This is a genomic window from Ruminococcus sp. AF31-8BH (assembly GCF_003460605.1).
GTDB lineage: Bacteria > Bacillota > Clostridia > Lachnospirales > Lachnospiraceae > Blautia_A > Blautia_A acetigignens.
The window spans coordinates 1-57,671 of sequence record NZ_QTVN01000016.1; the positions used below are offsets into that span (position 1 = coordinate 1).

A 57,671-nucleotide genomic window follows, 5' to 3' on the forward strand; every position below is an offset into this window, starting at 1 on the left:
AAAAGCACTTTTGATACTTTGTAATCAGGAAGGAAAGATCTCATTCGAAAAAAAGCCTGAAGGAATCCATGCGAATCATGTGTTGAAGCACAGGAATAATGGGGGAATACCGGGAGATCACTCTGTGAATCGACCAGCATATATAAATCATATCCATGATAGAAGCAGTCGCGAGAGGAATCCCAGCCGATGTCACAGTCAGGCTGAGAAAAGTAACAGTCTTGATTTTACTGGGCTGAAGATTCCGAGAGATTATATCTATGATATGGAGGTGACCTCAGAGCATGACATCCCACTGATTGTAAAATGAATCGTAGAGGCTGGTGGTGATGTGTATCATGTATCAAAAGAACAGCTTTCGTTGGAGAAAATCTATTTTTCTCTGATTGACCGGGAACATGCAGAAACGGAGTGTGAAAGATATGAATAACGGACAGTTCGCTTTAATAAAGAAAGATATTCGGAGCATTACATCAAATAAGCAGATATTCGCGGTTCTTCTTATCGTGCCGCTTGTGCTTACCATTGTTCTGCCGTCGATTTTTGTACTTGTACTGACGCAGGCTCCAGATGCTGCTTCAGATTTTCAAAAGCTGCTGGATATGATGCCCGTTACAGATGGGGAGTATAGTCAGCAGCAGAGGATATTGGGACTTATATTGAATAACATTATGCCGCCCTTTTTTCTGATTGTTCCCATCATGGCATCCTCTGTTATGGCAGCAAGCTCCTTTGTGGGAGAAAAAGAAAAGCATACCTTAGAAACATTGCTTTATTCGCCGCTGTCCCTGCGACAGCTGTTCCAATCCAAAATACCGGCTGGATTTTCTGTTGGGATGATGGTTTCCTATATTTCGTTTGCTGCCATGCTGTTGGTTGTAGAAGTGGAAGTATTCTTTCTGACCGGCAATCTGATTATCCCAGGTATAAGCTGGCTGATCAGTATGCTTCTGATTGCTCCGACATTCTCGCTCGTTGCGATTGCTGTGACAGTGCGTAGTTCTGCAAAGGCTAAGACCATCGAGGAAGCACAGCAGCGGGCTGTATTTCTGATTTTCCCGATTCTCGCACTGGTTATTGGACAATTTACAGGCATCCTTTTGATCAATTCGTGGCTTCTTTTGGGATTGGGTGCCGTCTTGGTAGTGCTTGATGTACTGCTTATGAGGAACGCTGCTGGCCTGACTGCCTGGATCGTCAATCATCAGGACGTGATCCCAGGTTTTGTGAATCGTCTGGCGCATCTGTTCTTTTTTGTTTTTATGGATCTGACCATTATCATTACGGCAGAATACATGTATGAACAATTGATCGGAATTGATAAAAACAAAACAAAAGCTCTCTTTTTGCGGAGAATCCCAGGTGTGCTTTCTCTCCTTCTGATTACGGCAGGAATCGGGAAACTGGGGTACATCCGGGGCAGGACTACCTGGTATTCTATGGGCTTCTCAGTGTATGTCTGTTACGGGACAATCATATTTTATTATGGAATGATTCTGTTTCTGGTGATAACAAGGCATCGTTTTCTCCCAAAAGAAAAAGTAATGGGAACATTATCCTTTATCCTGATTGCAGGACTGATACTGGCTGTACAGATCCGTTTTCCGGAAGTACTTCTTACTTCCATATTCCCAACTGTACTGCTGCTTGGAATTTATATTGATTTTGAGAATCCATTTATACGGAAGCAGACTGTACATAATGAAGAAATGCTGGATGGGTTTGCTACTATGGTAGAAAACCGGGACTATAACACAGGTGGACACATTAAACGTACAAGGGCATATGTAAATCTGCTTCTTGAAAAAATGAGGGATGACAGATATTACCGGAACATTCTGAACAAGGATTATATGCTAAACGTCATTCATGCTGCGCCTCTGCATGATATTGGTAAAATTGCAACCCCGGACAGTATCCTGCAAAAGTCGGGTAAGCTTACAGCGGCGGAATATGAGATCATGAAACAGCATGCAGCAACTGGAGGAGATATCATTCTGCAGACCTTTTACAATCTGGATGATGCAGACTTCCGGCAGATTGCCTACGAAGTAGCCCGATTTCACCATGAAAAATTTAATGGAAAAGGCTACCCAGACGGACTGGCAGGGGAGCAGATCCCGCTTCACGCAAGAATCATGGCAATCGCAGATGTATTTGATGCAGTTTCCCAGAAACGCTGCTACCGGGATGCCATGCCGCTGGAAGAGAGCTTTTCTATTATTGAAAAAGGAAGCGGCTCAGATTTTGATCCCAGACTGGTCAAAATATTTCTGGCTGCAAAGGAAGAAGTAAAAGAACTAATGGAAGCCATTGAAAGGAAAGGGGAAGAATAATGTTAAAAATCAGCCATGTCACAAAGTCCTATGGAGAAAAGAAAGCAGTAGATGATTTGAGCCTGCACATTCAGCCGGGGGAAATTTATGGGTTCATTGGTCACAACGGAGCCGGAAAAACTACTACTTTGAAGTCGGTAGTAGGGATTTTACAGTTTGACCAGGGAGAAATCTATATTGATGGAAAATCCATAAAAGAGGATCCTCTGGGATGTAAGCGTGAAACAGCCTATATCCCAGATAACCCGGATCTTTACGAATATATGACCGGAATTCAATATCTGAATTTTATTGCGGATATATTTGGAGTGGATGCAGATGAACGCCTGAAGGATATCCGTAAATATGCAGACCGTTTTGAACTGACACAGGATCTTGCACAGCCTATTGGAGCATATTCCCATGGAATGAAACAGAAGCTTGCCATTATTGCAGCGTGGCTTCATCATCCCAGGCTGATTATTATGGATGAGCCATTTGTGGGACTTGATCCGAAGGCAGCCCATTTGTTAAAAGAGATGATGCACGAGGTCTGCGCTGGAGGCAGTGCCATATTTTTTTCCACCCATGTGCTGGAAGTGGCAGAAAAGCTGTGCGATAAAGTGGCAATTATCAAGGGAGGACAACTGATCCGCTCCGGAACCATGGATGAAGTAAAAGGTGATGATTCCCTGGAAGATGTCTTCCTGGAACTGGAGGAAGAAAAATGCTGAAGGTTTTAGTAAAAAAGCAGTTGATAGAGATTTTCAGAAGCTATTTTTATAACGCAAAAAAGAATAAGGCATACTCAAAGGGTGCGACGGCTGCGTATGTTGTATTGTTTGTTATGCTGATGGTGGGCGTGCTTGGTGGAATATTTACCGGCATGGCACTTATGATCTGTAAGCCAATGGCGGAGGCAGAGGTAGAATGGTTTTATTTTGCCCTCATGGGATTGACAGCCATACTGCTTGGAGCATTCGGAAGTGTATTTAATACATTTTCCAGCCTTTATCTTTCAAAAGATAATGATCTGCTTCTTTCCCTTCCCATACAGGTTTCTGTGATCATGATCTCAAGGCTGATGAGTGTATACCTGATGGGGCTGATGTATTCAGGTGCTGTAACACTTCCGGCAGTGATTGTTTACTGGGTTACTGTGGAATTCTCTGTAAAAGCAGTGGCAGGTGGTATTTTATATCTGGTACTAATTTCCATATTTGTAATGACACTTTCCTGTGCCCTTGGCTGGATTGTGGCAAAGATCAGCCTGAGGCTGAAACATAAAAGCTTTATCACTGTGATTATTTCCCTGGCTTTCTTTGGTGGATATTATTTTATCTCTTTCCAGGCACAAAGGCTGATCAGCGAACTGCTGGCAAATGCAGCGGTATATGGAATGCAGGTAAAATCTTTTGCATATCCGGTATATTTACTGGGAATGTCTGGTACAGGTGATTTGGGAGCATTGTTTGTGGTGATGGCGGCAGTTCTGGTTTTTTTCGCTGTTATGTGGCTTATGATGTCAAAAAGCTTTTTGAAAATTGCAACCTCCACAGGAAAAACGGAGCATAAGGTTTACCGGGAAAAAACAGTAAAATGCAAAAGCATTCCGACAGCACTGCTTGGAAGGGAAGTCCTTCATTTTACCTCCAGTCCCAATTATATGCTGAACTGTGGGCTTGGAATTATTCTTCTGCCTGTTGCAGGTATTGCATTTCTGGTAAAGGGAAAAGGTTTATGTATGATCTTGAACCAGGTATTTTGGGATCGGCCGGGCTCGGTTATGCTGATCCTTTGTGCAGCCCTTTGTGCCCTGGCATCCATGAATGATATGTCAGCGCCATCTGTTTCATTAGAGGGGAAAAACCTCTGGCTGATTCAGTCACTTCCCATTACACCCTGGCAGGTACTAAGAGCTAAACTGCTCCTGCATGCAGGGCTGACAGGGATCCCTATGCTGTTCTGTGTTATTTGCATGGCAGTGACAGGAATCTGTCCATGGGAACAACTACTTTTAAGCTTTGTACTGGGTTTGGGATTTTTATTATTGATGGCACTGTCAGGACTTTTCCTGGGTCTCAAAATGCCAAATCTAAATTGGACCAGTGAACTGGCACCAATAAAACAGAGTGCCTGTGTTGCGGTTAATCTTTTTGGAGGATTTTTATATACGCTTTTGTTTGCAGCCGGTTATTTAATGACCGACCTGTGGAAAATGGGCTTTGCAGGATATACAGGAATATTCACAGGAATTACTTTCCTTTTATGTCTGGTTTTATATAGATGGTTGAAAAAGAAAGGAAGCCAGATACTGGCGGAGCTGTAATATGTGAGTCGGTGCATTTTTTTGCAAGGATGATTTTCTAAAAAACAGGCAATTCTGGAAGCAAAAGAAGAGACCAAAAAGTAATATTCCAAGACATAGTTAGGGAGCCCTAATCGTAGAATTGATGGTCTGTGTGCTCCAAGGGCTGCACCACACCTGGCTGATCAGCGGAATGGGGATCACGCTGATGACCCTGACTTTTTACCTGACCCTGGAGAACCCGGACATTATCCGCGCAGAGCTTACAGAACAGAAGATGTCCATGCTGTACCTGAAAAGCCAGGTCAATCCCCATTTCCTCTATAATACCCTGGATACCATCCGGATCCAGGCAGAACTGTACTGATTTATAGGAAGCAGTTACTGGGTCTTTTGTTTTACTCTAAAATGAACAAATTAGTAGATTGGAGCAAAGAGTATGTATCAGTCAGATTTACAAAATAAAACATCAAAAGTGATAATAAAGGAGTTGAAAGAAATGTTTGACAGGATTGATTTCCACGTCAGAGAACCGGAAACAGGAAATTTCCACATCCCTGCATGGGCAAAAGAAGAACATATGGAACAAAGTGTTTCAGAAAAAGAATTTTGGAGTTATGAAATAACAAAAAATGAGGAGACAAGATTATGAAAAAGTCAGTATTGTTATTAATTTTAACAGCCATGGCCATTACAGCAAGTGCCTGCAACGGATCTGATGTAACAGGCACCATGACAATGAACAGCAGTGCAAAGCAGGAGGCGAAAAGCACAGAGGCTTCTATAGCTGGGAATGAAACCTCTCAAAATACCACAACTACCTCTTCTGCCGTTACAGAACTGGACAATATGCTGAATGAAATCAACACGGATGTCCAGCCTGGAACAGCAGGCAGTTCCTTAAAAACTGTAAAAGTGGCAGCCAATCTTCTGGACTGGGGAACCGAAACCAGCCTTAGTCAGGAAGAAATCAAAAGTGAGACTGTCCGGTGGCTGTCGGATAAAGGAAACGACGAACAGGCGGAATTTTCCCAGAAGATGGCAGATGTATATGATGCATACCAGGAACTCCTTGGAGAGAATGCTGAAGAACTGCTTTCGTCAGCTGGTTATACTGGCAAAGGGTATCCATGGGGCAGCTCAAAAATTGAGGCAATTGAAACTATCAAAGATGTGGTACAGCTTCCTGAGAATCGTGAGGATGCTGTAGCGATGGAACCTACAGAAACAGATGTGACGAGCGGTCAGGACAACCAGGATGGACAGCCGGATGCCGGGCAGTCATCTGATTGTAATTATCAGTCCCAGACAGAACAAACCGACTTCCCAGGACCAGATACTGCCATGCTTGTAAATCTGAGGGGTGATACCACAACAGTTTATAAACTGGCTGATGGCAGATATATGGACCGGACCAATACGGTATATACCTTTGATGGCGTAGACACCTGGATCGATGAATCCGGCGTAGAGTGGAATGAAACAGTCCAGACCTCTGAGGCAGAGGAAAATGTACAAGATCCTTATGATCTGTACTCCTGGGATCCGGAAACCGGAACCTATATCCCATATCAGCAGTCAGACGGAAATGGAGAGCCAATCGGAAGAGGAAATGGCTGGTACTATTATGATGACGAAGCCGGAACTTATATACTCTGGTAAAAAAGCGTGAAGGATATCCATGAGGCTGAGGATCTGATTTGGATGTAAGGACTGATTAGAATAAGCACAACGAGTCGGAGGTCACGGGTAGCAAAGTGGCTTCCGGCTTTTTTTGGCATTAAGGCGGTGATGTTTTCCTTGTGTAAAGTGGAGTAAGGGGGGTATAATAAAATCAGTTTTTTGCATAATTTTAAAAGCTATAATAAGGAAATCAGCAAACCAGATGAAAGTCTGGGACGCAAAGCTACAGGGCCTGTAAAATGGCAGCCAGTTGCATGAAATGAGGTGGGGCTGTCTGTTTGGCAGTGCTTTTAATTTGTATATCTAAAGATATTATTCGAGAGGGACATGTTTATGAAAAAGTTGAACGATGAGGATATACAGGCATATTTTCAGGCAGGAAACTCTGGATTCTGGAAAGTAGAGTCTGAAGAAGGAAAAAAGACAAGACTGTATACAGATGAAATCACAGATGAACTGTTTGGAATTACAGAAGATTTGTCTCCGGAAAAATGTATGGAGTATGTGGCAGAACATATTTATCCGCAGGAGAGGGAGTGCTTCTGGGATTACATGGAAGAACTGAAAAGCCATGAATCAGAAGCTGTTTACCGTTATATGCATCCTGTAAAGGGAGTCATTTATATACGCTGTACAGGAAGGAGAGTCCCATCTCCAGACAACATGATCAGGATTGTGGGCTATCATCAGGAAGCAGGAGATATTGTCCATTTTGAAAAAGAAAAACTTCTGGAGAACCGATTGCTGCAACAGAACCAGCATTTAAAGGATGAAAACAAAAACCAGATTTCTTATTATAAAGAACTTCTGGATACGATAAGTGTTGGAGTGCTGTCCTATACCTTGCCAGAGCATGAGCTTGTCCATATGAATGCAGAAGCTATGCGCATCTATGGAGTGGAGACAGTTGGGGAAGCACAGGAAAATCTGGGCAGGCTCATAGGGGCTGTGTCCTATTTAAATCAGAATGTAATTGAGAAACTGATGGATATGCGGTACCATGACGGAGCTGTTTCTTATGAATGTGTAATCCCTGACGGAAAGGGACATCTGACACCGGCGATTGCGAAGACGGAAATTTTTTATACATCAGACGGGAAAAAAACAATACTAACCACATTCCTTGATATTTCTGAAAATGTTACTCTGAAAAAATCACTGAAAGAAGCACAGGAAAGCAATGCAGTCATATCCGCAATTTCAAAGATTTACTGGACGATTTATTCTATGAACCTACGAACAGACAGTTTTGAAGAAGTTGTCGGGGGCGAGGTGATGCATCGGTTGACAGGCAGTCACGGATGTGCTTCAGAAGCATTTCGTACCGCACGGAAAAGTGTTGTTTCCAGAGAGGATCAAAAAACCATGCGGGAGTTCTTTGAGGTTACAACGCTGGCAGCCAGGCTGCAGCAGGAAGAGACGATTGCGAGAGAATATCTTGCTGCAGACGGGCACTGGCATATGGGACGATTCATTGTGAAGCAGCGTGATGCAAACGGAACTGTTACGGAGGTGCTTTATGTAGCACGTGACATTACGGAAGAAAAAAAGCAAGAGTTCGAATATCAGGAACAGTTGAAAAGAATTGCCCAGGAAGCGGAAAAAGCGAATATTTCAAAAACTGATTTTCTCAGACGAATGAGTCATGATATCCGGACTCCAATCAATGGAATCCGTGGAATTACGCAGATTGCAAACCATTTTCCGGAAGATCTGCAAAAACAGCAGGAGTGCAGAGATAAAGTCCTGACAGCATCTGGATTTCTTCTGAATCTTGTGAATGATATCCTGGATATGAATAAAATGGAATCTGGAACATTGCAGCTGGAAGAAAAAACTTTCGATTTACGCAAGGTGCTGGGAGAATCGACCGGTATTGTTGAGATGCAGGGACATGAAAAGGGAATTTCACTGAACCTGGGAGCTGTCAATATCATACATAATCAATTGGTTGGAAGTCCTCTTCATCTTCAGCAGATCCTGCAGAATATAGGAAGTAATGCAGTAAATTATAATCATGTGGGTGGCAAGATTATTGTTGGCTGCCAGGAAATCAGTTCTGATGACCGGACCGCAGTATTCGAATTTACCTGTACAGATAATGGAATTGGGATGAGTGAAGAGTTTCAGGAGCATTTGTTTGAACCTTTTACACAGGAAAACAGACTGGAACAGAAAGCAAATATGGGAACTGGTCTGGGAATGACTATTGTCAGCCAGTTAGTAAAACTGATGGGAGGGCAGATTTGTTTTACCAGTAAAGTGGATGAAGGAACTTCATTTGTGATTACATTGCCGTTCCAGATTTCCTCAGACAGAGAATCAAAAATGCCAGAATCATCCGTTGAGAATGTTTCACTGAAAGGAAAAAGAGCACTTCTTGTTGAAGATAATGAATTGAATATGGAAATTGCACAATTTATATTGGAAAATGAGAACATGCTGGTTCGCTGTGCATGGAATGGAAAAGAGGCAGTGGATATTTTTGCCCGGGCAAAGCCAGGAGAATATAATTTGATATTAATGGATATCATGATGCCGGTTATGGATGGCCTGGAAGCAGCAAGACAGATTCGGGCGATGGATCGTCCTGATGCAAAACTGATCCCTATTGTAGCCATGTCTGCAAATGCTTTTCAGGATGATGTGGAGCGCAGCAAAAAGGCAGGAATAAATAAGCATATTGCAAAACCATTGACGGGGGAAAGTGTAATCAGGGAGATTAAAAGTATGCTATAGATCAACGAATCCAGTATAAACATTTTGTGGGGATATTTTTCCAACCAATGATGCACCAGTATTGTACATGGCTGGATTCTGTGATTGGTAAGACAAATTCCTATTGTAAAAGAGTCATGACCAAAGCGAGATAACTAAATCATGTAGATAGCTTATGGCAACAACAGGTTGCTTTTCAGACTGCGGATTTATCGATATGATAAAGACAACGGAGGTGACGACTATGGAAACAAAAAAGATAATTCTTAAACTTAGAACAGAAAGAGGAATGTCACAGGACGAGCTGGCAGATAAAATTATGGTTACAAGGCAGGCAGTATCACGCTGGGAAAATGGTGATACCGTTCCCAATACTGATACACTTAAGCTCTTATCTAAAGAATTTGATGTTTGCAAGTTATGGGATGCAGGAGAAAAGGGACTTACATTATCTGCTTTTGAATGGGAGAAGGATAGAAAAACGCTGATATATGGGCAGGTAGACTATATGTATGGAGAAGCACTTTATAAGCCTGAAATGAAAGAAGGAAATCCTATAAGGTTATATAGTTTGGATGAAATCACGGAGATATTCGGTAAATTAGGACTTCGTATTTGTAACAGCTTTGCTGATTTCAGTGGAAAGTCGAGTTCTGATAATGATATTCAATTGATGGTTTATTCCATACGAGAATAAAAATAGAGTAGACGAATTATTTAGCAATCTTCATCAAATCTTTATTTTTTTCTGTTAGGTTATATTTCAGTAAGAAATGAAATATGGAAGGAAGGATAGTAAAGATGGAAATGATGTTGCAGACACAAAATTTGTGTAAATATTTTAGAAAGCAGAAAGCGGTAAATAATGTTTCACTTAATATAGAAAAGGAACAGATTTATGGACTGCTTGGACCGAATGGTGCGGGAAAATCTACCACATTGAAAATGTTGACTGGTATGATGAAACCAACTGCAGGAAAGATTTACTTTGATGGAAAACTTTTGGATAGGAAAGATTTATCAAAAATAGGAGCGTTAATTGAAAATCCGCCTATTTATGAAAATCTTTCCGCCAGAGAGAATTTGAAGGTAAGACAATTATTGCTTGGTACAGATGAAAACAGAATTGATGAGGTCTTGCAGATTGTATCACTTACAAACACCGGAAAGAAGAAAGCAGGACAGTTTTCTTTGGGAATGAAGCAAAGACTAGGCATTGCAATGGCATTGCTTGGAGAACCGGAACTTTTGATATTGGATGAACCTACGAATGGATTAGATCCAATAGGCATCGAGGAATTACGAGAGCTGATCCGGTCTTTTCCGGAACAGGGAATCACTGTAATTCTCTCCAGTCATATTCTCTCAGAGGTACAGTTACTTGCAGATAAAGTCGGGATTATTTCAGGTGGAATCTTAGGATACGAAGGAGCATTAAAGCAGGGAGATAATCTTGAAGATTTGTTTATGAATGTGGTAAGAAAAAACCAGAAAGCAGGTGAAATCCATGGTTAATATTATAAAAGCAGAACATCAAAAAGCCAAAAGAACCATGCGAAAAAAGTTTATCTGGGGATTTCCTCTTCTTACATTTGTCATGGCATTTATATTTACTCTTGGGATGACAAATGCTTATGCAGAAAGTGTTTGGAACTGGTGGTATACACTTTTGCTGCCGGGGATGATTGCTCTATTTTGTTATCTTTCTGTGGCGCAGGAGAAAAAGATAAAATACTATCATTTAACGACTATTCCCACAGACAGAAGAAAATTGTTGCTGGGGAAAATTATTTATATTGGGTACATGATTTTGTTTTCTAATGTGATTGTGTTTGCAGGAGCAACGCTTGGAGGCTTTCTTCTAACGACACATGTTCCAGTTGGAGGAGCGTTGATTGCAGTATTGTTTCTGACGGTTTCTGAGTTATGGGAGATTCCGGTAGCTTTATTTTTAAGTGAACGATTTGGAATGATTGTAAACCTGTTCGTCTGCCTGTTTATTACCGTCAGCGGTGTGGTAATATCACAAACCAGAATCTGGTATGTACTTGTCTCTGCAATTCCTATGAGGATGATGTGCCCGTTGCTTCATGTTTTACCAAATGGACTTGCCGCAGAAGCAGGGAATCCTCTTTTGGATACGGGAGTCATTGTTCCGGGAATGTGTCTCTCAATCATCTGGTTTGTTTTTGTAACGGTTCTGTTTTTGAAATGGTTTGAGAGAAGAGAGGTGAAATAAGATGATTGGAAGATCTCTGAATGCAGACTTGCGAAAGATGAAAGGAACATCTGTGATTCTGGCACACTTACTGATTCCGATTCTAACCAGCGTTATATTTTTAATATATTACTTTTTTTCACCATGGAATGAAAATGTGAAAGTGATTGCATTTTATCAGGCAATAGGAGCAGGACTTCCGGTACTTATTGGAATTTTTACAGCAAGTGTGATGGAACAGGAACAAAACGCAGGTGATTTTCAAAATCTGTTGTCTTTACCGGATAAACCTGCAGCATTTTTATCGAAACTGTTGATGCTACTGGTTTTGTGTCTGTGCTCTATCCTATTGACAGCAATCATATTCGGAATTGGATTTGGAAGAATCGCATCAAGCGATATCGAAATCATGAAAGGATGTATATTTGCAGCATTGCTGCTGTGGGGAAGCAGTGTTCCACTTTATCTGTGGCAGCTGATTCTGGCTTTTCAGTTTGGAAAAGGGGTATCCATTGGAGCAGGGATTATATCAGGACTAATTAGTGCATTGATGCTTACCGGACTTGGAGATTATGTGTGGAAATATGTATTTGTCTGCTGGACGGGAAGAGTACCATATACTTATCTGCAATCTGTATTGGGAGAAACTAGTGTAGGTGAATGGTTGTCATTCATACCAGGTTGCTTAATATTTACAGGGATTAGTATGGTATACTATTTTTGGTGGGTAAACCACTGGGAAGGAAACAGAATATCGGAATAGAATCGAGGGAAACTATGGCAAAAATACTGGCAGTTGATGATGAACCGGCAATTCTGGAAATGATAGAAAGCATTTTGAATAAGGATGGACATCTGGTTACTAAAGTAAGTAATCCACTGAAACTTAATATGGAAGAATTACATCGTTATGACCTGATTTTACTGGACATTATGATGCCTGGAATTGATGGCTTCGAATTATGCAAAAGAATCAGGATACTTGTGGATTGTCCGATTTTGTTTCTTACGGCAAAAACGGAGGAAAACAGTCTGGTAAACGGACTTTCTTTAGGAGCAGATGATTATATTTCAAAGCCATTTGGAGTGATGGAACTTCGGGCAAGGATCAATGCACATCTTAGAAGAGAGCACAGGGAACATTCTGTCCGGATGGTTTTAGGGAGAGTCTGCATTCAGATGTCTCAAAAGAAACTGTTGATGGATGATAAAGAACTTCCGTTTACGAAAGCAGAGTACGAAATCTGTGAATTTCTGGCTAAAAACAGAGGACAGGTTTTTTCGAAGGAACAGATATTGGAAGCGGTCTTTGGTTTTGACAATGAGAGTAATGACAGTACTATTATCACGCATATCAAAAATATAAGAGCAAAATTTGCGGATTATGATTATATACCGATAAAAACAGTCTGGGGGATTGGATATAAATGGGAAGAATAAAGAGAAGCAATGCACTCAGCAGGATTTTTATGAGATATGTACTGGTCATGCTTGGATCATTAGTTGGTTTGGTGATTGTTGCTTATCTGCTGCTGTACCTTTTGATTAGTGTGGGCTGTATTTATCCGGCAAATTATGCAGAGCAAAAGATTAATGAAGCATATGATACGATTCTACGTGCAGATAAAGTGACTGCTGAGATGATTCCCGCACTTTGTGATTATGTAATCTTTTCAGAGAATGGAGAGAAAATAGGTGGAGATCTGTCAGAACAATACGAACAGATAGCATGGAATGTTGCAAAGTACGGAAACGCATCCGGGAAATATTTTTATAAAGTAATTGTAAGGGAAAATGAATATGTTGTATTGCAATATCGCCTGACACCTCAATATCATTCAGCTTTTTTGAGGGAGCATTTTATAGGACCACAGAATGTGATGAGTTTTATGTCTGTGATTGGAGCGGTAGCGATTATCATCATTCCGTCCATACGTTTTGGAAAAAGAATCAAAAAGCAGATGCAGCCTGTATTAGACGCAATCGGACAAATAAAGGATCAAAATCTGGAATATGAGACATCCTGTTCCGGTATCAAAGAGTTTGATGACTGTTTATCGGCAATCGATGATATGCGAGATGCATTGCGAGAATCTTTAGAAAAGCAGTGGAAAACAGAGCAAGAAAAGAAACAGCAGATGTCTGCTTTGGCGCATGATATTAAAACACCTCTTACGATTGTACGGGGAAATGCAGAACTACTTTCAGAGACTGAACTGACCACAGAACAGAAGAATAATATCACTTATGTTTTGAACGGCACAACGCAGATACAAAGTTATGTAAAACAGTTGATAGATGTCACAAAATCATGGAATTGCAGTGATGTTACCTATACAACGGTGAGGTTAGAAGATTTTTTCGCAGATATAAAGGAACAGGCACTCGGACTGGCAGAAATCTATCACCAGATAATAGATTGGAAGGCGGGACAAAGTGATAAAAAGGTAACGATTGCTTATGATCCAATGTTTCGAGCCGTAATGAATATGATTCAGAATGCAGTGGAGCATACAAAAGAAAATGGAATCATTTATATTGACGCAAAGGAGCAGGATGAACGGCTGACATTCATTGTGGAGGATAGCGGATCAGGATTTACAAAAGAAGCATTATTGCATGGCACAGAGCAGTTTTTTATGGATGACACAAGCAGAAATGGCGAAGCTCATTATGGGATGGGGCTATTTTTTGCAAAAACTGTGGCTGAAAAATATGGTGGAGGTATTAAACTTTCAAATTCTGAAAATACAGGTGGGGCGAGGGTAGAAATATTTTTCCTGAGTAGTCAAAAAACAGGCTAAATAGACCACAATTAAGCTATGTAAAAGAAATTTTATATGCTTTTATCTAATATGTAAAAGCCTTTTGATAGACGTTACTACTACGTTTGCTGTAATTTCATGGAAAAAAGAGGTATACAGAAATATGATAGCTGATAAAATTAAAAATGCTCGTACTATAAAGAAACTTACACAGGAACAGGTTGCTGAAGACCTCAATGTTTCCAGGCAGACTATTTCTAACTGGGAAAATGGTGTTTGAGTTATAATAGGACCAAGTTAGATGAAAGCCAGTAAAATCAAGGGGTTATGCCTAATTTAGTCCTTATTTTTATACCAATTTAGCGGTAGATTAAGGCAGCGCTGTTATATCAAAACCGAAAATCCAAGTCAGTATCACAGATGTCCGCAATCAGTCTGAGAGTGAATCTGTGTGCTTAGATTAGGTACAATTTTATATCAAAACATTTAGTGAGGACTAAATTAGCACTTGAGATGGAATATTCCATCAGCTGGTTTGCTCCTCTTTTTATTTGAGAGGAGTGGTCGAATGGGCAAAGTGTTAATTTGGTTCGTAATCATTATTAGTACAGTGGTACTCTATTGTCTTATGAAAGTTAAGGCAGAGAGTGATGAACTGTATGAGGAATTAATCGTGTATATCGGGAAGGCCTAGAATATAATGAATTTACAGGCCAATTGAAATCCATCATTATGCCAGTATACCAATCCGCACAAAATTGTGGTTTTGGAAACTGGATTTACGAGGTGAGCTAGATGAAGGTACATAACAAATTAGTTAGAGATAAAATACCGGAAATAATAGAAAAAGACGGAAAGACTTGTGTAACTCATATTCTCTCAGGCGAGAAATATATAGTAGCATTGGAGACGAAGCTTAACGAAGAGGTGGCAGAGTATCAGGCTGATAAGAACCTTGAAGAAATGGCTGGTGTACTTGAAGTTCTTCAGGCGATATGCGTGGCAAGAGGTTATAGCTTGGATGAGCTTGAGACGATGAGAGCAAAGAAAGCTGATGAACGTGGTGGATTTAAGGATAAAGTATTTTTGGAATATGTTGAATAATGGGGAATGATTATGCATGAGCAGGTTGCAGGCTTTAAGGACATTCATACAGATATGCATTTCCTTCAATATCAACGGGAATATATAGTTTTCCTGTTGAGTTGGCAGCAAAGATTGCGGTACATACAGTAAACCGGTTCTTGCAGGATAATCCGGATTGTTTTGACCTGGTGGAATGGGTGCTATTTGATACTCATACTGAATCAGTGTATGAAGATGAGGTTGATAAGATATATTAAAAGATTAATCGGTTTAAGATTGGTTTGATTTACTCTGCTTAAACCGATTATTTAACCAATCAAGACTCCAAAATGCTATAAAATAGGGCTTATGATTGGTTTAATAGGGTCAAATTTAACTGATTTAAAAAGTTGCAATCTATTTACGGATGAAATAGGACATTTCTTCCTAAAAATAGTATGTTTATGGTATACTAGTATAATCCATTTTAGATAACAAACTATTTTAATACATATTCCTATTATGGTACAATTGAACCATCGGAGGTGCCAATTATGCCACATATCACATATTTGGCGTATCAGAAGCATGAAGCATGTTTCGATATTCCATAGGCGTACATCCGTATTTCTTGCGGAATAGCTGAAAGAAAAAGCTGGTATTCTGATATCCGACGGCAAGGCTGATATCATTTGTGGAAAGTGCGGTGCTCCTTAACAGTTTTGTCGCCTGAGAAAGCCGCTGTGTCTGGACCAGCTCTTTGTAAGTGGTTCCGGTATGCTGGCGTATGTAGGAAGAGAGATAGTTTGGGTGCATATTAAAAAACTCAGCTGTAGAAGAAAGGGTACAGTCCGCAAAGTTTGTTTCGATATATCGGAGTATGGTATAAATCTGATCCACAGAGGCGTGATCCAGAACCATATCGTGCTGGAAAAGATTAATCATCTCGCAGGTAATCAGCGTAAAAAGACTGTCTAAAAAAGGTCCGGATGTTACGGACGGAGAATAAAATTCACAGAGAAACTGGTTGGCAAGATCTGCCAGCCGGTTTTGTTTTTGTTCCGGGGAAAAGACAATATACCTGCTTTCCTGCATCGTGGTGTTCAGAGCCTCAATGAAAAAGTGTGTAAGGTAATTATCCTGAGACAGGCGTTCAAAAAAAGTACCGTTCAGATATTCGCGCGTCAGCAGAAAATTGATGATAATATCATTTTCTGAACATCTTTTGACAGAATGAGGGGCATTCTGGCTGATCAGAACCATCTGCCCGGCTTTTAGCCTGAATGTAGTCTTATTTATCGTCATTGTGCAGGAACCAGAATAAATATAACTCAACTCCAGCCACTCATGGATATGCAGAGGTACGTTTTCAAAACGATCCTGTTTTACAACAGCGAAGTTGTAATAACTCGGAAGAACTTTCTTTGAAAGAAATAAAGAACGCAGATCTTCAAGGTTCGTATCAAAACGGTAACAGGGTGTATCAAACTTACCGCTGGCAACAGGAAATTGTGAATAATCTTTCTTTACACCGTTCAGACGATGGGTTTCTTCGGGAGTGTGCTGCTTCAGAAATTGATTCAATGTAGATAATGTCATCATATATATTCTCTCCTTTTCGAGATATGAATGAACTGTGATTATGGTCATCAGCAGTTTATTTAACCTGTCTAAAATATACCATATTGGGGGCAAAGGTGTACAGAGTAATCTCGGATATTTATTAAGTTTGGTCGGTAAATCACTTATGTTTCGTTGATGTAATTTTAGTCTGTATAAAGTAAGATATCAGTAAGAAAAGGAGGCATAGGTTAGGATGAAGATATTTTTTGCAGTAGTGGTGATTGTTTTATTATTTGTAATCGGTGCGACATTATATGTCTACAAAAAAAGTGCCATGTTTTTGCCGGCACTTCTTGGCATCTGCGGATTTCCAAAAATAAAGGAAAGCAGCTATTACGATGAAAACGGACATTTCCGTCCAGGAACGGGGGAGGACAAAGTTGGATTTTTCATGCAGCATCCGGTATTCGGCGGTTTTAAACATATGTTTTTCAATGTGGAGGACAACGTGCTGAAAGCTATTGCGCCTGTAAAGTATAAGGATTTTTTAAAGGCGCAGGGTCGTGAGGAACAATTGGATGCAGCCTTGGAATCTTTCCATTATCTAACCGGACTTGTTGAGAAAGGTCAGGCAAGGCTGGTGCCGGATCTGTATCCTGCGGAAGCAGTGAATAGTCATCCGTACAGGTCACATCTGACGGGAATGTTTTATCAGGGACAACAGGGAAAACCACTTGCCATTGTAGTTCCGGGAGGCGGATTTATCAGTAATGTAACTGATTGCGAGGGGTATCCTGCGGCGATGAAGCTGCATAAAATGGGATATTCTGTTTTCGTCATAAGTTATCCGGTCGGCAGGCAGCTGGGTGAGACAGAACAGGTGAAGCAGGGACAGGCTGCCGCGAGGGAACTGACACAAGTGATCCGATATCTGACGGAGCATCAAAAACAGTTTTATGTAAACATGGATGATTATGCCATCTTTGGTTTTTCAGCAGGAGGACTTATGACCACGGCGTATTCATTTGCAAATTATGAGGACTGCTGCCACAAGAATCATCTGCCAAGACCGAAGGTGATCTTCCCTATGTATGGTCTGGACTGGAATATCAAAGCTTTGCCGGAGGACAAAGGACTGGCGGTATTTTCTATCGTAGGGCGGGGTGATGAGTTCGGTTTTGCAAATGTGGAAGATAAACTGCCGGAATTAGAGAAGGTACTGGGCAAAGAAAATGTGTCAGTTAAAATCATTGACGGTCTGGGACATGGATTTGGCATTGGATATGAAACAAAAGTGAAAAACTGGCTTCAGGAAGCGGTATCCTTCTGGGAAGCCCACAGATAACAGAGGGTAAGATTTATTTAAGGAGGATTTCATAATGAGTAGAAACTTGAAAGAATTAATCAGAGAGATGACGCTGGAGGAAAAAGCAGGACTTTGTTCGGGCGCGGATTTCTGGAACACAATGGGAATCGAAAGATTAGGGATTCCGTCCGCTATGATGACAGACGGCCCGCATGGTCTGCGCAAACAGGAAGGAGCGGCGGATCATCTCGGCCTGAATAAAAGTGTGAATGCAGTATGCTTCCCGGCAGCCTGCGCCACGGCATCCAGTTTTGACGTGGAACTGATGGAACGTATGGGACAGATCCTTGGTGATGAGTGTCAGGCTGAGAACGTGAGCATGCTCCTCGGTCCTGCGGTTAATATCAAACGAAGTCCTCTCTGCGGAAGGAATTTTGAATATATGTCCGAAGATCCTTATCTGACAGGTAAGATGGCGTCAGCATATATCCGGGGCGTACAGTCGAAAGGCATCGGAACCAGTATGAAACATTTCGCCGTGAATAATCAGGAAACAGACCGTATGCAGATATCGTCGGAAGTATCGGAACGGGCTTTCCGGGAAATTTATCTGCCGGCTTTTGAGGAGGCGGTGAAGAAAGCGCAGCCAAAGACTGTGATGTGCAGCTACAATAAGATCAACGGAGTATTTTCTTCAGAGAATAAGAAGCTTCTGACAGATATCCTGCGAGATGAGTGGGGATTTGAAGGATATGTGGTCAGTGACTGGGGAGCTGTAAATGACCGGGTGAAAGGGCTGAAAGCCGGTCTTGATCTGGAGATGCCGGGATCAGAGGGATATAATACAAGAAAGATTATCCGGGCAGTGGAGAATGGAGAGCTGGAGGAGGAGATTCTTGACAGAACGGTAGAGCGCATACTGAAAGTAGTCTTCTCCTACGCAGATAACCGGAAAGCAGAGACTGTATTTGATAGGGAAAAGGATCACAAGGCAGCGGCAGATATCGAAACAGAGTGTGCCGTACTTCTGGAAAATAAGGGGGCGCTGCCGCTGAGAAAAGAACAGAAAATAGTCTATATCGGGGAATTTGCAAAGAAACCGCGCTACCAGGGCGGGGGATCGAGCCACATCAATACGGACAGCGTAGTGTCAGCTCTGGAAACTGCGGTGAGAAAAGGCAGGGCAGTGGAGTATGTGAAGGGCTTCTCGTCAGAGCGTGACGAAATGACAGAAGAAGAACTGAAACAGGCGTGTGAAGCGGCTGCGGGAGCAGATGCAGTTGTAATCTTTGCCGGACTGCCGGACAGCTTTGAATCGGAAGGATATGACAGAACATCCATGGAACTGCCAAAGTGTCAGAATCGTCTTATAGAGGTTGTGGCTGAGATACAGAAGAATGTGGTGGTGGTCCTACATAACGGAAGTCCCGTAGAAACTCCGTGGGCTGAGTCTGTAAATGCCATTCTGGAGATGTATCTGGGAGGAGAAGGCATCGGGGAGGCCAGCGACCGGCTGTTATTCGGGGAGGCGAACCCGGGGGGACGTCTGGCGGAGACTTTCCCATATCGTTTGGAAGACAATCCGAGTTACCTGAATTTCCCCGGAGACGGCAGGACTGTTCTCTATGGAGAAGATATCTTTGTCGGATACCGCTACTATGATGCGAAGAAAGTACCGGTGCGCTGGGCATTCGGACATGGTCTGTCATATACGGAATTCAGCTACAGCAATATGAAACTCTCTTCTGTAGAAATGAAGGATGGAGATGTTCTGAGGGTAAGCATTGATGTGGAGAATACAGGAAAGATGGCAGGAAGTGAAGTAGTTCAGCTCTATGTCAGCGACAAAGACAGCACCGTGCCAAGAGCAGTGAAGGAACTGAAAGGGTTTGCGAAAGTATTTCTGAATCCGGGTGAGAAGAAGACGGTTACAATGGAGCTTTGTGCGAGAGATTTTGCTTACTACGAGACAAAGATTCACGACTGGTATACTCCGTCAGGTACATATGAGATCCAGATCGGACATGCCAGTGATGATATAAGAGAAACTGCCAAACTTTCATTTACTACAGATGTATCGCTGCCGTTTACTGTAGATATGACCACGACAATGGGAGAGTTAATGAGCCACCCGAAGACAGCAGGAAAAATGATGGAGTATCTTGAGGGGATATCACAGGGAGAAGAATCAAAGAAAGAAGAAGGAGAAGTAGAACTTGTGACTCCGGAAATTATAGCCCAGATGCCGCTGAAGTCATTTCTGAGTGTGATTCCAGGTGAAGCGATTGAACAGATGATTGTAGAGTTGAATTCTCTGTGTGCAGAAGAGGGAAAGTGAGAATAAAATATGAATCAAGATAAGATAAAAATGAGAGAAAAGCTGTCATTTGCAATGGCAAACTTTGGAAACATTCCGATTATGACACTGATCAACGGATATTTACTAATTTTTTATACCAATATATGCGGCTTGAGTCCTGCTGCATGTGCGACACTGTTCCTGATCGCACGCTTTCTAGATGCCATTAACGATCCGTTAGTTGGATTTATAATCGACCATCTTCCGACCAGAAAAATGGGACATTTCCGACCGACATTGATTCTGGGAACAATTCTGTGTAGCGTCAATTTCCTTCTGCTTTGGTTTGGACCTATGTTATCAACATCGGGGAAACTGGCAATCGCATATGTATCGTATATTCTGCTTGGTGTGTTGTTCCCAGTCATGGATATTTCGCTGAACAGTCTTCTGCCGGTTATGACAGAAGATATGAAAGAAAGGAACAGCTTAAGTACAATCAAAGGGCTTGCATATGTGATCGGGGCGCTTGTAATCGGTGTGGCAGCTCCACTTATTCTTGGAGATACTTCTAACAAACAGGGATATATTAATCTTGTTCTGATCATGACAGCAGTGATTTTTTTCTTCTCTATTATAGGAACCATGGGAGTAAAAGAACGTGTAAAACCACAGATGGAGAACAGCTATTCTGTAAAAGAATTATTCAAGATTCTCAGTCAGAAGCCGGTGTACATTACATTCCTTGCTGTACTGTTATATTCGATTGGAAGCAATATCGTGAATGCAGCAAATACATACTTTTATACATATATTTTTGAAGACCTGACGTTGGCGTCTATTATTACGCTTATTACATGTGTTGCTGTTTTTCCGGCTACAATGGTCATTGGTAATCTGATTGGAAGGTTTGGAAAGAAGAAAATGTATGCGATTGGACTTGCACTTGCAGGACTTGCACCAATCATCCGTCTGTTGGATGTGAGGAGCATTCCCCTTCTTATTGTCTCTGTATTGATTGCAGGAATAGGAGCCGGCTTTGCAGCACCTCTTAATTATGGAATACAGGCAGATAATACAGATTATATCGAAGTGTCTATGGGAATTAGGGCAGAAGGTGCTGTCGCATCTCTTTCCAGCTTTGTCTCCAAGTGTGCAATGGGAATCGGTGGTGCGATTCCGGGGTATCTGCTGCAGTTAGCAGGATTTGACAGTAAGGCGGCAGTACAGAATGACGATGTGATTAATGTGATCGTCCTCTGTGTGCTAATATTGCCGGCAATCGTAAATGTGGTGGCCATTGTGATCTTCTCAAAAGGTTATCCTATTACCAAGGAAAAATTGAATGAGCAGACATATCTGTTGAGGGAGAAACGGTCAAAAGCGGGAACAAGTGAATAAGAATGATAGAGAAGGAGTATCAGCATGGGAAAGATTTATGCGGCAAAAACAAATCATATCACAAATCCGATAGGGTTTAATATGGATACTATTGCATTTTCATGGAAAGTGAAAGGATGCAGGGGACAGAACCAGAAACATGCAAGGATTGTAATCAGCAAGAATAAAACCTTTACAGATATCTGTTACGATACAGGTGAAACAGAGTTGGACAGCCTCTCTACAAGAGTAGAATTTGAAATACAGCCGTATACAAGATATTACTGGAAGGTCATTGTTGCAACAGATGTAGAGGAAGTAATCGAATCAGATGTACAGTTTTTTGAGACTGCCAAAATGGATGAACCATGGACTGGAAGATGGATTACTTGTGACAGCAGTCAGGAACGTCATCCGATTTTTTCAAAAAGGATTGAACCGAAAAAAAAAGTGAAAAGAGCAAGGTTGTACATTTGCGGTCTGGGATTGTATGAGGCATATTTTCTGGGGGAAAGCAAAGAAAATCCTGAGAAAATCGGTGATGAGTATCTGACTCCGTACTGCAATAATTATGACCAGTGGATCCAGTATCAGACGTATGACATCACGAAACAGGCAGAACAAGGCGGTGTGCTGTCTGTTCTTCTCGGGAACGGCTGGTATAAAGGCAGGTTCGGTTTCAATGATCCGGAGCGGGAAGCATATTACGGTGACGAGTGGAAGCTGATTGCGGAGATTCACATAGAGTACAAAGACGGAACGAAAGATGTGATCAGTTCTGATGAAACCTGGTCAGTTACAAGAAGCAATTTGTGGTTTTCCAATATCTATGACGGTGAGAGAAGAGATGATACGCTGCCGCCGGTAGAGGAGTCTCCTGCGCGGATCGCAAAGGTTCCGAAAGGCCGGCTTATGGAACGGTTATCTCTTCCGGTTAAGGTACAGGAGGAGATGAAGCCGGCAGAACTGATCCATACGCCTGCTGGAGAAGATGTATTTGATCTGGGGCAGGAGATCGCAGGGATCTTCCGACTGCGTGTACATGAGCCGGCGGGGACAACTATCAGGATTCAGACGGGAGAGGTGCTTCAGGACGGATGTTTCTATAACGAGAATTTAAGAACTGCACTTTCGGAGTACATTTATGTTTCTGATGGTACAGAAAAGGTGATTACGCCTCATTTTACATACTATGGCTATCGATATGTGAAAGTGACCGGGATTAGGGATCTTTCATGTGAGGATTTCACGGCGCTTGTTCTTTACAGCGATTATGAGAGCATCGGGGCAATCGAGACAGGGAATGATCTTGTGAACAAATTGATCTCCAATATCGAATGGGGGATGAAAGGAAACTTCCTGGATGTGCCTACAGACTGCCCGCAAAGAGATGAGAGAATGGGCTGGACAGGGGATGCACAGGTATTTTCTGCGACTGCAAGCTATCTGGCTGATACCTACGCGTTTTACCGGAAATATTTATATGACATGTATCAGGAACAGCTTCTGGCGGACGGAATGGTTCCGGAGATTGTCCCCACATTCGGACCGACAAAATGTTCCTGCGCATGGGGAGACGCTGCGTGTATCATTCCGTGGAACGTATATCTGTTCAGCGGGGACAAAACAATCCTGGAAAGCCAGATTGAGAGCATGAAGGCATGGGTTGATTATATTCGCAGGATTGACGGAGATCATCACGGATGGAGACAGATCTTCCATTATGGAGACTGGCTGGCTCTCGACCGTACAGGCGCTGCCGCGAACAGTGTGTACGGGGCGACCGATGAAGCATATATCGCGGATATCTACTATGCGGCAAGCGCCCAGACAGTCGCAAAGGCGGCGGACGTGCTTGGACTGGAAGAAACGAGACAGGAATATCAGGAAATCGCAGACCGTCAGTGGCGGGCAGTGAAAGAAGAATATTTTACTTCCACAGGAAGATGTGCGGTGAAGACGCAGACAGGGCTTATCCTTGCGCTGAAGTATCATCTGTCTGAAAATGAAGAACTGACAAAGCAGATGATGAAAAAACTCCTCCGGGACAACAAAAATAAACTGAATACCGGGTTTGTGGGTACGCCGCTTCTGTGCAACGTGCTGACAGACCACGGGATGACGGATGCGGCGTACCGGCTGCTTTTGAACGAAGAATATCCGGGTTGGCTTTATGAAGTGAAGCTGGGGGCAACGACCGTGTGGGAGCGTTGGAATTCACTGGATGAGAACGGCCATGTCTCCAGCACGGGAATGAACAGCCTGAATCATTATTCATATGGCGCCGTACTGGAATGGATCTTCCGCCATGCGGCCGGGATTGATGTGACGGAACAGAGTCCGGGAGGCCGGGTGATGCGGATCAGCCCGAAAGTGAATCGCGGACTGGGATATGTAAAAGCGGTTTATGATTCAGCATGCGGATGCTATCAGTGCGGTTGGGAGATATCAGGGGATAATAAAATCACTGTCACTGTTACAGTTCCGTTTGGCGGAAGGGCAGAAGTGGTTCTTCCACTTGCGCCGGAATCTGTATATGAAGATAAAGAAAACCCACTGTTTGAAGATGTAGAAAACGGAATTTGCCGTGTGAAAGCCGGAGAATATGAAGTCACTTATGAGGCGTCACAGCCTTTAAAGAGGAAATACAGCATAGATTCGACAATGGAAGAACTGCTGAACCATCCGGATATTCGCGCGTTTCTTTCTCAAATGATGGAAGTGGATATGATTCCGGATATTGCATATGGACTTTCGCTTAGAGATGTCGCGAAAACATTCGCAGGAGAAATCAAACCAGAGGAAGCACAGATGCTGGATATTGCACTGGCAAACTTCTAATAAGGAGCAGAGAGATGAAGAAAGAAAATTAGAAAGTAAAATTATCTGAAAAAATAGGGATGTTGATGGTATGTGCAGGAAACATACCGCTTATGACACTTTTATCCGTATATTTTATGATCTATTACACAACTGTGGTGGGACTGGATCCCAAGGCGCTTGCGACCTTGTTTTTAATCTCTAAGGTAATGGATGGAATCAGCGATCCTGTCATGGGCTTTATTCTGGATAGATTTCCCGTAACAAAAATGGGAAAATTTCGCCCTATGCTGATTCTGGGAACCATTATCTGTGTCATAAACTATATTCTGCTGTGGTTTGGCGCTGTCTGGAGTCCTGTAGGAAAATATGTGATCGTTTATGTTACCTATTTGCTGTTGGGATGGACCTTTGATATCATGGACATCTCCAAAAACAGTCTTCTTCCGGTTATGACTACAGATGATAAAGAAAGAAACAGCCTGTCTCTTTTCAACGCATTAGGATCGATGATTGGAGGAGCGGTGATTGGAGTATTAGGACCTGTTATAGTAGCAGATGGAAAACTGGAAAGTTATTATGTATTAATCTTCGGATCTATGGCTCTGACGCTCGTTCTTTCCATCTCAGGTGCACTCAGTGTTAAAGAACGTGTGGAGTTCGGGGAAAATAATGAGGAAAAGTACAGTTTAAAAGAGATGCTTCAATTTCTGAGATATAAGCCTATATGGGCAGCGTTTGCAGCTACTTTAATAGTAGGGACAGGAAGTTCAATAGCTGGCGGAGCAGGAGCATATTTTTATACATATGTTTTAGGGGATATGAAACTGATGTCGGGAGTTTCTATTATTGGCTTAATTGCATCACTGGTTGGAATTGTGATGGGACCATATCTTGCCAATCGGTTTGGGAAAAAGAAAGTTTACCTGACCGCGGTCATAATATCGACAGCGCTTAACCTGCTTCGACTGCTGGATGTGACGTCTATGATTTTAATATATATCAGCGCTCTTATCGGAGGTGTGGCAGGAGGATGGATGGTTCCGGTCAGTACCAGCATACAGGCGGACAATACCACTTATGTACAGTATAAAACGGGTAAACGGGCGGAAGCAGCCATCGCTTCACTCACATCCTTTGTCAGTAAGGTCGCGCAGGGGCTGGGAGGAGCAATTCCAGGGTATGTGATCGCAGCATATGGATTTGTTACCGGCGCATCTGTCCAACCTGAGAGTATCAATACAGGCATTATCCTGTGCGCATTGATCCTGCCGCTGATATTTGGAATATTAGGGTCGCTTATCTTTGGCACACAGTATACGCTGGATCAGAAAGCAGTAATAGAGATGGACGCTAAAATCAACAGGAATAACTAATCCGGCAGGGAGGTTGCTATGGAGCTTACAAGACTTAAGGTAAACAGTCAATACAGACCATGCGTGGACGAAGTACCTTATTTTTCATGGGTGATCATCAGTGACAAAAAGAATGTGATGCAGACATCCTATCATATTACAGTGACAAGTCTGGGAGAAGTAGTGTGGGATTCCGGGGTGATAGAAAGTGATAAAAGCACTTTTGTAGAGTACAACGGGAAACCATTGAAAAGTCTCAGTGACTATAGCTGGACAGTGAAAGTGACGGTTAATAACGGAGAAAAGGCGGCGGCATCCTCATCCTTTGAGACGGGATTTATGAAGAAAGAATGGACGGCCGAGTGGGTGAAATCTCCGTTCCCGATGAAAAAGGTAAAACCTGGAACCGGCGGGCAGAATCCGGCAGAATATTTCCGCAAAGAATTTGACGCACGAGACGGTATAAAACGGGCACGCGTCTATGCCACATGCCACGGAGCATATCAGCTCAGCGTGAACGGAATACGTCCGGACGACAGAGAGTTTGCTCCGGAATTTACCGTCTATTCTAAATATCTGTGTTACCAGACTTATGATGTGACTCCATTCTTGAGAGAGGGAAGAAATGTCATAGGAATGTTAGTGGGGGACGGCTGGTATGACAGTGCGAACTTTAAACCGAGAAGCAGGAAGTTTAAAGCCGAACATTCTGTGTTATTTCAGATAAAGATTGATTATGAAGACGGAACGAGTGAAATTGTTCTGTCCGATGATGCTGTGAAGGTTTCGGAAAGTCCGGTCCGGTCTTCCGATTTGTTTGCAGGCGAACTCTATGACGCACGGATGGAACAGGAAAACTGGAACTGCTGCGGATTCGATGACAGCAGCTGGAAAGCAGGTATCCCATGCGGAAAATCTTACGCGAACCTGGTAGCTCAGTACGGGGAACCGGTGCGCCCGGTAAAGGAAGTACCGGCAGTCGGAATGACAGTCAGCCCGAAAGACGAGACGATCATTGACTTCGGGCAGAATCTGGCGGGGGTTCTGCGCGTAAAAGCGAAACTGCCTGCCGGAACAAAAATGGTATTAGATCATTTTGAAACTCTGGATCAATATGGAAACTATTTCAATAATATTTTCATGTCAGAGAAAACAGGACACAAACAAAGCGATATTTATATTTCAAAAGGGAAATTTACAGAATATATACCGCATTTTACATATCACGGTTTCCGCTATGTGAGAGTGACATGCAATCAGCCGGTGAGTCCGGAGGATTTCACAGCGATTGTCCTGTCTTCTGACAATGAGGATCTGGGAACTTTTGAGACGTCCAACGAAGATATAAACCGGCTTTACGAAAATACAAGATGGTCTCAGCGGTCGAATCTGTTCTCAATCCCCACGGACTGTCCGCAGAGAGAAAAAGGCGGATGGACCGGAGATATCCAGATTTATGCAAGAACAGCCATGCTCAACGAAAATGTAACCCCGTTTCTGACAAGATGGCTGCGTAATATGACCTGCAGCCAGCAGAAAAACGGAGCGATTCCCAATGTGATCCCCCTTACCGGAATCTATGAATTACTGGAGAAACTGAATCGGATCGTATACCGCAATTTTGAACCGGTGGGAGAAGCGGGATGGGGAGATGCCGCTTGTATCGTACCGTGGAGCATGTATCAGCTTACAGGAAATATCAGGATACTGAGAGAGCAGTATGACACAATGAAAAAGTGGTGCGACTATATCATCAACACTGCAAAGAAGCGTAGAGGCAAGATGAAACATCCAAAAGAAATTGACCAGTATCTGTGGAATACAGGACATCAGTACGGGGAGTGGCTCATACCGAGCCAGACAGTAGACGGAGCAGACCAAAGCGCTGCAAAACCTATCAATACTTCTGTATACTGCGCGCCAATCTTTGGATGGAATTCCTGTCGGATCATGGCAGATACAGCAGCACTCCTCGGGCATACATCAGACGAATTATACTATGATGACATTGCGTCCAGAATGAAATCTGCCATTCAAAAAGGACTGATCGATGATGATGGGAAGATGCCTCTTGATTTTATGGGCAGTTATGTGCTGGCAATCGCATTTGATCTTGCTCCTGAAAGGAAGAAAAAAAGTATCGCCGGACATTTGATCCGCAAGATAGAAGAAAACGGGGATTGTCTGGATACAGGATTCCTGACGACACCGTATCTGCTGGATGCACTCTGTAAGATCGGCAGGATGGACAAGGCATATAAAATCCTGCTCCAGACAAAGTGCCCGTCATGGCTTTATGAGGTGAAGCAGGGAGCGACAACAATCTGGGAAAATTACATTTCTTACAAGGAGGACGGGTCTCCGGTTATGACAAGCCTGAACCATTATGCCTTTGGATGCGTGGACGACTGGATGTTCCGGAAGATAAGCGGCATTGATATGGCTGCTTCCGGATTTAAGAAGATTGTGATTGCGCCGGAGCCGAATAATGCGTTTACAAGTGCAAAACGTACCTATATGAGTGAGTACGGTAAAGTAGGGGCAGAGTGGAGTATGGAAGAGGGGAAATTTAAATTGAAAGTGGAGATTCCCTGTAACACAACTGCCACTGTAAAACTGCCGGATGGCAGATTGTATGAGGTGGGGAGCGGAATATATCAGTTTGAATAAAAGTATCAAAGGAAATAAAATGACAGTATTTGTGAGAACTGACCGGCAAAAGCAGACGGTCAGTTTTTCTTAATACGAAAGTTGAAAATAATACGAGGAGTTTAGGATTATGAAAAAGAAAATATTGAAGATTACCTTAAGTGTCGTTTTAATTTTGATTCTGGCTGTGGGTATAGGTCTGGCATATTTAGTAGGGGCGGCAGGCGGTGGTGGACCGTTTGATTTTGTTTGGAAGAACAAACTGAAAAAAATGCCAGGAAACGCAGAAAAATATAGTCTGGAAAATGTAGAACCCTTAGAAAACAGTCCGCTTGAAGGAAAGCGTATTTGCTATCTTGGATCGTCTGTAACTTTAGGGCTGTACTCAATGGATGTTTCCTTTGTAGATTATATCTCTTATAGAAATGGCTGTGAGTATGTAAAAGAGGCCGTAAGTGGTACTACTTTAGTGGATAACGGAAAGACGTCTTATATCCAGAGGATGAAAAATAATATCGGTACAGATGAGAAATTCGATGCATTTGTCTGCCAGCTTTCCACGAATGACGCGTCGAAGGAAATGCCGATAGGAGAACTCAGCCGTTCAGAAAATTTGGAAGATTTTGATACACAGACGATAACAGGAGCAATGGAATATATCATTGTATATGCAAAGCAGACATGGAATTGTCCCGTGATCTTTTATACTGGAACAAAATATGACAGTAAACAGTATCAGCAGATGGTAGATGTATTATTTGAGCTTCAGGATAAATATGGAATAGGCGTGATCGACCTTTGGAATGACGAGGAGATGAATGACGTTTCTGAAAAAGAATATGAAGTTTATATGGCAGATCCGGTTCATCCGACGCAGGCAGGATATCTGGAATGGTGGACGCCTAAGATGGAAGAATATTTATATTAATTTTTAGAAAGATGATTATTATATTAAGTTTCGTCGGTAAACCGCTTATATATCGTTGGTGATTTGCCCTTTGGGATTATTTATAATTGAATCAAACAATGAAAGGACGGATAACGAAATGGAAAATGCAGTTACAAAAAGAGAAAAAATCAGTTATGGTTTGTATTTTATGGGACAGAATGTATTCTATGGACTGATAGGATATATGACTACATATTTTACAGATATCGGCATAACGGCAGCATTGGTTGCGATCGTGGCGCTGATCACGAAAGTGTGGGATGCCATCAACGATCCGATCTTCGGTATGATCATGGATAAGGTAAATTTTAAGAAAGGGAAATTCCTGCCGTGGCTTCAAATATCTGTCATAGCGATTCCGGTGGCGACCATTCTTCTTTTTACAATACCTACCGGGATTCCCATGATGGCTAAAATCATATGGGCAACACTTGCTTATATGTTATGGGATACAGCCTATACCCTTTGTGATGTGCCGATTTTTGGTATTGTCACCACGATGACAACGGACCAGAAGGAACGTATTTCACTAAACAGTATAGGAAGGATGTTTGTTATTTTTGCAGGTATTGTTACAGGAATTGTCCTGCCGTTGGTACGGCAGCGGTTAGGCGGCTGGGCGACAACAGTAATTGTGTTATCTCTTTTGTCAGTTGTTATGATGATTCCAATCTGTCTGTTCGCAAAGGAGAGAGTAATTGAAAAAGAAAGAGCACTGGACGAAGGGGCAGAAGATAGTTATACGCTGCGCGATATGGCAGAATGTCTGCGAAAGAACAAATATTTATTGATTTTCTTTGCGGCTCCGCTCATCAGCAGCCTGCTTAATGTTGGTGCAAATTGGGGCTTATATGTTGCCCGGTACTGCCTTGGCGGTGAAGAAGCTGCCTCATATGTTTCGATGACGGTGATTATTCCAACCTTAATCGGTGCGGTTATGGCAGTAGAATTATGCAAGAAATATGACAAATTTAAAGTCTTCTATATTTCATATGTTTTCGCTTTACTTCTGGGAATTGTAAGATTCATTGCTGGGTATGAGAATATGACGGTGTATGTGACTTTAAATGCCTTAGGAGGAATTCCGCTGGGAATAGCAGTTATACTGCAGTATCAGTTTACGCCGGACTGCTACGAGTATGGACAGTACAAGACAGGATTAAAAATGCGTGGTGTAACGTTTGCAGCGCAGACATTTTTTACAAAATTAAATGGAGCGGTCGCAACAGCAGTCAGTGTGTTTGCGTTAACTTTAATCGGCTTCCGGGAAGGAGAAGGCGTTGTTCAGGCGGCAGGATTTGCCGATAAATTATGGACATTCAGCTGTCTTGGCAGCATTATCGGGGGGATTTGCACTCTGCTTATGCTTCGCCTTTACAAGCTTAATGACCATGATGTCCAGCTGATGGCAAAATGCAACAATGGTGAGATTAGCCGTGAAGAGGCAGAGTCACAGATGATCAATCAGTATTAAGAAAAGAATGGAGGACTTTTGCGATGGACAGAATAAAGGAACTGATTTCAAAAATGACGCTGGAAGAGAAGGCAAGTCTCTGCTCGGGCGCTGATAACTGGCATACGAAAGAAATCAAACGACTGAACATTCCGTCAGTTATGATGGTGGACGGCCCTCACGGACTGAGAAAGCAGGAAGGGGAAACGGATCATCTGGGATTGAATGAAAGTGTGAAGGCCGTTTGTTTCCCAGCAGCCTGTGCAACAGCCTCCAGCTTCGATGTTGACCTGATGGAACGGATGGGAGAGACGCTGGGAGCGGAGTGTCAGGCCGAGAATGTAAGCATGCTGCTTGGCCCGGCGGTGAATATTAAAAGGAGCCCGTTATGCGGGCGGAACTTTGAGTATCTGTCGGAGGATCCATATCTGGCAGGTAGGATGGCATCGGCATATATCCGCGGAGTACAGAGTCAGGGCGTGGGGACAAGCATTAAGCACTTCGCACTGAATAACCAGGAAACACTCCGTATGACGATATCTTCCGAGGTGTCAGAACGTGCGCTCAGGGAAATCTACCTGCCTGCGTTTGAGGAAGCGGTGAAAGAATCAGCTCCAAGAACCGTCATGTGTAGCTACAACAAAATAAATGGAGAATATGCTTCGGAAAACAGATATCTTCTGACAGATATCCTGAGAAAAGAATGGGGATACAAAGGCTGCGTCGTCAGTGACTGGGGCGCTGTAAATAACCGTGTGAAAGGACTGCAGGCCGGACTGGATCTGGAGATGCCTTATTCCGGAGGATACAATGACAGACAGATTGTGAAAGCAGTACAGGAGGGAAGACTGGACGAAGCTGTGCTGGATGAAGCGGTGGAGCGGGTATTGAATGTTGTATTTGCCGGTGAAGAGCAGCATTGTCCGGAAATTATATCTGATAAGGAAACAGATCATAAAAAAGCAGCGGATATTGAGACGGAATGTGCGGTCCTGCTAGAAAATAACGGTATACTTCCGTTGAATACAGACAGAAAGGTTGCCTATATAGGGGAATTTGCCGAAAAGCCGCGGTATCAGGGCGGCGGCTCCAGCCATATCAATCCGTTCAGGGTCGTTTCGGCATTAGATGCTGCCGGAGAAAAAGGGCGTAGCGTGACTTATGCAAAAGGATTTTCTATGGAAAATGACGCGATGACGGAACAAGAGCTAGAAAAAGCGCTTCGGACTGCTGCAGAAGCAGACGTCGCGGTGATCTTTGCCGGTCTGCCTGAGATATTTGAGTCGGAAGGGTATGACAGAACATCTATGAAGCTGCCCCAATGCCAGGACCGTCTGATCGAAGAAGTGTTGAAAGTACAGCCTAATGTTGTAGTTGTACTCCACAATGGAAGCCCGGTAGAACTGCCCTGGGCTGATAAAGTAAGCGCGATCCTTGAAATGTATCTCGGAGGTCAGGGCGTTGGCGAAGCCTGTGACTGGCTGTTATACGGAGAAGCGAATCCGTCCGGCAGGCTGGCGGAGACATTCCCGTACCGGCTGGAAGATAATCCGAGCTACCTTCATTTCCCAGGAAATGGAAAGCGGGTGTTATATGGTGAGGATATCTTTGTCGGGTACCGCTATTATGATACAAAGAAGGTTCCGGTGCGGTATGCATTCGGACATGGGCTGTCTTACACGGAATTTGCTTATGAGGACTTGAATTTGTCATCGGCTCAAATGACGGATGAGGATATCCTGACGGTCTCCTTCAAGGTGAAAAATACAGGAAAGACAGAAGGAAAAGAAGTCGTACAGCTGTACGTGGCTGACCTGTGCGGCATATCGGAGAGACCGGTCAAGGAATTGAAAGGATTTGCCAAAGTTCATCTCCTGCCGGGAGAGGAAAAAACGGTGTCGATGGAAATTTTGGCGAGGGATCTTTCCTATTATGAAGAACGTCTCGGGGACTGGTATGCGCCATCCGGAACATACCGGATCCTGATCGGCCATGCTTCTGATGACATCCGATTACATGCTGATATTGTATTTGAAACACAGAAAGAACTGCCCCTTCGCGTAGATTTCACAACAACGTTCGGAGAATTATTGGATCATACGAAAACCGCTCCCGTTATTACGGAACTGCTGGCTCCATTGGCAGCAGCAGCCGCATCAGCAGAAGGTATGAGTGACGAATACAAGAAGCTGGGAGAGCAAGTTATCCGGGAAATGCCGATGAAATCTCTGCTGGGACAGATGCCGGGAGAACAGGTGGAACAGCTGATCGGTCAGTTGAATTGCTTACTTGCACAATAGGATAATTGAGGAAGGATGTTCAAAAAATGAAAAAAGAACACGAAATTTTATTTGAACCATTTAAAATTGGAACGGTAATGATTAAAAACCGTTTTGTTTTGGAACCAATGGAAGGTACAAACATGATAGACTGCTTACCTATTTTTAAAATTGGTGAGGATATCTATGATTATTATGTGGAGCGTGCAAAGAATCATGTAGGTTTAATTATTCCCGGAATGGTTACTCTGCGTAGTATGGTGGGGAAACAGTGGCTTTATGAGCAGAAAGAAATATTCGAAGGACTAAAGCCGCTTTTAGCAGAAATTCATAGTTACGGTGCAAAAGTGTTTTTGCAGATTGGTGCAGGATGGGGACGAACATTTACCATGCCGCTGGCATTAAAGGAACTTTATGAAAAAGAGAAGGAAACCGGACAAAAGTCCATGTTTGACTGGGATAATCTTCTTGTAGCCCCTAGTGAACTGCCTAACCGTTGGCTTCCAGAAATTATACATAGACCACTGACGGAAGGAGAAATTCTTGAGTATGTGGATGCCTATGGTAAGACAGCCAAACTTTGTATGGAGACAGGGTTTGACGGTGTGGAAGTGCATGCCGTGCATGAAGGCTATCTGCTGGATCAGTTTACAACGAAGTATACGAATCGGAGAACAGATCAGTATGGGGGGACTTTTGATAACCGCTACAGGTTTGCGAAAGAAGTTGTAGAGGAGATTAAGCGACAGTGCGGTGACACATTCCCTGTATCCCTTCGGTATTCCGTAACCAGTAAGACAATCGGCTTTGGTATCGGGGCAGTTTATGGTGAGAAATTTACAGAAGCCGGCAGAGATCTTGAGGAAGGGCTGAAAGCCGCAAAATATCTTCAGGATGCAGGATATGACATGCTTAATGCGGACAATGGGACTTACGATTCATGGTACTGGGCGCATCCGCCTGTATATATGCCTTTAAACTGTAACATGGCGGAGGTGACACGATTAAAAGAAGTGGTAGAAATTCCTGTGGTATGTGCAGGAAGAATGCAGCCGGATGAAGCTTCAGCATCTATATCAGAAGGAAAACTGGATGCTATGGGAATCGGACGTCAGTTCCTGGCGGATCCGGAATATATTGTAAAACTGGAACAGGAGAAATTTAGCGACATTCTTCCTTGCATTGCATGTCATAATGCATGTCTTCCGATTTATCATTATGAAGGCGTTGGCTGTGAAATCGATGAAGAGGATGGAAAAACACAAGGGCATTGTGCGTTGAACCCTAGGACATTCTGTGAGCAGAAATATGATTTTGAGAAAAAAGCAGCTGTAACGAAAAGTATTGCGGTCATCGGCGGGGGTATCGCTGGGATGACTGTAGCCCGAATTGCGGCAATACGAGGTCATGAGGTAACTATTTATGAAAAGAGTGACCGGCTCTGTGGTGTGTTTAATGCTGCAGCAGCACCTGAATTCAAAGAAAAAGATAAAGAATTTATAAGATGGATTCAACAAGAAATAGAAAGCCTGCCGATTAAAGTGGAATACAACTGTGAAATTACAACTCTGGCTGAGCTGACAGAAGATGAAATTATCATTGCTACGGGCGCAAAACCTAGAAAGCTAGATGTTCCGGGACAGGAAAAAGCTATTGAAGCAACGGAATATCTGCTGGGGAGAAAAGTAGGAAAGGACGTCGCTGTAATCGGCGGAGGTTTGACGGGCTGCGAGATTGCCTATGACCTTGTGCTGAAAGGAAAACGACCGGTTATTGTGGAAATGGCAGACGATATTTTAAAGACCAAGGGACTCTGCATGGCAAACTCCAGTTGTATGAGAGACTTATTGCGGTATTATGAAGTTCCTATTTATAAAAACGCAAAGCTCTTAGAAATCATTGAAAATGGAATTGTTATTGAGACAGCGGAAAAGACAATACAGTTGGAATGCGACGACGTGATAATGAGCTGTGGTTATATGCCAGACACGAGGCTTGTTGACGGCGGAACACAACAGGGGAAAACGAATATTCATATAGTCGGCGATGTTAAAAAGGTTGGAAATTTGAAAACAGCAATCTGGGAGGCTTATGATTTAGCATTTTCTTTGTAAGATTAAACTCTTAAGCGGACAAAGAGGCTTTTAATATATTATAGAAACACTGCTATAAGAATTATTGATACCATTAGGCTGTCGATTTTTGAGGGATGTCATATACAGAATTATACTGACTAATATTAAGTTTTAATCGGTATTTCAATTTGTGTGATGTAATCATCAAAGGAGTCAATGAAGAGTTCATTGATTCCTTTTTCATATGCAAAATCGCAAAATGTAATACCATGCTTGTTGGGCCGGCTCTATCAAAGATGATAAGCCCTTTTTCCTGTCTCAGAAACCTGGATAGGACTTAGATTTCTTACCCAGTTTAAGATAGTTGACTTTGCTACGCCATATTCACTTGATAACTGAGGAAATGAGTAATTTCCTGTATTGTACAAATCCACAATTTGTTGCTTAAACTCTTGTGTGTACTTCTTTTGGTTTTTTGCCATGTTGAACAGCTCCTTTACATTATTATGATTATTATAGGCTATTCAACTTTTTATGTCTATGGTTATATACTAACACCAATAAAAGCCAAAAGAGAAGGCATAACAAGACAGGAAGCAATAGAAAAAATATTGGCATTACGGGAGAATGGTACATTGTAGTAGTTGAATTTGATATGTGAAAGGAAATGTAGGTATGAGAAAAAAGAACGATATAAAGGAGGAAAATGGGAAACTTCTTCTTTCAGTAAAAGAAACCTGTGAATTAACTGGGTTATCTGAAAAAACAGTTCGTACTATAATGGCTGAAAATGATTTCTGCGTCCGAATTGGGCGCAGAACACTTGTACACAGAAAAAAATTTGAACACTGGTTGGAGGAACAGGACACTTGAATATTTTTTTAGAACGTGTTAATATTCTGATGTACTTGAAATCTGGCCTGGAAAGGATGAATACAGTATGGGAAAATCTTTGAAAGGCAAAGAATTAGGAAGTGGACTTTCGCAAAGGAAGGACGGACGTTATCAAGCCAAATATTATATACCAGGTTCCCCGAAACCCAAATATTTATATGATAGAAATTTGGCAAAACTAAAGAAAAAACGTGATCTGGAAAAAGCAAAATACATTCTGGGTTATAATGATAAAGCGAAAAAATATAAAGTTTCTGAATGGTTTGATGTATGGATGAAACTTTACAAAATTGGGCGAATTAAAGCTAATACGGTTCGTGGATATGTAGATGGATTTGAGCGGGGTGCAGATTTTATTGGCGCTGTGAGGCTTGATTGCCTCACACCTTCTCATATCTACAATATGGTTGAAGGAATGCAAAACGATGGCTATGCGGAATCATCAGTTGTCCATACTTTATCAATTGTAAAGCAATTACTTCAAAGTGCGGTAGATAATCAAATGATTCCAATGAATCCCTGTAAAGGGATTGCAATAGAAAAATCCGAAAAAGTAACAGTTGATCCAATATTGGAGGATGAAAGCAAAATACTTCAACCAGAGGAAATTAAAACATTTCTTGATGCAGCAAAAAACACGAGATATTATGAACTATTTTATATTATTTTGAATACTGGAATGCGTATTGGCGAAATTACAGCACTTTGCTGGTCTGATATTGATTTTGAATGTCATCGAATTCGTGTATATAAAACACTGAATAGAACGACGATTTATTTTGATGAAGGAAAAAATCGATTAGAAAAACCAGAGTCAGTTAAACAGATAACGACGCCTAAGAAAAAGGCAAGTTATCGTTGGATTCCTATGACAGAGGGTGTTGAATTGGCATTTCACTCTTGGGAGAAAAAGCAGATTGCGGATAAAGAAAAAAGCGGATCATCATGGGGAAAGGAAAATCCTTTCCTCAAAGATTTTCCGGATCTGGTATTCACAACACAACCAGGAGGGGTTTTTCTTCCTCAATATGCAAACGCGGAATGTTCACGTATTATAAGCATAATTGAAAAAAAAGAGATCGAATTAGCTGAAAAAGAAAATAGGGAACCTCGTCTTTATGAGGTATATCCCCATAAATTTCGGCATACGTTCGTCACCAAACTGAATGAGTCTAATATGTCTCCATTTACGGTGAGTAAGATTGTGGGACATACAAGCGTAAATATGACGAACTATTATACACATCTGGAACAGGATTATGTGGCAGATGAATTTAGAAAATTTGCTGCAAAATACGATGAGGGAAAAGTTCCGGCGGTGCCAGAAAAAGAATAAAGGAAAATTATGAAGAATACTACTGATAACATACAAAATACTAACCGGGGGTCAAATGGGGGTCAAACTACTATTTCAGGTGCTTCAAACCCGCATAAATTAAGGGATTCAGCGCAAACCATGAAACTGTCGCCCATACTTGACCGGTGTTTTGTATAATTGATGGAAAAGATTAAAAACACTTGATTTTGCGGTATTTTTTGATTACTCGGAGACTTTTAAGAGTGGCACAAAATAGTAGTAAATAGCATGGTTTATTCTCAAAAACAGTGTAGTGTTCAGTGCAGTAAAACAACCTAGAAAAAATTTTTTAACACCAGATCTTGAGTACAGTTTGGTTATAAGAACATGAGAAGTGGGCCGGATTTTACATTTATTTATGTAAAGTTCGGTCCTTTTTGGACGCTAAAATAGAAAAATATTATTGTTACAGTTGCAACTTTAGAGTATAATAACAATATAGTCGAAGAACAGATTTGATATACTGTAGAAAGGGAGAATACCGTTGAACACAGAGATTAAAAATTCAATTCTTACGACAGATAAAGACGCACAATATGATGAAAGTGCGAAAAGGTTACTTGGTCAGAAAAGCATCCTGGACAAGCTATAACGATATTAAATGCGTTTATTCTATTTGGGTTTGTATGAATATGACTGAAAATAGTCTGGAACATATTCATCTAGTAAAAGAAAGCATTGTGAATTTACATGCCTGGAAGGGAAAACTTGATTTGATCAATATTGTAATGATTGGTCTATCGGAAGATATTCCTATTCATGAAGAAAAATATGAGTTACATAAATTACTGGGAGCTCTGTTGTCTCAGATCTATCTGTAGATGAAAAACTGGATATTATAGAAAATGAATATAAGATTCCGATTGAAAAAGATTTCAGAGAGGATGTGAGTGCCATATGTAATTTGAGTCAGAAAATTAAAGAAACTGGAATTGAAATTGGTAAACGAGAAATGATTATGAAAATGTGCGATAAAGGCTATACAATCGCTCAGATTGCTAATGTTGCAGGAATGGATGAAAAACAGATTGAAGATACTATAAAAAATGCTGAATTGCTATCAGTATAAAAGATTAAACATGACCTAAGCAAACAAATTATATTTTACAGAGTAGGAGCCTGGCGGGATGTTACAGTGAGCATCTCGCCACTTTATTTATTTGACATGGCTTGGCGAAATATCAGAAAATTCTGCGAGTAGAAGAAAATTAGTTAGAATTTATTACAAAATAATAGTGGGGAGTGAATAAAGAACACATATGAAGTTTAACATTGTAAGTAGAAATTGTGTGATGACCAATTCAGAAATCGTTTATTTGACAAATGATAATTGGAACGATTATTTTGAATATCGAACTATGTACCAAATGTATTATAAAAATCAACATATTGGTGGAGTACGAATTGGTAGGATTGGACAAACAGAAGATCGCCCAGATATTCCAGACGAATTTGAAACATTACCTACAGATTATTTTTCACTTGGTGTAAGTTTGGAATATTATAAAAATCTTAAAAGAGAAGGAATTCCACGTGTAGAAATTCTAATAGCATTGCATGATATAGCGTATGATTTGAAGTTATTGGAGACTGTTCGCGAGGAACGCGTTACTCAGCGCTCTCTTATGAGAGACTTTTCATATTATGCAGTCAAAGAACAGTTTCATAGAATTGCGGATGGTGGCGCTGTCCTGACAGATTATGATTTTAAATACATTTTGCCTGATAAAGACATTACTACTGGCGAAAATTTAGAGCTAGATTTTTATGTGGAGGGAGAGAATAATACCCCACCAAGTAATATTTATGTCCTTATAGGAAAAAATGGAATAGGGAAAACTACAATTATAAAAAAAATGCTTAAAACTTTATTATGTAATAATGATTTGCATACATATGGAGAATTCATTACTGGCTGGGGAGGAAACTTTTCAAATATTGTTAATATTTCTTTTAGTATGTTTGATGATCCCATTACTGAAGTTGATGTCTTTGACAAAATGATATTTTATAAGTATATTGGATTGATAGATGTACGTTATGAAAATGATATTCGGAAGCGAAATGTAAAATATGATCAATTGCCAGATATGTTTTTTGAAAGCTACTGGAATGTGATTAAAAGCATTACCAAAAATGAATTATGGAAACGCTCTGTTAAAATCCTAGAAACAGATTCGACGTTTAAAGAATTAGATATAGGATCTTGGATATCTCAAGAAAAAAGTAAGTTAGAGAAAATGATACTTGCAACAGAAAAGTCAATAGAAGAAAAAAATAATATTGAAAAGAATTTCTTTCGCGAAATTATTAATAATCAGTTTTCAAAGTTGAGTTCAGGACATAAAATTATTTTGTTAACGGTTGTAAATTTGGTTAATTTTGTAGAGGAAAAAACACTTGTAATCATGGATGAACCAGAAGAGCATTTACATCCACCGCTTGTATCAGCTTTTATTCGGGCATTATCAGAGTTAATGAGTTACAGAAATGGAGTTGCTATTATTGCAACCCATTCTCCTGTTATTGTGCAGGAAGTGCCTAGAAGATGCGTATGGAAAATTAGGGGACATGGGAAGTATCGAAAATTTGAACATCCAGAAATTGAAACTTTTGGAGAAAATCTGGGGGAAATAACTACAGAGATTTTTGGCTATGATGTTGGAAGCACTGGATTTCATACAATTCTAAAGAATGTTGCTAATAGGAAAAACTCATATGAAAAAGCTCTCAACGAGTTTCAAGGAGAACTTGGAAAAGAAGCCAAATCAATACTTCGAGCGTATATGTATGATAAGGAAAACACTTAATGAAAAAGTTAGAAAAGCCACAGTTTGATATGGAAACGATTATAGATAATTGTTTGGTTCATATGCAAAATCCTCGAAAAAAGAGAATCACATTAGTTAAGGAAAAAATAAAGAAAAAAACAGAAGAATATGATGAATTAGCTCAGCATGGACAATTGCATATAATACCTGAGCATGACACAATTGACAATATTGCAACTAAAGAAGATATGGAAGCTCTATATACGCAAAGATTTGTTCCGAAAAATCAACCGAATAGAGCATTTTATGATAAAATCTTAGCTTTGGCACCCTATGGAAAATGTCCTTATTGTCAACAAAATTTAGTAAAAACAGTGGATCATTTTTTGCCAAAATCAAAGTATGTTGCTTACACTGTTACACCTTATAATCTTATTCCAGCTTGTTCAGATTGTAATACTGGAAAGTTAGATTCAACATTTCATAATCGTGTAGAAGAGCCATTTCATCCATATTATGATAATTTTGATGACTGTGTGTGGCTGAAGGCAAAACTTATAGAAATGGAACCGGTTTCATTTCAATTTTATGCAGATCCACCAATTGATATATCTGAAGAGAAAAGACAGCGAATAAGTCATTCGTTTTCTGAACAAGGATTTTGCTTGAATAATATATATAAATTGCATGCAGCAGAAGAGTATTGCAGTCGGGAAACAAGATTAAAAGAATGTTTTCAAAAAGGAAAAAAGGAACTAGCTGTTGAAGTTTTACAAGATTTGATTAAAGATGAAAAATCCATTTCACTTAATTCATGGAAAACTGCGTTATATCAATCAATTATTGATAGTGAGTGGTACTGGAATGAATATTTGCCAGAAATATGTAAAGGAAAGGACTAATTTCAGCTATTTGTAAGGGAAGAAATAAAATTCAGATGAGGAAAGATAAAATGGAAAATTTTGAGATACTGCCAACAGAGGAAAATTTAATAAAAACATTGGAAGCGGATCTGCTGGGGCGAAATCAGCAATTATCATATTTTTATAATCTGTTGCTTGCGCAGAAGGGAGCAAGTACTATTGCGGTAGATGGAAAATGGGGAAGCGGAAAAACATTTTTTATAAAACAATCTACGATGGTGATTAATGCAAAAAACCCTGTAAGTATAATTGAAAAAGAAAAAAGAGAGAAGATACTATCAAAATTATTCTTGACTGAAAGTGATAATTATGATGATTGTAATCTTGCTATATATTATGATGCATGGGAAAATGATAATGATACAGATCCTATTGTGTCACTTGTATATGAAATCGCGAAGCAGTTGGGGATGACCTATACATTTGATCCTGATACAGATTTTTTAAATTGGGCGGTGCAGTTTTAGATGTTTTTAGTGGAAAAAATCTTAAGGGAATTATAGAAAATTTGAAGAGCGATAATCCACTCTCAAAATTCAAAGAACAAAAGGCGTTAGAAGAAAAATTGAAAGATTTTTTTTCAGAAGCATTGAATGAGCGTGGAAATCGATTAGTAGTTTTTATTGATGAATTGGATAGATGTAAACCCAGTTTTACAGTTCGATTATTAGAACAAATAAAACATTACATGCACGATGAGAGAATTACATACGTATTATCAATTAACACAGAGGAATTGCAGCATACAATAAAAAATTATTATGGAGATTCATTTGATGCGTGTAGATATTTAGATCGATTCTTTTATTTAAGAATTAACTTGCCTCCGGTTGACAAAAAGAAATTTTACATGAATATAGAGTTAAATGGAAGGTACTATTTAGAAATAATTTCTAGACGTATTATTGATGTTTATAATATGCAATTAAGAGAAATAACTCGTTTTTATCGGCAGGTACGAACTGCGGCCTATGTTCCTACACATGATGATGAAAAATGGAATTGTATATTTCCAGATGGAGAAGCTAGACAATTTATGTTATCTTGTATAGTTCCAATTATTATAGGATTGAAAATGGTAGATATATCAATGTATGAACAGTTTATTTCTGGAAAAAGTGGAAAACCTATGGTTGATATATTAAACACTAAAGAATTTAGTACTGGACTACTTTGTCGTTTCTTAAAAGAGGATGAATCTTTTTCTCAAATAGAAAAAAAGAAATTGATTACACCAGAAGAAAAAATTCTTGAGATTTATAATGCTATATTTGTAAATAAATATTCTGGCAATGATTACCAAAAAACAATAGGTAAATGTGAATTTGATGCTGATTCAAGAAAATTTGTTCTGGTGGCAGCAAGTATGTTATCTCAATATGCGAATTACGAAATATAAAGGTATAAGTATCAGATAAATTATATGTAGACCAGAGGGGCTAATCAATTAATGATTAGCCTCCTGCTCGGTGTCGATTTATTGGTTACTTTTCAGCTAGGTTATAAGCTTCCAGGGACCAAGGAGAATTCAACTCATTCAATCTCAATTCCAAAAAGAATTCACTTTCCGTTCCGCAATGTCTTTGGAAACGTTGCATTTTTTTGCAACATAGGAAACTGTGTCTGCGAAGGAACGGCCAAGTTCCTGTGAAAGTTCGACGATGCCTTTTACCTCTGAGGTGAATTTTTCACTTGTAACATAATCACGTAAAACTTCTTCCTGACTATATAAGGTTACCATAATATCAATGACCTCCTTTTCGTGATTTTCAAGATATTCTTTTAAAATATTTTTATCCTTACAAATACGAATAGTTTCTGTAATAGCTGTTTGCGTATTATTTTTATACAGGTTTCTTTGTTCATCAATGACCTTGGTAAATAAAACGTATTGGGTAATAATATCGTTGTTTTTACCGGTTATTAGAACCTTTACCTTTGCATCAATTGCAATTGGTTTTCCAGCAAAAAATTCTTCAGAAAGAGAAATTTCGGTTTTGCTAATTGTTTTGGAACCAGTATATAGAACATATAATTCTGGTTCTGGAAATTCCAATTTCGTCGAAGCGTAAACGCTTTGTTTGGAAGAAATAAAATAATCTTTCCAGGTCTGAGCCAGATACATAATACATCTGACAATAATATTTTCTGTCCAGGTTGACTGTGCTTCTACGAGAATCATTAAGCGGGAACCAACTTTAAATCCAAGATCATTATATGGGTTATTGGCCATTACCTGTTGGAGAGTGACATATTCCAGATCTGATTCCAAGACGGTAGTATCTTCAGGATGCAAAGCCTGGTAAAGTTGCAGCAGATATTCCTTATTTGAAAATAAATCTTCAAAAACACTGGCTTTTACAGTTTGTTTCATATAGTGATCAGATTCCTCATTTGTATGATTTTGAGTATTGGCTGAAAAGTTTATTTCGGCACCTTCTTTCAAGTTAAGTAACTGGATCTTTTTCAAAGTTATATTTTCTAATATTATATTATCATAATGGAAGCGGATTTACAATAAAGCTTAAACTCTAATTATGTCAAAAAATATCGGTCAGTTACTGCTCAGAAGTTAGCTGGACTTGAGAAAAACGAAGGTGCAGACTAATAATTGTCAAAGCCATCAGTTTTCTTATCTGAATATCCCGGACACTCTGTCCAATTATTCGCTGGTTCTCCCAGCCGCATCAAAACAAACATGCTCATGCATTGACAGAGATAATCGATACTTTCGAAACTCCTGAATGTTACAGCCTGCGCCTGTTTCCGCTTATAGCTTCTTAGACGCCTTTCGGCTTCATTATTAGTGGCAGGTACACGGGAATCATGCAGGAACATCAGATTGTTCTGCATATATTTCTCCATTCTCAGAAATAAGTTATACCCATCCCTGTAATACTTGTTTGCTGGAACGTTTCCGTATTCCGTTCTGACTGTTTCCAGTACCTCCCGGTACCTTTTTTCTAATTCAGAGATCTTTACCGGATCTGGTTCCAGAAATGGCTGGCATCCGTTGCAGAAATGAATCATATCCTGTAACAGCGAACGTATCTCTTTGTTCCAAGTGCGGTCAAGCTCATTATCTATACTGTCCTTTAGGTAACGCAGCACATGGGCAAGACATTCCTGGTGATCCGCTCCATAATTATAAACGGTAATATCATGGCCATGGACAAATTCCTTCTTTTGAGAGGTTTTAAATACATAGCTTTAGTTCTTTTGCTAAAGGAATTTTCCAGCTGCCATTACTATCTAATTGAATATAAACAATGCCAGAAATATCATTTGGTAATTCAATATCACCTTTGACTAATGCACACACATTATTTCTACCTAATTTACCAATTAAGTAACCATGTTCAAATACAACATTTTGTCTTGCCCTGGCCTTTTTTTCTTTCTTCTTCCCTTTTACATATCCCAAGTCGCAAGGGGTATATAAAACAATTCCAAATTCTACATCTGAGTATTTTTCAATTTTCTCTATAACTGTCATTCCACTGTTTACTTGTTCGTGCAAAATTATAGGCTCAAGTCCAATTTTTTCTATGAAGCGGGCAACTTCAAGCTTTACTTCATTATCGTGCCCATGAACAATAAAAATTTTTTTCTTTTTACTTGGAACAACAATATTATTAGAAACATTATCAGGAATACAAATTGTGCCATTATTGGTGCTACTAGATTCAATAATCAAGTTTTGAACGTTTATCGTTTTTTCATTTATAAACGTTTCAGGGGGGATTTCAATGCCAATTGATATGGTGTTCTGAATAGTTATGTTATTATCCATTTTCGTGTCCTTTCTGGGAAGCATACACAGCGGTCGTTATGATTGGACACCCATTGGCTTAGATTTTTAGTCTGGATAAGAAAAAAACACACAGACAAGGGGTGTCTACACAATCCGCTCATCAGACTTGCTGTTATCATGTAATTTACTGTCTAAGTGCTGAATTGTTATAAACTTCCACTGTCGTATGCATCCGACTTTGAGATATTATTAGTCTTCAAGGCAGGGCATGTTATAATGCATCTTTTAGAGAGTGTGTGGCATTGTGATATCTCATGTCCTTGTTCCCTTGAGGCAAGCTTATAATAATTCAAAATTATGTGCCTTAACAGGACATGGCATGGTAATTAAATTTTCATTCTTTACCTGCTTTTTTCGGGTATTTCATCGCTTAACAAGCTCCAAAATAATAAAAAACAGACATACCGTGAAGTAGTTATCTGTTTACCTAGGACACGGCATGTCCGATTTTTCAAAAATATTTTCAGTTTTTCTTAATATGATTTTGCTTTTGGGGTGATTTCTTTCTCTTTGTTAAGCTTGTGCATAGTATGGTTACTTATATATTTTCAGTTTAAATCACAGTACCTCAAGATATCGTAAGGATACAGAAAGTGAATATTTATCTCTTGGAAGATAATACCATGAATGGCACAACCACTGACTATAGGTAATTACTTACGCAGTTTTTAGCCCAACAGTTTTTCTAAAAACATTCATCATTGATTTCAGCATTTCTGTGTCCATTCCAGCTAAACTGCTTACATAAGAAATAGTCTCTGCTGGCATCAAATCTTCCAACGTACATTTGTAAACCTTACAGAAGCTAATAAGCTGTGTTAATGAACACATGACTTCTCCATTTTCATAACGCCGAATTTTTCTTGGATCGCAGTCAAAGATTTCAGCGACATCTTCTTGGGTTAGCGGGGTGTTAGCCCTCGCATTTTTTAGATTAGCACCGATTTCTTTTTTGAAATATGTACTATCATTCTGGGCGTTAAGTAGTTCACGGTATCTTTTCAGCTCATCATCCGATAACACTCACAACACCCCCGGACTCCAGACTGCTAAAAATAGCAGTAGAAGTCGGAGGAGTAGGAAGTGAAAGAAGCATCGAATCAGTTACACTGCCCGTATTACTTCTCCCTACATTTGTATTTCTGTTCAACCATGCAGCTCGTATCATCTCACTGACACGTTTTATTTTCAATTTTCTTAATTCACGCAGTTCTTTTCTGCGCTGCAGTAGTCTTTCGTATTCGTGGTAGAGTTCCTCTATGTTCAAATCATATTGAAAATAATCATAGAATAAACCAAATTGTGTTGAACGTTTTACTGTAACAGGCATACCGAATATAGTAGTATCAACAAAATCTGCCGTAACTACTATTGTTTTTTCGTAATCTGTCGTTGGAATGTAGGTAACAGAAATATTGCGCTCATTGTAATCTTGTAAAAAATTGCAGAAACATATACTGGTGAAAATACCAGAGAATAGTTTCGACATGTTTATTTTTGGCTCTTTTATATACCGACTAGCCCGTACATTTCCAGTAGCTAATATTGCAAAATTACGCAACTTTTTCTCATTCTTCTTTTCTTCTTCACGAATGATTGATTTGCTGATGGCATCAACAATCTTGGTCGAATCTAATTCTATTTGTATGCCATCCGGTTTTTTTATACTCACTGAAATAATAATCACCTCTTTTTTGAATATTCCGTTTATCCTCTACTTATAAACACCTCCTATTTTTGAATTTAAGGCCTTTAAAATTAGGTCATGCGAAGGAATAATTCGGTGTATTTATTATAACAGAAAATCTAAGCATACTAAAGAGGAAAGAGAATACACAATTTTATTTTAGGAAATATATCCATGGTTTAAAAATGGATTGCTGAAATAAGTTGGAAGATATATAATATTAGTAGAGTAAAAATTGTGAGATAACAGGAATTAGAAAATATGAAAAATCAACCGCTGAAACCATGGATAAAAGGAAATGAAAGTATAACACCAAATAATTTTTTTTCAAATGCATTGCCCAATTTAGAATATGGAGCTTGGATTTCTTTGGATATTGCAGTGGAATTGTATAAAGCGAATACTATAGATACGGGTTATTTAAAAAAGTCTTGGAATGAACATCATGAATATATAGAGCAAGTCTGTTTATTAACAGGTATCGATGAAGAAAACGGATATGATTTAGATAGGGAAGAAAAGTGGTGGGTGTTACAAGAAATAGGTGAACCTCCATTTGGCTGCTATAATATTTATTTTATTACTATTTATAATGAACATGAAGAAAAACTGGTATATATAGGAAAGACGGATTCTAAAAAAAGTCGATTTTCTAATGGTCATTTGGCAGCATTAAAATTACATAATCCCATTTATAATGGTTACAATAAGCGAGTATATTTTGGAACGGTTATGTTTCTAAGTGATGACAAGGAATATGTGCCACTTGAATTTATTTCGCCTTATAGTAGAGCTGAAAGGTATTTGAGCGAAATGGAAGCATATTTAATTGAAAGATTAAATCCGGAATTAAACAAAAAAAAGGAGCCATTGCATTTGTTAGAAAATCTGTCAAGTGTGCTGATTCAAAATTTTAGTGAAGAGAATGCGTTTATGAAGGATTTCTTTGTCTGATAGAATTGCTCTGAACATGAAAGGCTATTCACAAATAAGTTGCAAAGCAACTGAGTATGTACTGACTTCACCGAAGTTTACTTTGCAGTGCTTGAAATATTAGTAAAATCAAGGATATCTTATGCTGATATATAAAATGAGCATTGCGTAAATGGTATAGTTTATCGTATTTTTGCGCAAAATGAAAAATAAATCTATTCGGCAATGTTGATATAAGTTTAGCATTGGCTTTGTTGTGATTATATTTATATGGCGCAGTAAACTTTTGTGATAAAATTGAAATCTCAATAGTGTCTTATAATAATTTCTTTTTCTATTGAAAAAATCTTAAATAAATCCCAATTTTTTTTATTTTTTTACACATTTCGACAATTTTTTCCATTATTTATAATAGGAGAGTATAGTACCACTCTATAATTCAGAAACGGAGGAAGCGAAAATGTGGCATTTTTGGCTCTTTTTCTTGGCCTTGCTGGCAGTGGTTATTGTACTAATGTATTGCTGCCTTGTTAGAGCTGGAAAAATGGACGATGAGATGGATGAGGCATTTAGAAAACTAAATGAAAAAAGAAAGGATGAGACAAAGCTGTGGCAAGGGGAAGATCAGGAGTAATTTCAAAGGAGTATAAGGGGGAAGATAATACCGCATATCATGATGTAATAAAGTTATTTAAGATATACCGGGTGGTAAACTGGCAAATGCAAATTAAAATCAGCCAGGTAAAAAGAAGATTCCATATGGAGTATGGCACAGATGTGGATGAATTCTTAGACACCATTTATCAGGCTGGAATGGATGTGGAAAGAGATTTAGCATCCGAGAAAGAACGGGTAGAGGCAATCAGCCGATCAAACCAGTATCTACGTTTAATTGATGAAGCAGTCGATCTTATGCGAAGGTATCATCCGCAAGGCGAGCGATACTATTGGGTGCTCTATTACAGCTATCTATCCTCAACAAAACTGGAAAATGTAGAAGAAATATTAGATAAATTGGAGCCTCATTTTCCGCAATATACCAGAATCCATAGAACTACATACTTCCGTTGGAGAGAACAGGCTTTTGAAGCTGTTGGAAGCATATTATGGGGCTATGAAGGGGAAAGCGAGCGCATATTAAAACTGATATGCAAAGATTATGAAGAAAAATAACTATTTCAGAAATCCTATTGACACAGATTTTCCAAAATCACTATAGTGAAATTGCAGAGACGCATACAAGGCGTATAGTAATTTTACATTTGGTTTTGAAGGGAGAAAAAACAAATGATTATTTCAGTTGATACCGGTAATAAGCAGATGAAAACAGAAAACTGTGAATTCAATTCTGGAGTAGAAATTTTAGATACACTGCCAGGGGAATTGGAAGAAGTGATTGAGTATGAAGGAAAATATTATAGGACAACTAATAGAAGAATTTCGTATATGGAGGATAAGACCGCAGATGAACGATATTTCATTTTAACATTGTTTGCTATCGCAAAAGAGCTCTCTTACCAGCAAAAATATGAAGGTATGCTTCCTAAGAACTTGGAGGAAATTGAACTTCTGGTAGGATTGCCGCCAGCTCATTATGGGAAGCAGCGCAAAAAATTCAGAGAATATTTTTACCGAAATGGCACGATAGTTGAGTTTGGCTATAGGGGAATTCCATACAGAATTGTTTTCAAAGAGGTAAAAGTTTATATACAGGCCTATGCCGCATACTGTCTTCTTGCAGTGAAGAAACAGTTATCTGTAGTGCCAAAGGTTTTATTGATTGATATTGGCGGTTTCACAGTTGATTATATGGTCCTTAGATTTGGCCGTCTGGAAATGGAATATGTCGACTCGCTGGAGAATGGAGTAATTCATTTATATAACAGTATAAAAGCATCTATCCGGCAAAAATATAGCATTCTTTTAGAAGAAGAGGACATTGATAATATTATCTTGGAAAGGGGAACTGGCTATAAACAGGAATTGAAAGAGCGGGTTCGTGAAGTGGCAATTGGTTATGTGACGGAACTGCTTGGCAGGTTTCGTGAACTGGGTATTGATTTTAATACGACGCAGACAGTGTTTCTGGGTGGCGGTTCAATATTGACTGCTGAATTTATTAAAATTGTATGGAAACGATTTGGTGGCGAATACTGCATTATCAATAATACAAAGGCAAATGCAAAAGGATACCGATTACAATATCTGGCAGAAAAGAAGGAGGAGCGGAAATGAGTAAGAAAAATGAATTCCGATTTAATCTCCGATTCGACGAAACCGATGAAGACCATCGAAAAGTCTGTCAGTTTCTGAATGACTGTTGTGGAAGCCGAAAAAAAGCACGTTATATTGTAAAAGCGGTATTGTCCTACTGGAAATTGGAAAATAAATCTGTAGAGGTGATGAAAAAAAAGCAATCCATTTTGGAACTGCCAAAGGAGCAGGTGCTTCCATTGGCAGAAGAAGATGAGAAAGATACAGAACAGCATTTTGTGGATTTAGATGGCAATTATGAAGCGGATGATGCGGAGGTTTCCTTAATGTTGAAGAATTATAGAATGTTCGATCATCCAGAAGAGTAAAAAAGAGGTGTAGATAGGATGAAATTTAAAGCATTAGGTTGCATTTGCATTATTGAAATTGCTGGAACTATCGGGGCTGTTATGAAAAATCCTGCTGCTGCAGGTATTTGCTTAACAGGAACGTGTTTCCTAACCGGATATACAGCTTATTTGGAAATGAGAAGAATGCAGATAAAAATTTGCCCGGAGTGTAAATGTGAAATTCAGAAGTCTTATAGAATCTGTCCGGAATGCGGGCATTTATTTCAAACTGGTATTTCAAATGAAAAGTTGACGGATTTCATTGAAAAGGAAAAAGAAGCGGAAATGACATCTGCCCAGATTGATAAGGACTTTGAAAAAATTGAGACAATTTCTATAGAAGATGCAATTACATACGAAGAGGAATTAAATGACATATTTCAGAGAAAGAATATATAAAACTTGTTACAAGATGTAATCTTTCAAATTGTACATACAAAACTAAAAGATAGTGCATATATGTAAAAATATGCATAATTATCATATGCAAATATTGTGAAAAATACATGAAAATATAGAAGCATTGTGAAATTGCTACCATTTTGAATCGTATAATATTATATAAGAAATATTATGCGATTCTTGGTATATAAAAAATTTAAATAATTTTCTGATTTATGAATTTAGCGGATTATAGGAAGGAGACATCACTATAAAAAAATGCAAATATACAAAAGCTTGCCAGAAGCTCGTAAATTACCGGAGAAATCTTTTATGGATTTATCCTGCTGGAGCCGATAATTGTAAAATTGATTTGGAAAGAGCTCCTCCGATTATTTAATATAATCTATTAAACCATAGGAGCTATAATGCCAGATAAAACAGAAAGAGAACTAAAGAGGAAATTCGGAGCGTATTTAAAAGTTGCAATACTGAATGCCAGAAAAGAATACTTGATAGAGCAGAATAAAATCATAAAAACAGAGATTTCTTTGGATGAATTCGAATTCATCAAAGATGAGAACGCAGAACATATGCTGGAGAATGTTGCCTGTATAGACTATAAAATTAAAGATGGAGAAGCTCTTCATGCAAGAGATGTGTTAAACAGCATTGATGATCCAACACTGTATTCTGCTATTTCTGCTTTAAATACACTTCAAATCGAAGTATTAGTGCTACGCTGTATCGGAAAGAAAACTTTTCGCGAAATCGGAGAACTGACTGGAATCAGTGATTTACATGCAAAAGATATTTATTTCAATACACTTGCGAAACTACGTAAAAATATAGGAGAAAAATAGATATGGGATTTAGGGAACTTCTTAACAGAGCAAAAATGATGGATGAAACTGCAATGATTCAGATTATAGAACTATATAATCCACTATTATATAAATATGCCAATATGAATAGCAAGTTTGATTCGGATTTGTATGAGGAGTTTATATACCGTTTGATCGTTTGTGTTGTGAAGTTCCCATATTGATATAATACGATGCAATAATACAATATATTGTATATACAGTTGACAAAGTTACTATATATGGATATTATAAATGTGTAATTGTTTTGTTCCTGGATTCAGGAACAGATATTTTGTCCAGGCTTATTGCCTGGAGACAAGTTTTTAGCAAGATTATGCACAAAAAATAAGCATAGAAAGACATTGATTTATTTGAAAAATGAATGTCTGTTCTGTGCTTTTTTTGTATACAAAAAGGAGGTGGACAATTTGATAAAACATCAGGAAGGAGGAAAACGAATGAAATTTAAGCCTACGGTGATGCTTCATGGATCTGTGCTTAAGCCATTGAAAGAAGGCCAGAAAGCTCATTACTGTCAGAATGGTTTATGGCACTCTACAAGTAAAGTTATGCGTGTCCTGGAACAAACGAATGAGCATGTAAAATTTGAGACTGAAGCAGTTTGTTACTGTATTAATTTCTATGGCGATAGTGCCGGCATAGTAACACTGGCTGCATAGGGGAATGCTATGGGTATTTTATTAATACCCATAGCTTAATGGAAGTGAATAAATATGTATGCAATACATCTGGAGAATGTTTGTGGAATACCATCAACGCCAAGAACGGGTAGGTTAATTGAAATTTATCTAAAATGCTGTTTAAAATAAAAATAGCCCGGTAGTTATACAGGGCTTATTCTGTCTCTATACCTTCAAAAAATGCATCGAAGGAACAATTGTATATCTTTTTTAATCCCAATAGAACACTAATCTTAACATTGAGTTCTCCATTTTCATATTTTGCGTAAGTGGTTCGACCAATGTCACAGCCATTTCGTTGGAGCATAGCACATAACTTTTCTTGGGAGATTCCGTAATTGTGGCGGAGCTTCTGAAGATTTGGACCGATGCTGATATCACATCTTAGTTTTTGTTCCATAAAGCCATTCTCCTTTTTTTGACCAGTATAGGTATCAATCGTGTTGTTTCTATTTTATGAAAAAAGTAAAAATTATATTGTCCGTTATACTGGTCAAAACGGCAAAATAATGATATAGTTATAAAAACATGTAAGAGAGATTCAGTTAATTAACATTAGCTGTGCACGGAGAGGAACATGGTATTAAAAGTATTTTACAGGGAAGAAAATGAAGCGGAATTGAAAGAAATATTAGAAGAAAAGCATATAGATAAAAACGGAATGCCTTTAGATAGGTCTTGTGATCTATTAATGAAAAAAACAGACTTAGAGCGTTCTCAGTACAAAATGGTAAAAAGTGAAGCCTGCTATGATTTCTTGCTGGGAACCCTTTATCCGAGAGCAGCTGAAATCGCAAAAATTCAGGGTGGAGATCTGACACTTACATTAGAGGAAGAGAAACATACTGGGAAACTGGAATATAGTGGTAATTTTTTGATCAGCACATGTGGTGATACACTTCTTACGGATTTTCTAATTTCTGCAATGACAATGGCAGATCAGTATACATTCGAGGGAAAGGATTCTCTTGTGCATTTGGAGTTTTTTTTCGAATCATGTAATCTGACGAAGATGAAGGATTATTCTAAAGAGATTGAAACGCTAAGACAAAAAATCTGCCAACTAAACCAGGATTAACAGCTTGCTATCAGAATGAGTTAATAATGCGACTATTATGAAATTGACATATGATTTTGTAATGTATAGAATAATACCATAAAGTTCTGTGCATGCGGAACCTGGTGCATGAGAGAGCCAGGAACTTTATGAAAGTATGAAAAGACAGCCATTAGAAAAGTGGTTGTCTTTTTTTCGCCCGGATTGCACAGAAGGACCTTGTAAGAAGCAGATCTTCCGGAGCTTAGTTGAAGGGAGGAAGTCTATGGAAAAACAGAAAGTAAAAGATGAAATTGCTGCACGTTTTAGTAAGAAAAATTGGCTTGTGAAAGCGCTTCCAATTGCATACTGCGCTATAGGTGTACTTCTTATGACCGTAGTACCCGTGTATGCGGATGACATTTTTGCAACTGCGAAAAATGCAATGCAGACGGTTTATACAGACGTAGCTGGCATTGCAACTGTGGCAGCTGTGGTTTGTGCGGCAGTATGCCTTTTTCTAATGAATTTTAGCAAATCGGGACGAACTGTGGATGAATCCAGATCCTGGTTAAAAAGGATTGTTATCTGTTGGGCGGCACTTATGACATTGGGTGCGATTGTAACGTATCTGGAAAAGATTATTCCACAGAGCATGTTTACGGGATGATCTGAAGAAAAGAAAAAGCCGGAGCTCTCCCGGCATAAAAGGAGGGTATCTATAATAGATATGAATGAAACATGAGCTGGCTGCTGGATCTTTTGGTAGATGCAGTCAAAGAAATGGTATCTCAGTTTATCATTGATATGATGGGACTGATTACGGATGTATTTACAGATTTACTATCCTGTAACCTCTCCCTGTTTGAAGAACTGTTTTCCGTGGTAGGAAGCCTGTACCAAAACGTGATTGTTCCTATGGGAATTGCGCTGTTGCTTATGATTCTAATCTGGCAGCTGTTTAAATCCATGTTCGGGAAGGTTGGAATAAATGCAGAAGAACCAATCGAGTTAATTGGACGTTCTTCCATCTGCTTGTTCTTTGTGGTTGCCTCAAAGCCTGTTATTAATTACATATTGAAAATTGCGGGAACCCCATATCAATGGGTGATTGGAACTGACATCAAGGTGCAAAGTTTTTCGGAGTATGTAACTGCCTTAGAGGGGATTACAGCACCGCTTGGGCTTGGAACAATCAGCATAGCAATCTTAATGCTCATTATGCAGTTTGTAGTTGCGTGGAATTATTTTAAAATGCTGTTTGTAATTGCGGAACGGTATGTCCTTCTGGGCGTGTTTTCTTATACAGCACCATTGGCATTTGCAACAGGTGGTTCAAAGTCCACTAATAATATTCTTGCATCCTGGGCGAAAATGTTTGGAGGCCAGGTAGTTCTGATTATCTTAAATGCCTGGTGCCTAAAAATGTTTTTGTCTGGTTATGGAAACATGATGGCAAGCAGCTATGGGTTCACGAAGTTTTTTGTAGCAACTTTGTGTCTGGTGGGCTTTTGCAAAATTACATTCAAACTGGATTCTTATATGGCGGCGTTAGGCGTGAATCTTGGACGGCCTTCCCCAGGCACGGGAGCACTCGGAGCAGCCATGGCGGCACAGCGAATTTTTTCACAGGCAGGAAGGGCATTTTCTGGAACAGATGGAAGCGGAAATGGTACTGGAAGCTCTACGAATATGGGAAACTTAGGTAGCGCAAATGGCTTTACCGAACCTACGGGGCCTATCCCTATGAATCCCTCTGGAGGAAGTGAAGTGGATATTGAATCTTTGTTTCAAAGTGGTGATTTTGATACGGAATATCCAGAAAAGCATGAAACTGCGGCTGGAGATACCAAGAGTATGAATGCTTCAAATACCGCTTCAGCAAATGTACTTGATGAGCTGGGAATTCGTGCAAATGGAACGGAGACTTCTGGTACATCTTATGCTTCTGGGACAATTGAAAATGAGGCAACATCTTCGAGTGAAATTGAGCCTGTGATGGAATCCGATGATTTTGTAGAATCAGAAGGGACTGTAATGGATCTGAATGCGGGAAGTTTACCGGAATACCAGAAAGCTTCAGGAACAGAGGCGGTTTCTTCAGAAGGTGTTACTACAAACGAAACTATGGAAGATGGATTCTCTGAAGCACTATCAAGTGGAAGTAGTCTGGGTGAAATGGAGAATCCAGGAGAACCTAATTTCCCGGATGGAAAAACCACAGCCCGGAGTGATCCTATGTCTTTTGGAGAGCAACCATTTGAAGGAGCATCTGCATTTAACAGTGATAATGGCATTATGGCAGAACTGGGTGAATATCCGGCTTCGGAGACAGGCATGGGGCCTTCGGATTATGCAATGGAAACGGATTTTGGAGGTGGCATTGGTAACAAGAGCCAGGAGGCGGACAGAAATACATCTTCAGAAGAAAAAGGTGAACTATCTTATTCTGCCAGTGGTTTTGAATCGGATGTATCTGGTAGCTTAAATGACAGGTATTCAGGTTCAGATGAAAATGTTGCAGGTGAAAACGGAGCTTCTTTTGATTCCAGTGCGGATTTGGGAATCCTGGACGCTGTGTCTGGAAATGAGAGTGTTCATACAAATCCAGAAATGGATGTAAATGGCGCGAATAGTTTTTCGGAAGAGGCAGGAAAAGTTTCTGGTAACATGTCGGATGTTCCCCAAATGGAAACGCCTATATATTCGAATTCTGGTATTTCTGGGAATATAGAAAGTGAGAACCAGCTTACAAACATGGGAGAGCCTTTTGCACAGGAAGCAGAAGCCGGTGGCTTCGCGAATTACTCTACAACTGGAAATTCTGAGATAGACAGTTTTACTGGAGTAAATGATTCTGAAGATAGTTTTGTTCAGGAACCGGACGAATATCTGGAACAGGATAATCTGGATCCAATCGAAGAGGCAAATGACAGCTTTACACTTTCAGAGGAAATAAATGGTATGGAAGAAATCCAGACGGAGGATGCACAAATGCCTATGAATATGGAACTGCTACGCAATCCTCATAGAATTCGGGAAATTCCGAAATCAAGAAGTAAGTTAAGAGAACAGAAACAGGGTGCCAGAGATACTGGAAAGTGGGAGATTTAAGCCTATGGATGAGGAGAGAAAAGAGAATTCCCTGCTTGATGGGGAGTGTGAAATGATTGCTCATTCGGCACAGGCTGCTTATGCGGTATCGGCTGCTGTAAAAGCTGGGGGAACTGCTGCTGGTGCGGCAGCCGGGACTGCCATGGCAGGACCGCTTGGAACATTAGTAGGAACCTTGGCTGGCAGCAAAACAGTTTGGAAGGTGTTTGGTGCTATATTTCTATTTCTTTTTTTGTGGATGTTTATTATTGCAAACATGATTGGAATTATATTTCATTATCTGGGTTTTGCCAACGCGGATTCCTATGCAAATGAGGCACAGTCCAACCAGCTTGCAAATATCAGAAGCAGAGCGGAGCAAATTCTGCAAAACGCAGACTATCAGAATGAGATATTGCAGATCATAGGACAGCAGAGGGATTTACATTTGCAGGAAATCCAGGCAGACCAGATGGAAAAATATGCTGATGCTACATTGGTTGTGGTGGATGAGTTTGAGACAAAACTAAAAAGAAGCTTATCCTATTATCTGTCTGTTATGCTCATGGATAAATGCGACAACAGCACCATATCTTCTTTCCTTGGATATTCAAATGTCCTGGGACTTGATATGGACACTAATCTTTCCAGCCCTTATGATGCCTATTTTCAGGAAGCTGCCAGGATCTATAATGTACCTGTGGCGCTGCTTCTTGCAATCTGTAAAACGGAGTCTGATTTCAGTCCGAATGTGGTATCAGGTGCTGGGGCAATAGGCTTAATGCAGCTTATGCCGGAAACGGCGGCTTCCCTTGGAGTATCCAATCCTTATGATCCGTACCAGAATATTATGGGCGGAGCCAAATTCATCAGCCAGCTGGTAGAGCAATTTAAAGGCTATTCCAATGGCTTAGAGCTTGCAGTCGCTGGATATAATGCAGGACCTTATGCAGTTATCAAATATGGTTATCAAGTACCGCCATATTCCGAAACCCAGGCCTATGTCAAGAAAGTGTTAGGGCTTGTCGAGATTCACGATAGTACATCCAGTACTTCCACAGAAACAAAAACAGATCAGGAGTCCCTGGAGAAGTCATATCAGGTGTTAAAGGAGGCTGTCGCACAAAATGTGGACAGCTTTTTTTCGTGGACTGTAACAGCTGAACGGGACGGCCAAATGGAACAGAAAGTCTACTGTCTGGAAGTGAATGGAAGCCGGGCAGAGACAGATGAACAGACTTATCGGCAGGTTCTGGAGCAGGGAGGCAATGCCTGGGAAGAAAAGCGGACGGTAACGACAAAGGTTGTAGAATACACTCTGGCATTGATCTTGAACACACAGCTGCCAGGCAGCAGCGGCTATCAATATAAATATGTGACAAATGAAAGCACATTCAATTTTGTATTAAAGC

Annotated in this window: 56 protein-coding genes and 1 riboswitch (1 of these 57 running past the window's edge); of the genes, 48 read left to right on the top strand and 8 right to left on the bottom strand. The window is 40.0% G+C overall.

The genetic code is table 11. The features are described 5' to 3' along the window. From DWZ38_RS22515 to DWZ38_RS17240, 17 genes are all read left to right on the top strand, one after another. Nucleotides 1–310: hypothetical protein (locus DWZ38_RS22515; RefSeq protein ID WP_207661332.1), on the top strand; the 310-nt coding region annotated here is incomplete at its 5' end. Between the two features lie 88 nt (nucleotides 311–398). Then, complete coding sequence (locus DWZ38_RS22330) at nucleotides 399–2,336, top strand: HD domain-containing phosphohydrolase (protein WP_207661333.1); 1,938 nt, start codon at nucleotides 399–401, stop codon at nucleotides 2,334–2,336. Beyond that, nucleotides 2,336–3,049, top strand: a complete 714-nt coding sequence (locus DWZ38_RS17175) for an ABC transporter ATP-binding protein (RefSeq protein WP_021925423.1) — start codon at nucleotides 2,336–2,338, stop codon at nucleotides 3,047–3,049. Before DWZ38_RS22330 ends, DWZ38_RS17175 begins: the two co-directional genes overlap by 1 nt. Then, nucleotides 3,043–4,644, top strand: a complete 1,602-nt coding sequence (locus DWZ38_RS17180) for a hypothetical protein (RefSeq protein WP_021925424.1) — start codon at nucleotides 3,043–3,045, stop codon at nucleotides 4,642–4,644. Before DWZ38_RS17175 ends, DWZ38_RS17180 begins: the two co-directional genes overlap by 7 nt. Before the next feature lie 124 nt (nucleotides 4,645–4,768). Next, the gene (locus tag DWZ38_RS17185; protein ID WP_021925425.1) at nucleotides 4,769–4,990 is read left to right on the top strand and encodes a histidine kinase; all 222 of its coding nucleotides are present in this window, start codon (nucleotides 4,769–4,771) and stop codon (nucleotides 4,988–4,990) included. A 72-nt stretch (nucleotides 4,991–5,062) separates the two neighbouring features. Next, nucleotides 5,063–5,275: a hypothetical protein gene (locus tag DWZ38_RS21990; RefSeq protein WP_021925426.1), complete on the top strand. Its 213-nt coding sequence runs from the start codon at nucleotides 5,063–5,065 to the stop codon at nucleotides 5,273–5,275. After that, nucleotides 5,272–6,285 carry a hypothetical protein gene (locus DWZ38_RS17190; protein WP_021925427.1) on the top strand — a complete coding sequence of 338 codons (1,014 nt, stop codon included), beginning with the start codon at nucleotides 5,272–5,274 and terminating at the stop codon, nucleotides 6,283–6,285. The genes DWZ38_RS21990 and DWZ38_RS17190 overlap by 4 nt, the downstream gene beginning before the upstream one ends. A gap of 203 nt (nucleotides 6,286–6,488) precedes the next feature. Continuing rightward, nucleotides 6,489–6,564: riboswitch (cyclic di-GMP riboswitch) on the top strand. A gap of 75 nt (nucleotides 6,565–6,639) precedes the next feature. Further along, nucleotides 6,640–9,045, top strand: coding sequence for an ATP-binding protein (locus DWZ38_RS17195; protein ID WP_021925428.1), 2,406 nt, complete (start codon nucleotides 6,640–6,642; stop codon nucleotides 9,043–9,045). Nucleotides 9,046–9,268: 223 nt separating this feature from the next. Next, entirely contained in the window at nucleotides 9,269–9,721 is a 453-nt protein-coding gene (locus tag DWZ38_RS22930) for a helix-turn-helix domain-containing protein (RefSeq protein ID WP_243000335.1), read from the top strand. 104 nt (nucleotides 9,722–9,825) lie between these two features. Next, the gene (locus DWZ38_RS17210; RefSeq protein WP_117854318.1) at nucleotides 9,826–10,539 is read left to right on the top strand and encodes a lantibiotic protection ABC transporter ATP-binding protein; all 714 of its coding nucleotides are present in this window, start codon (nucleotides 9,826–9,828) and stop codon (nucleotides 10,537–10,539) included. Beyond that, nucleotides 10,532–11,263, top strand: a complete 732-nt coding sequence (locus tag DWZ38_RS17215) for a lantibiotic immunity ABC transporter MutE/EpiE family permease subunit (RefSeq protein WP_055225702.1) — start codon at nucleotides 10,532–10,534, stop codon at nucleotides 11,261–11,263. The genes DWZ38_RS17210 and DWZ38_RS17215 overlap by 8 nt, the downstream gene beginning before the upstream one ends. A gap of 1 nt (nucleotide 11,264) precedes the next feature. Continuing rightward, the gene (locus DWZ38_RS17220) at nucleotides 11,265–12,005 is read left to right on the top strand and encodes a lantibiotic immunity ABC transporter MutG family permease subunit (RefSeq protein WP_117854319.1); all 741 of its coding nucleotides are present in this window, start codon (nucleotides 11,265–11,267) and stop codon (nucleotides 12,003–12,005) included. Nucleotides 12,006–12,019: 14 nt separating this feature from the next. Then, nucleotides 12,020–12,682, top strand: a complete 663-nt coding sequence (locus DWZ38_RS17225; RefSeq protein WP_117854320.1) for a response regulator transcription factor — start codon at nucleotides 12,020–12,022, stop codon at nucleotides 12,680–12,682. Continuing rightward, nucleotides 12,670–14,046, top strand: coding sequence for a HAMP domain-containing sensor histidine kinase (locus tag DWZ38_RS17230; protein ID WP_117854321.1), 1,377 nt, complete (start codon nucleotides 12,670–12,672; stop codon nucleotides 14,044–14,046). Before DWZ38_RS17225 ends, DWZ38_RS17230 begins: the two co-directional genes overlap by 13 nt. 124 nt (nucleotides 14,047–14,170) lie before the next feature. Then, nucleotides 14,171–14,287: a helix-turn-helix transcriptional regulator gene (locus DWZ38_RS17235; RefSeq protein WP_117854322.1), complete on the top strand. Its 117-nt coding sequence runs from the start codon at nucleotides 14,171–14,173 to the stop codon at nucleotides 14,285–14,287. Between the two features lie 288 nt (nucleotides 14,288–14,575). Then, on the top strand, nucleotides 14,576–14,701 hold the full coding sequence (locus DWZ38_RS23175; protein ID WP_262579799.1) for a hypothetical protein: 126 nt from the start codon (nucleotides 14,576–14,578) through the stop codon (nucleotides 14,699–14,701). Between the two features lie 101 nt (nucleotides 14,702–14,802). Continuing rightward, the gene (locus DWZ38_RS17240; protein ID WP_117854323.1) at nucleotides 14,803–15,111 is read left to right on the top strand and encodes a nucleoside triphosphate pyrophosphohydrolase; all 309 of its coding nucleotides are present in this window, start codon (nucleotides 14,803–14,805) and stop codon (nucleotides 15,109–15,111) included. 525 nt (nucleotides 15,112–15,636) lie between these two features. Here the strand turns inward: DWZ38_RS17240 and DWZ38_RS17250 are convergent. Then, a complete protein-coding gene (locus tag DWZ38_RS17250; RefSeq protein WP_178105360.1) occupies nucleotides 15,637–16,674 on the bottom strand; it encodes an AraC family transcriptional regulator in 1,038 nt (345 codons plus the stop codon). Nucleotides 16,675–16,888: 214 nt separating this feature from the next. On the opposite strand from DWZ38_RS17250, the gene DWZ38_RS17255 reads away from it, so the two are divergent. From DWZ38_RS17255 to DWZ38_RS17300, 10 genes are all read left to right on the top strand, one after another. Further along, a complete protein-coding gene (locus DWZ38_RS17255; RefSeq protein WP_117854326.1) occupies nucleotides 16,889–17,980 on the top strand; it encodes an alpha/beta hydrolase in 1,092 nt (363 codons plus the stop codon). Between the two features lie 34 nt (nucleotides 17,981–18,014). Then, nucleotides 18,015–20,279, top strand: a complete 2,265-nt coding sequence (locus tag DWZ38_RS17260) for a glycoside hydrolase family 3 C-terminal domain-containing protein (protein ID WP_117854327.1) — start codon at nucleotides 18,015–18,017, stop codon at nucleotides 20,277–20,279. Between the two features lie 9 nt (nucleotides 20,280–20,288). Beyond that, nucleotides 20,289–21,641 (top strand): glycoside-pentoside-hexuronide (GPH):cation symporter, encoded by a 1,353-nt coding sequence (locus tag DWZ38_RS17265; RefSeq protein WP_117854328.1) that lies wholly within the window; start codon nucleotides 20,289–20,291, stop codon nucleotides 21,639–21,641. Nucleotides 21,642–21,665: 24 nt separating this feature from the next. After that, nucleotides 21,666–24,461 (top strand): alpha-L-rhamnosidase, encoded by a 2,796-nt coding sequence (locus tag DWZ38_RS17270; protein WP_117854329.1) that lies wholly within the window; start codon nucleotides 21,666–21,668, stop codon nucleotides 24,459–24,461. Between the two features lie 92 nt (nucleotides 24,462–24,553). Beyond that, the gene (locus tag DWZ38_RS17275; RefSeq protein WP_178105361.1) at nucleotides 24,554–25,816 is read left to right on the top strand and encodes a glycoside-pentoside-hexuronide (GPH):cation symporter; all 1,263 of its coding nucleotides are present in this window, start codon (nucleotides 24,554–24,556) and stop codon (nucleotides 25,814–25,816) included. A gap of 18 nt (nucleotides 25,817–25,834) precedes the next feature. After that, nucleotides 25,835–28,465: a family 78 glycoside hydrolase catalytic domain gene (locus tag DWZ38_RS17280; protein ID WP_117854331.1), complete on the top strand. Its 2,631-nt coding sequence runs from the start codon at nucleotides 25,835–25,837 to the stop codon at nucleotides 28,463–28,465. 109 nt (nucleotides 28,466–28,574) lie between these two features. Next, nucleotides 28,575–29,372, top strand: coding sequence for an SGNH/GDSL hydrolase family protein (locus DWZ38_RS17285; RefSeq protein WP_180210996.1), 798 nt, complete (start codon nucleotides 28,575–28,577; stop codon nucleotides 29,370–29,372). Nucleotides 29,373–29,490: 118 nt separating this feature from the next. Beyond that, on the top strand, nucleotides 29,491–30,867 hold the full coding sequence (locus tag DWZ38_RS17290; RefSeq protein ID WP_117854333.1) for a glycoside-pentoside-hexuronide (GPH):cation symporter: 1,377 nt from the start codon (nucleotides 29,491–29,493) through the stop codon (nucleotides 30,865–30,867). Nucleotides 30,868–30,890: 23 nt separating this feature from the next. Continuing rightward, nucleotides 30,891–33,146, top strand: coding sequence for a glycoside hydrolase family 3 C-terminal domain-containing protein (locus tag DWZ38_RS17295; protein ID WP_117854334.1), 2,256 nt, complete (start codon nucleotides 30,891–30,893; stop codon nucleotides 33,144–33,146). Between the two features lie 26 nt (nucleotides 33,147–33,172). Beyond that, nucleotides 33,173–35,239 (top strand): FAD-dependent oxidoreductase, encoded by a 2,067-nt coding sequence (locus tag DWZ38_RS17300; protein ID WP_117854335.1) that lies wholly within the window; start codon nucleotides 33,173–33,175, stop codon nucleotides 35,237–35,239. A gap of 251 nt (nucleotides 35,240–35,490) precedes the next feature. Here the strand turns inward: DWZ38_RS17300 and DWZ38_RS17305 are convergent, their stop codons facing one another. Beyond that, nucleotides 35,491–35,682, bottom strand: coding sequence for a transposase (locus DWZ38_RS17305; protein WP_226818136.1), 192 nt, complete (start codon nucleotides 35,680–35,682; stop codon nucleotides 35,491–35,493). A 193-nt stretch (nucleotides 35,683–35,875) separates the two neighbouring features. Between DWZ38_RS17305 and DWZ38_RS17310 the strand changes: the two genes are divergently transcribed. The 8 genes from DWZ38_RS17310 (at nucleotide 35,876) to DWZ38_RS17340 (ending at nucleotide 42,544) form a co-directional block, all read left to right on the top strand. After that, nucleotides 35,876–36,073: a helix-turn-helix domain-containing protein gene (locus tag DWZ38_RS17310; RefSeq protein ID WP_117854336.1), complete on the top strand. Its 198-nt coding sequence runs from the start codon at nucleotides 35,876–35,878 to the stop codon at nucleotides 36,071–36,073. Nucleotides 36,074–36,140: 67 nt separating this feature from the next. Then, a complete protein-coding gene (locus tag DWZ38_RS17315) occupies nucleotides 36,141–37,430 on the top strand; it encodes a tyrosine-type recombinase/integrase (RefSeq protein ID WP_117854337.1) in 1,290 nt (429 codons plus the stop codon). Between the two features lie 557 nt (nucleotides 37,431–37,987). Next, the gene (locus DWZ38_RS22940; RefSeq protein WP_243000337.1) at nucleotides 37,988–38,272 is read left to right on the top strand and encodes a hypothetical protein; all 285 of its coding nucleotides are present in this window, start codon (nucleotides 37,988–37,990) and stop codon (nucleotides 38,270–38,272) included. A gap of 83 nt (nucleotides 38,273–38,355) precedes the next feature. Then, a complete protein-coding gene (locus tag DWZ38_RS22945) occupies nucleotides 38,356–38,520 on the top strand; it encodes a hypothetical protein (RefSeq protein WP_243000339.1) in 165 nt (54 codons plus the stop codon). Between the two features lie 247 nt (nucleotides 38,521–38,767). After that, entirely contained in the window at nucleotides 38,768–40,261 is a 1,494-nt protein-coding gene (locus tag DWZ38_RS17325) for an AAA family ATPase (RefSeq protein WP_178105363.1), read from the top strand. Continuing rightward, nucleotides 40,261–41,124, top strand: a complete 864-nt coding sequence (locus tag DWZ38_RS17330) for an HNH endonuclease signature motif containing protein (RefSeq protein ID WP_117854339.1) — start codon at nucleotides 40,261–40,263, stop codon at nucleotides 41,122–41,124. The genes DWZ38_RS17325 and DWZ38_RS17330 overlap by 1 nt, the downstream gene beginning before the upstream one ends. Before the next feature lie 50 nt (nucleotides 41,125–41,174). Continuing rightward, nucleotides 41,175–41,612, top strand: a complete 438-nt coding sequence (locus DWZ38_RS17335) for a P-loop NTPase fold protein (RefSeq protein WP_178105364.1) — start codon at nucleotides 41,175–41,177, stop codon at nucleotides 41,610–41,612. After that, nucleotides 41,594–42,544 (top strand): P-loop NTPase fold protein, encoded by a 951-nt coding sequence (locus DWZ38_RS17340; RefSeq protein WP_117854341.1) that lies wholly within the window; start codon nucleotides 41,594–41,596, stop codon nucleotides 42,542–42,544. The genes DWZ38_RS17335 and DWZ38_RS17340 overlap by 19 nt, the downstream gene beginning before the upstream one ends. A 144-nt stretch (nucleotides 42,545–42,688) precedes the next feature. On the opposite strand, the gene DWZ38_RS17345 is transcribed toward DWZ38_RS17340, so the two are convergent. From DWZ38_RS17345 to DWZ38_RS17365, 5 genes are all read right to left on the bottom strand, one after another. Beyond that, complete coding sequence (locus DWZ38_RS17345; protein ID WP_177387976.1) at nucleotides 42,689–43,591, bottom strand: hypothetical protein; 903 nt, start codon at nucleotides 43,589–43,591, stop codon at nucleotides 42,689–42,691. A 158-nt stretch (nucleotides 43,592–43,749) separates the two neighbouring features. After that, nucleotides 43,750–44,256, bottom strand: coding sequence for a transposase (locus tag DWZ38_RS17350; RefSeq protein ID WP_243000341.1), 507 nt, complete (start codon nucleotides 44,254–44,256; stop codon nucleotides 43,750–43,752). Between the two features lie 85 nt (nucleotides 44,257–44,341). After that, nucleotides 44,342–44,938, bottom strand: coding sequence for a nucleotide-binding protein (locus DWZ38_RS17355; RefSeq protein WP_226815536.1), 597 nt, complete (start codon nucleotides 44,936–44,938; stop codon nucleotides 44,342–44,344). Between the two features lie 678 nt (nucleotides 44,939–45,616). Next, nucleotides 45,617–45,982 carry a helix-turn-helix transcriptional regulator gene (locus DWZ38_RS17360; protein WP_117854344.1) on the bottom strand — a complete coding sequence of 122 codons (366 nt, stop codon included), beginning with the start codon at nucleotides 45,980–45,982 and terminating at the stop codon, nucleotides 45,617–45,619. Further along, on the bottom strand, nucleotides 45,969–46,631 hold the full coding sequence (locus DWZ38_RS17365; RefSeq protein ID WP_117854345.1) for a hypothetical protein: 663 nt from the start codon (nucleotides 46,629–46,631) through the stop codon (nucleotides 45,969–45,971). The genes DWZ38_RS17360 and DWZ38_RS17365 overlap by 14 nt, the downstream gene beginning before the upstream one ends. A 276-nt stretch (nucleotides 46,632–46,907) precedes the next feature. Here DWZ38_RS17365 and DWZ38_RS17370 point away from each other — a divergent pair, with 276 nt between their 5' ends. The 9 genes from DWZ38_RS17370 to DWZ38_RS17405 all read left to right on the top strand — a co-directional run bounded on the left by DWZ38_RS17370 (nucleotide 46,908) and on the right by DWZ38_RS17405 (nucleotide 52,109). Next, nucleotides 46,908–47,600 (top strand): hypothetical protein, encoded by a 693-nt coding sequence (locus DWZ38_RS17370; RefSeq protein ID WP_117854346.1) that lies wholly within the window; start codon nucleotides 46,908–46,910, stop codon nucleotides 47,598–47,600. Between the two features lie 439 nt (nucleotides 47,601–48,039). After that, nucleotides 48,040–48,213: a hypothetical protein gene (locus tag DWZ38_RS22335; protein WP_178105365.1), complete on the top strand. Its 174-nt coding sequence runs from the start codon at nucleotides 48,040–48,042 to the stop codon at nucleotides 48,211–48,213. Continuing rightward, entirely contained in the window at nucleotides 48,189–48,752 is a 564-nt protein-coding gene (locus DWZ38_RS17375; protein WP_117854347.1) for a hypothetical protein, read from the top strand. The genes DWZ38_RS22335 and DWZ38_RS17375 overlap by 25 nt, the downstream gene beginning before the upstream one ends. A 114-nt stretch (nucleotides 48,753–48,866) precedes the next feature. Next, the gene (locus DWZ38_RS17380; RefSeq protein ID WP_117854348.1) at nucleotides 48,867–49,814 is read left to right on the top strand and encodes a ParM/StbA family protein; all 948 of its coding nucleotides are present in this window, start codon (nucleotides 48,867–48,869) and stop codon (nucleotides 49,812–49,814) included. Beyond that, nucleotides 49,811–50,161 (top strand): hypothetical protein, encoded by a 351-nt coding sequence (locus DWZ38_RS17385; RefSeq protein WP_117854349.1) that lies wholly within the window; start codon nucleotides 49,811–49,813, stop codon nucleotides 50,159–50,161. Before DWZ38_RS17380 ends, DWZ38_RS17385 begins: the two co-directional genes overlap by 4 nt. Before the next feature lie 18 nt (nucleotides 50,162–50,179). Next, nucleotides 50,180–50,581, top strand: a complete 402-nt coding sequence (locus DWZ38_RS17390; RefSeq protein WP_117854350.1) for a hypothetical protein — start codon at nucleotides 50,180–50,182, stop codon at nucleotides 50,579–50,581. Between the two features lie 410 nt (nucleotides 50,582–50,991). Continuing rightward, nucleotides 50,992–51,426: a sigma factor-like helix-turn-helix DNA-binding protein gene (locus DWZ38_RS17395; RefSeq protein WP_117854351.1), complete on the top strand. Its 435-nt coding sequence runs from the start codon at nucleotides 50,992–50,994 to the stop codon at nucleotides 51,424–51,426. Nucleotides 51,427–51,428: 2 nt separating this feature from the next. After that, a complete protein-coding gene (locus tag DWZ38_RS17400) occupies nucleotides 51,429–51,611 on the top strand; it encodes a helix-turn-helix domain-containing protein (RefSeq protein ID WP_117854352.1) in 183 nt (60 codons plus the stop codon). A gap of 276 nt (nucleotides 51,612–51,887) precedes the next feature. After that, complete coding sequence (locus tag DWZ38_RS17405; RefSeq protein ID WP_117854353.1) at nucleotides 51,888–52,109, top strand: hypothetical protein; 222 nt, start codon at nucleotides 51,888–51,890, stop codon at nucleotides 52,107–52,109. 175 nt (nucleotides 52,110–52,284) lie between these two features. On the opposite strand, the gene DWZ38_RS17410 is transcribed toward DWZ38_RS17405, so the two are convergent. Beyond that, on the bottom strand, nucleotides 52,285–52,530 hold the full coding sequence (locus DWZ38_RS17410; protein ID WP_117854354.1) for a helix-turn-helix transcriptional regulator: 246 nt from the start codon (nucleotides 52,528–52,530) through the stop codon (nucleotides 52,285–52,287). 177 nt (nucleotides 52,531–52,707) lie between these two features. On the opposite strand from DWZ38_RS17410, the gene DWZ38_RS17415 reads away from it, so the two are divergent. The 4 genes from DWZ38_RS17415 to DWZ38_RS17430 form a co-directional block, all read left to right on the top strand. Continuing rightward, entirely contained in the window at nucleotides 52,708–53,208 is a 501-nt protein-coding gene (locus DWZ38_RS17415) for a hypothetical protein (protein WP_117854355.1), read from the top strand. A 244-nt stretch (nucleotides 53,209–53,452) separates the two neighbouring features. Further along, nucleotides 53,453–53,836: a hypothetical protein gene (locus DWZ38_RS17420; protein WP_243000343.1), complete on the top strand. Its 384-nt coding sequence runs from the start codon at nucleotides 53,453–53,455 to the stop codon at nucleotides 53,834–53,836. A gap of 71 nt (nucleotides 53,837–53,907) precedes the next feature. Beyond that, on the top strand, nucleotides 53,908–56,280 hold the full coding sequence (locus tag DWZ38_RS22340) for a hypothetical protein (protein ID WP_178105366.1): 2,373 nt from the start codon (nucleotides 53,908–53,910) through the stop codon (nucleotides 56,278–56,280). Nucleotides 56,281–56,284: 4 nt separating this feature from the next. After that, nucleotides 56,285–57,671: the 5' portion of a transglycosylase SLT domain-containing protein gene (locus tag DWZ38_RS17430; RefSeq protein ID WP_117854356.1), read on the top strand. It continues 677 nt past the right edge of the window; only the first 1,387 of its 2,064 coding nucleotides appear in the window; its start codon is at nucleotides 56,285–56,287; its stop codon lies beyond the right edge, outside the window.

What these genes read in the sequence shown, in the direction of transcription:
- DWZ38_RS22330 (WP_207661333.1), top strand. Translation starts at nt 399, where the DNA reads ATGCAGAAACGGAGTGTGAAAGATATGAATAACGGACAGTTCGCTTTA.
- DWZ38_RS17175 (WP_021925423.1), top strand. Translation starts at nt 2,336, where the DNA reads ATGTTAAAAATCAGCCATGTCACAAAGTCCTATGGAGAAAAGAAAGCA.
- DWZ38_RS17180 (WP_021925424.1), top strand. Translation starts at nt 3,043, where the DNA reads ATGCTGAAGGTTTTAGTAAAAAAGCAGTTGATAGAGATTTTCAGAAGC.
- DWZ38_RS17185 (WP_021925425.1), top strand. Translation starts at nt 4,769, where the DNA reads ATGGTCTGTGTGCTCCAAGGGCTGCACCACACCTGGCTGATCAGCGGA.
- DWZ38_RS21990 (WP_021925426.1), top strand. Translation starts at nt 5,063, where the DNA reads ATGTATCAGTCAGATTTACAAAATAAAACATCAAAAGTGATAATAAAG.
- DWZ38_RS17190 (WP_021925427.1), top strand. Translation starts at nt 5,272, where the DNA reads ATGAAAAAGTCAGTATTGTTATTAATTTTAACAGCCATGGCCATTACA.
- DWZ38_RS17195 (WP_021925428.1), top strand. Translation starts at nt 6,640, where the DNA reads ATGAAAAAGTTGAACGATGAGGATATACAGGCATATTTTCAGGCAGGA.
- DWZ38_RS22930 (WP_243000335.1), top strand. Translation starts at nt 9,269, where the DNA reads ATGGAAACAAAAAAGATAATTCTTAAACTTAGAACAGAAAGAGGAATG.
- DWZ38_RS17210 (WP_117854318.1), top strand. Translation starts at nt 9,826, where the DNA reads ATGGAAATGATGTTGCAGACACAAAATTTGTGTAAATATTTTAGAAAG.
- DWZ38_RS17215 (WP_055225702.1), top strand. Translation starts at nt 10,532, where the DNA reads ATGGTTAATATTATAAAAGCAGAACATCAAAAAGCCAAAAGAACCATG.
- DWZ38_RS17220 (WP_117854319.1), top strand. Translation starts at nt 11,265, where the DNA reads ATGATTGGAAGATCTCTGAATGCAGACTTGCGAAAGATGAAAGGAACA.
- DWZ38_RS17225 (WP_117854320.1), top strand. Translation starts at nt 12,020, where the DNA reads ATGGCAAAAATACTGGCAGTTGATGATGAACCGGCAATTCTGGAAATG.
- DWZ38_RS17230 (WP_117854321.1), top strand. Translation starts at nt 12,670, where the DNA reads ATGGGAAGAATAAAGAGAAGCAATGCACTCAGCAGGATTTTTATGAGA.
- DWZ38_RS17235 (WP_117854322.1), top strand. Translation starts at nt 14,171, where the DNA reads ATGATAGCTGATAAAATTAAAAATGCTCGTACTATAAAGAAACTTACA.
- DWZ38_RS23175 (WP_262579799.1), top strand. Translation starts at nt 14,576, where the DNA reads ATGGGCAAAGTGTTAATTTGGTTCGTAATCATTATTAGTACAGTGGTA.
- DWZ38_RS17240 (WP_117854323.1), top strand. Translation starts at nt 14,803, where the DNA reads ATGAAGGTACATAACAAATTAGTTAGAGATAAAATACCGGAAATAATA.
- DWZ38_RS17250 (WP_178105360.1), bottom strand. Translation starts at nt 16,674, where the DNA reads ATGATGACATTATCTACATTGAATCAATTTCTGAAGCAGCACACTCCC.
- DWZ38_RS17255 (WP_117854326.1), top strand. Translation starts at nt 16,889, where the DNA reads ATGAAGATATTTTTTGCAGTAGTGGTGATTGTTTTATTATTTGTAATC.
- DWZ38_RS17260 (WP_117854327.1), top strand. Translation starts at nt 18,015, where the DNA reads ATGAGTAGAAACTTGAAAGAATTAATCAGAGAGATGACGCTGGAGGAA.
- DWZ38_RS17265 (WP_117854328.1), top strand. Translation starts at nt 20,289, where the DNA reads ATGAATCAAGATAAGATAAAAATGAGAGAAAAGCTGTCATTTGCAATG.
- DWZ38_RS17270 (WP_117854329.1), top strand. Translation starts at nt 21,666, where the DNA reads ATGGGAAAGATTTATGCGGCAAAAACAAATCATATCACAAATCCGATA.
- DWZ38_RS17275 (WP_178105361.1), top strand. Translation starts at nt 24,554, where the DNA reads ATGACACTTTTATCCGTATATTTTATGATCTATTACACAACTGTGGTG.
- DWZ38_RS17280 (WP_117854331.1), top strand. Translation starts at nt 25,835, where the DNA reads ATGGAGCTTACAAGACTTAAGGTAAACAGTCAATACAGACCATGCGTG.
- DWZ38_RS17285 (WP_180210996.1), top strand. Translation starts at nt 28,575, where the DNA reads ATGAAAAAGAAAATATTGAAGATTACCTTAAGTGTCGTTTTAATTTTG.
- DWZ38_RS17290 (WP_117854333.1), top strand. Translation starts at nt 29,491, where the DNA reads ATGGAAAATGCAGTTACAAAAAGAGAAAAAATCAGTTATGGTTTGTAT.
- DWZ38_RS17295 (WP_117854334.1), top strand. Translation starts at nt 30,891, where the DNA reads ATGGACAGAATAAAGGAACTGATTTCAAAAATGACGCTGGAAGAGAAG.
- DWZ38_RS17300 (WP_117854335.1), top strand. Translation starts at nt 33,173, where the DNA reads ATGAAAAAAGAACACGAAATTTTATTTGAACCATTTAAAATTGGAACG.
- DWZ38_RS17305 (WP_226818136.1), bottom strand. Translation starts at nt 35,682, where the DNA reads ATGGCAAAAAACCAAAAGAAGTACACACAAGAGTTTAAGCAACAAATT.
- DWZ38_RS17310 (WP_117854336.1), top strand. Translation starts at nt 35,876, where the DNA reads ATGAGAAAAAAGAACGATATAAAGGAGGAAAATGGGAAACTTCTTCTT.
- DWZ38_RS17315 (WP_117854337.1), top strand. Translation starts at nt 36,141, where the DNA reads ATGGGAAAATCTTTGAAAGGCAAAGAATTAGGAAGTGGACTTTCGCAA.
- DWZ38_RS22940 (WP_243000337.1), top strand. Translation starts at nt 37,988, where the DNA reads ATGATGAAAGTGCGAAAAGGTTACTTGGTCAGAAAAGCATCCTGGACA.
- DWZ38_RS17330 (WP_117854339.1), top strand. Translation starts at nt 40,261, where the DNA reads ATGAAAAAGTTAGAAAAGCCACAGTTTGATATGGAAACGATTATAGAT.
- DWZ38_RS17335 (WP_178105364.1), top strand. Translation starts at nt 41,175, where the DNA reads ATGGAAAATTTTGAGATACTGCCAACAGAGGAAAATTTAATAAAAACA.
- DWZ38_RS17355 (WP_226815536.1), bottom strand. Translation starts at nt 44,938, where the DNA reads ATGGATAATAACATAACTATTCAGAACACCATATCAATTGGCATTGAA.
- DWZ38_RS17370 (WP_117854346.1), top strand. Translation starts at nt 46,908, where the DNA reads ATGAAAAATCAACCGCTGAAACCATGGATAAAAGGAAATGAAAGTATA.
- DWZ38_RS22335 (WP_178105365.1), top strand. Translation starts at nt 48,040, where the DNA reads ATGTGGCATTTTTGGCTCTTTTTCTTGGCCTTGCTGGCAGTGGTTATT.
- DWZ38_RS17380 (WP_117854348.1), top strand. Translation starts at nt 48,867, where the DNA reads ATGATTATTTCAGTTGATACCGGTAATAAGCAGATGAAAACAGAAAAC.
- DWZ38_RS17385 (WP_117854349.1), top strand. Translation starts at nt 49,811, where the DNA reads ATGAGTAAGAAAAATGAATTCCGATTTAATCTCCGATTCGACGAAACC.
- DWZ38_RS17390 (WP_117854350.1), top strand. Translation starts at nt 50,180, where the DNA reads ATGAAATTTAAAGCATTAGGTTGCATTTGCATTATTGAAATTGCTGGA.
- DWZ38_RS17395 (WP_117854351.1), top strand. Translation starts at nt 50,992, where the DNA reads ATGCCAGATAAAACAGAAAGAGAACTAAAGAGGAAATTCGGAGCGTAT.
- DWZ38_RS17400 (WP_117854352.1), top strand. Translation starts at nt 51,429, where the DNA reads ATGGGATTTAGGGAACTTCTTAACAGAGCAAAAATGATGGATGAAACT.
- DWZ38_RS17405 (WP_117854353.1), top strand. Translation starts at nt 51,888, where the DNA reads ATGAAATTTAAGCCTACGGTGATGCTTCATGGATCTGTGCTTAAGCCA.
- DWZ38_RS17410 (WP_117854354.1), bottom strand. Translation starts at nt 52,530, where the DNA reads ATGGAACAAAAACTAAGATGTGATATCAGCATCGGTCCAAATCTTCAG.
- DWZ38_RS17415 (WP_117854355.1), top strand. Translation starts at nt 52,708, where the DNA reads ATGGTATTAAAAGTATTTTACAGGGAAGAAAATGAAGCGGAATTGAAA.
- DWZ38_RS17420 (WP_243000343.1), top strand. Translation starts at nt 53,453, where the DNA reads ATGGAAAAACAGAAAGTAAAAGATGAAATTGCTGCACGTTTTAGTAAG.
- DWZ38_RS22340 (WP_178105366.1), top strand. Translation starts at nt 53,908, where the DNA reads ATGAGCTGGCTGCTGGATCTTTTGGTAGATGCAGTCAAAGAAATGGTA.